General features: G+C 62.0%; 52 protein-coding genes and 1 tRNA gene (1 of these 53 only partly in view). 31 read left to right on the top strand and 22 right to left on the bottom strand.

Features of this window, described 5'->3' with window-relative positions:
* The 5 genes from AC1DUB_RS17425 to AC1DUB_RS17405 form a co-directional block, all read right to left on the bottom strand.
* Positions 1–444 carry the 5' end (the start) of a nitrate reductase gene (locus AC1DUB_RS17425; RefSeq protein WP_477730585.1) on the bottom strand. Its footprint begins 2565 nt before the window's first position, so only the first 444 of its 3009 coding nucleotides appear in the window; the start codon lies at positions 442–444; its stop codon lies beyond the left edge, outside the window.
* A 250-nt stretch (positions 445–694) separates the two neighbouring features.
* Positions 695–1117: a nitrite reductase small subunit NirD gene (gene nirD / locus AC1DUB_RS17420; protein WP_477718568.1), complete on the bottom strand. Its 423-nt coding sequence runs from the start codon at positions 1115–1117 to the stop codon at positions 695–697.
* Between the two features lie 11 nt (positions 1118–1128).
* Positions 1129–1914 (bottom strand): type IV pili methyl-accepting chemotaxis transducer N-terminal domain-containing protein, encoded by a 786-nt coding sequence (locus AC1DUB_RS17415; protein ID WP_477730584.1) that lies wholly within the window; start codon positions 1912–1914, stop codon positions 1129–1131.
* Positions 1915–1943: 29 nt separating this feature from the next.
* Positions 1944–4376, bottom strand: a complete 2433-nt coding sequence (gene nirB, locus AC1DUB_RS17410; protein WP_477730583.1) for a nitrite reductase large subunit NirB — start codon at positions 4374–4376, stop codon at positions 1944–1946.
* Between the two features lie 4 nt (positions 4377–4380).
* On the bottom strand, positions 4381–4581 hold the full coding sequence (locus AC1DUB_RS17405; protein WP_477730582.1) for a hypothetical protein: 201 nt from the start codon (positions 4579–4581) through the stop codon (positions 4381–4383).
* A gap of 260 nt (positions 4582–4841) precedes the next feature.
* Here AC1DUB_RS17405 and AC1DUB_RS17400 point away from each other — a divergent pair, with 260 nt between their 5' ends.
* Complete coding sequence (locus AC1DUB_RS17400) at positions 4842–6134, top strand: type IV pili methyl-accepting chemotaxis transducer N-terminal domain-containing protein (RefSeq protein ID WP_477730581.1); 1293 nt, start codon at positions 4842–4844, stop codon at positions 6132–6134.
* A gap of 60 nt (positions 6135–6194) precedes the next feature.
* Positions 6195–7979, top strand: coding sequence for a bifunctional protein-serine/threonine kinase/phosphatase (locus AC1DUB_RS17395; protein ID WP_477730580.1), 1785 nt, complete (start codon positions 6195–6197; stop codon positions 7977–7979).
* 131 nt (positions 7980–8110) lie between these two features.
* On the opposite strand, the gene AC1DUB_RS17390 is transcribed toward AC1DUB_RS17395, so the two are convergent.
* From AC1DUB_RS17390 to AC1DUB_RS17375, 4 genes are all read right to left on the bottom strand, one after another.
* On the bottom strand, positions 8111–9106 hold the full coding sequence (locus AC1DUB_RS17390; protein ID WP_477730617.1) for a TRAP transporter substrate-binding protein: 996 nt from the start codon (positions 9104–9106) through the stop codon (positions 8111–8113).
* Positions 9107–9180: 74 nt separating this feature from the next.
* Positions 9181–10473, bottom strand: coding sequence for a TRAP transporter large permease (locus AC1DUB_RS17385; protein ID WP_477718563.1), 1293 nt, complete (start codon positions 10471–10473; stop codon positions 9181–9183).
* Between the two features lie 5 nt (positions 10474–10478).
* The gene (locus tag AC1DUB_RS17380; protein ID WP_477730579.1) at positions 10479–10979 is read right to left on the bottom strand and encodes a TRAP transporter small permease; all 501 of its coding nucleotides are present in this window, start codon (positions 10977–10979) and stop codon (positions 10479–10481) included.
* Complete coding sequence (locus AC1DUB_RS17375; RefSeq protein ID WP_477730578.1) at positions 10976–11482, bottom strand: gluconokinase; 507 nt, start codon at positions 11480–11482, stop codon at positions 10976–10978. The genes AC1DUB_RS17380 and AC1DUB_RS17375 overlap by 4 nt, the downstream gene beginning before the upstream one ends.
* 174 nt (positions 11483–11656) lie before the next feature.
* On the opposite strand from AC1DUB_RS17375, the gene gntR reads away from it, so the two are divergent.
* The gene (gene gntR, locus AC1DUB_RS17370; RefSeq protein WP_477730577.1) at positions 11657–12682 is read left to right on the top strand and encodes an HTH-type transcriptional regulator GntR; all 1026 of its coding nucleotides are present in this window, start codon (positions 11657–11659) and stop codon (positions 12680–12682) included.
* Positions 12683–12831: 149 nt separating this feature from the next.
* On the opposite strand, the gene AC1DUB_RS17365 is transcribed toward gntR, so the two are convergent.
* From AC1DUB_RS17365 to AC1DUB_RS17325, 9 genes are all read right to left on the bottom strand, one after another.
* Positions 12832–14052, bottom strand: coding sequence for an MFS transporter (locus tag AC1DUB_RS17365; protein WP_477730576.1), 1221 nt, complete (start codon positions 14050–14052; stop codon positions 12832–12834).
* A gap of 232 nt (positions 14053–14284) precedes the next feature.
* Complete coding sequence (locus AC1DUB_RS17360; RefSeq protein WP_477730575.1) at positions 14285–14743, bottom strand: chemotaxis protein CheX; 459 nt, start codon at positions 14741–14743, stop codon at positions 14285–14287.
* A 10-nt stretch (positions 14744–14753) separates the two neighbouring features.
* A complete protein-coding gene (locus AC1DUB_RS17355) occupies positions 14754–15125 on the bottom strand; it encodes a response regulator (RefSeq protein WP_477718557.1) in 372 nt (123 codons plus the stop codon).
* A gap of 198 nt (positions 15126–15323) precedes the next feature.
* A complete protein-coding gene (locus tag AC1DUB_RS17350) occupies positions 15324–17468 on the bottom strand; it encodes an ATP-binding protein (protein WP_477730574.1) in 2145 nt (714 codons plus the stop codon).
* A 47-nt stretch (positions 17469–17515) separates the two neighbouring features.
* On the bottom strand, positions 17516–18328 hold the full coding sequence (locus AC1DUB_RS17345; protein ID WP_477730573.1) for an ABC transporter ATP-binding protein: 813 nt from the start codon (positions 18326–18328) through the stop codon (positions 17516–17518).
* A 36-nt stretch (positions 18329–18364) separates the two neighbouring features.
* Complete coding sequence (ntrB, locus tag AC1DUB_RS17340; protein ID WP_477730572.1) at positions 18365–19339, bottom strand: nitrate ABC transporter permease; 975 nt, start codon at positions 19337–19339, stop codon at positions 18365–18367.
* Positions 19340–19386: 47 nt separating this feature from the next.
* Positions 19387–20631 carry a CmpA/NrtA family ABC transporter substrate-binding protein gene (locus tag AC1DUB_RS17335; protein WP_477718553.1) on the bottom strand — a complete coding sequence of 415 codons (1245 nt, stop codon included), beginning with the start codon at positions 20629–20631 and terminating at the stop codon, positions 19387–19389.
* A 442-nt stretch (positions 20632–21073) separates the two neighbouring features.
* The gene (locus tag AC1DUB_RS17330) at positions 21074–23956 is read right to left on the bottom strand and encodes an adenosylcobalamin-dependent ribonucleoside-diphosphate reductase (protein ID WP_477730571.1); all 2883 of its coding nucleotides are present in this window, start codon (positions 23954–23956) and stop codon (positions 21074–21076) included.
* A 418-nt stretch (positions 23957–24374) separates the two neighbouring features.
* Positions 24375–25007 (bottom strand): ANTAR domain-containing response regulator, encoded by a 633-nt coding sequence (locus AC1DUB_RS17325; protein ID WP_477730570.1) that lies wholly within the window; start codon positions 25005–25007, stop codon positions 24375–24377.
* Positions 25008–25116: 109 nt separating this feature from the next.
* On the opposite strand from AC1DUB_RS17325, the gene tsaD reads away from it, so the two are divergent.
* Positions 25117–26160, top strand: coding sequence for a tRNA (adenosine(37)-N6)-threonylcarbamoyltransferase complex transferase subunit TsaD (gene tsaD / locus AC1DUB_RS17320; protein WP_477730569.1), 1044 nt, complete (start codon positions 25117–25119; stop codon positions 26158–26160).
* A gap of 135 nt (positions 26161–26295) precedes the next feature.
* On the opposite strand, the gene AC1DUB_RS17315 is transcribed toward tsaD, so the two are convergent.
* A complete protein-coding gene (locus tag AC1DUB_RS17315) occupies positions 26296–26697 on the bottom strand; it encodes an Hsp20/alpha crystallin family protein (protein ID WP_477730568.1) in 402 nt (133 codons plus the stop codon).
* A gap of 131 nt (positions 26698–26828) precedes the next feature.
* Between AC1DUB_RS17315 and AC1DUB_RS17310 the strand changes: the two genes are divergently transcribed.
* The 25 genes from AC1DUB_RS17310 to AC1DUB_RS17190 all read left to right on the top strand — a co-directional run bounded on the left by AC1DUB_RS17310 (position 26829) and on the right by AC1DUB_RS17190 (position 51009).
* The gene (locus AC1DUB_RS17310) at positions 26829–28094 is read left to right on the top strand and encodes a branched-chain amino acid ABC transporter substrate-binding protein (protein ID WP_477730567.1); all 1266 of its coding nucleotides are present in this window, start codon (positions 26829–26831) and stop codon (positions 28092–28094) included.
* Between the two features lie 88 nt (positions 28095–28182).
* Positions 28183–29370, top strand: coding sequence for a pyridoxal phosphate-dependent aminotransferase (locus AC1DUB_RS17305; RefSeq protein WP_477730566.1), 1188 nt, complete (start codon positions 28183–28185; stop codon positions 29368–29370).
* Between the two features lie 125 nt (positions 29371–29495).
* The gene (gene rpsO / locus AC1DUB_RS17300; protein WP_011484170.1) at positions 29496–29762 is read left to right on the top strand and encodes a 30S ribosomal protein S15; all 267 of its coding nucleotides are present in this window, start codon (positions 29496–29498) and stop codon (positions 29760–29762) included.
* A 218-nt stretch (positions 29763–29980) separates the two neighbouring features.
* Positions 29981–32104, top strand: coding sequence for a polyribonucleotide nucleotidyltransferase (pnp, locus tag AC1DUB_RS17295; RefSeq protein ID WP_477730565.1), 2124 nt, complete (start codon positions 29981–29983; stop codon positions 32102–32104).
* A 77-nt stretch (positions 32105–32181) separates the two neighbouring features.
* Positions 32182–33204: an NAD(P)H-quinone oxidoreductase gene (locus tag AC1DUB_RS17290; protein WP_477730564.1), complete on the top strand. Its 1023-nt coding sequence runs from the start codon at positions 32182–32184 to the stop codon at positions 33202–33204.
* A 15-nt stretch (positions 33205–33219) separates the two neighbouring features.
* On the top strand, positions 33220–33987 hold the full coding sequence (gene tpiA, locus AC1DUB_RS17285) for a triose-phosphate isomerase (protein WP_477730563.1): 768 nt from the start codon (positions 33220–33222) through the stop codon (positions 33985–33987).
* 33 nt (positions 33988–34020) lie between these two features.
* Entirely contained in the window at positions 34021–34446 is a 426-nt protein-coding gene (gene secG, locus AC1DUB_RS17280) for a preprotein translocase subunit SecG (protein ID WP_477730562.1), read from the top strand.
* A 118-nt stretch (positions 34447–34564) separates the two neighbouring features.
* Positions 34565–34649, top strand: a tRNA-Leu gene (locus AC1DUB_RS17275).
* A gap of 100 nt (positions 34650–34749) precedes the next feature.
* Positions 34750–35109, top strand: coding sequence for an NADH-quinone oxidoreductase subunit A (locus AC1DUB_RS17270; protein ID WP_477718542.1), 360 nt, complete (start codon positions 34750–34752; stop codon positions 35107–35109).
* Positions 35110–35168: 59 nt separating this feature from the next.
* On the top strand, positions 35169–35648 hold the full coding sequence (locus AC1DUB_RS17265) for a NuoB/complex I 20 kDa subunit family protein (RefSeq protein ID WP_477718541.1): 480 nt from the start codon (positions 35169–35171) through the stop codon (positions 35646–35648).
* A complete protein-coding gene (locus AC1DUB_RS17260; RefSeq protein ID WP_477730561.1) occupies positions 35648–36259 on the top strand; it encodes an NADH-quinone oxidoreductase subunit C in 612 nt (203 codons plus the stop codon). Before AC1DUB_RS17265 ends, AC1DUB_RS17260 begins: the two co-directional genes overlap by 1 nt.
* Positions 36260–36295: 36 nt before the next feature.
* Positions 36296–37549, top strand: a complete 1254-nt coding sequence (locus tag AC1DUB_RS17255) for an NADH-quinone oxidoreductase subunit D (protein ID WP_477718539.1) — start codon at positions 36296–36298, stop codon at positions 37547–37549.
* Between the two features lie 17 nt (positions 37550–37566).
* The gene (gene nuoE, locus AC1DUB_RS17250) at positions 37567–38055 is read left to right on the top strand and encodes an NADH-quinone oxidoreductase subunit NuoE (RefSeq protein WP_477730560.1); all 489 of its coding nucleotides are present in this window, start codon (positions 37567–37569) and stop codon (positions 38053–38055) included.
* Between the two features lie 2 nt (positions 38056–38057).
* Positions 38058–39452: an NADH-quinone oxidoreductase subunit NuoF gene (gene nuoF, locus AC1DUB_RS17245; RefSeq protein WP_477730559.1), complete on the top strand. Its 1395-nt coding sequence runs from the start codon at positions 38058–38060 to the stop codon at positions 39450–39452.
* 17 nt (positions 39453–39469) lie between these two features.
* Entirely contained in the window at positions 39470–41623 is a 2154-nt protein-coding gene (nuoG, locus tag AC1DUB_RS17240; RefSeq protein ID WP_477730558.1) for an NADH-quinone oxidoreductase subunit NuoG, read from the top strand.
* Entirely contained in the window at positions 41620–42699 is a 1080-nt protein-coding gene (gene nuoH, locus AC1DUB_RS17235) for an NADH-quinone oxidoreductase subunit NuoH (protein ID WP_477730557.1), read from the top strand. Before nuoG ends, nuoH begins: the two co-directional genes overlap by 4 nt.
* 139 nt (positions 42700–42838) lie before the next feature.
* On the top strand, positions 42839–43336 hold the full coding sequence (gene nuoI / locus AC1DUB_RS17230) for an NADH-quinone oxidoreductase subunit NuoI (RefSeq protein ID WP_477730556.1): 498 nt from the start codon (positions 42839–42841) through the stop codon (positions 43334–43336).
* A 45-nt stretch (positions 43337–43381) separates the two neighbouring features.
* On the top strand, positions 43382–44035 hold the full coding sequence (locus AC1DUB_RS17225; RefSeq protein WP_477730555.1) for an NADH-quinone oxidoreductase subunit J: 654 nt from the start codon (positions 43382–43384) through the stop codon (positions 44033–44035).
* Positions 44032–44340: an NADH-quinone oxidoreductase subunit NuoK gene (gene nuoK / locus AC1DUB_RS17220; RefSeq protein WP_011484155.1), complete on the top strand. Its 309-nt coding sequence runs from the start codon at positions 44032–44034 to the stop codon at positions 44338–44340. Before AC1DUB_RS17225 ends, nuoK begins: the two co-directional genes overlap by 4 nt.
* Before the next feature lie 107 nt (positions 44341–44447).
* Positions 44448–46484, top strand: coding sequence for an NADH-quinone oxidoreductase subunit L (nuoL, locus tag AC1DUB_RS17215; RefSeq protein WP_477730554.1), 2037 nt, complete (start codon positions 44448–44450; stop codon positions 46482–46484).
* A gap of 20 nt (positions 46485–46504) precedes the next feature.
* A complete protein-coding gene (locus tag AC1DUB_RS17210; RefSeq protein WP_477730553.1) occupies positions 46505–47980 on the top strand; it encodes an NADH-quinone oxidoreductase subunit M in 1476 nt (491 codons plus the stop codon).
* A 13-nt stretch (positions 47981–47993) separates the two neighbouring features.
* Complete coding sequence (nuoN, locus tag AC1DUB_RS17205) at positions 47994–49496, top strand: NADH-quinone oxidoreductase subunit NuoN (protein WP_477730552.1); 1503 nt, start codon at positions 47994–47996, stop codon at positions 49494–49496.
* A 10-nt stretch (positions 49497–49506) separates the two neighbouring features.
* The gene (locus tag AC1DUB_RS17200; RefSeq protein ID WP_477730551.1) at positions 49507–49809 is read left to right on the top strand and encodes a DUF2818 family protein; all 303 of its coding nucleotides are present in this window, start codon (positions 49507–49509) and stop codon (positions 49807–49809) included.
* 39 nt (positions 49810–49848) lie between these two features.
* The gene (locus AC1DUB_RS17195) at positions 49849–50463 is read left to right on the top strand and encodes an NUDIX domain-containing protein (RefSeq protein ID WP_477730550.1); all 615 of its coding nucleotides are present in this window, start codon (positions 49849–49851) and stop codon (positions 50461–50463) included.
* Between the two features lie 21 nt (positions 50464–50484).
* Entirely contained in the window at positions 50485–51009 is a 525-nt protein-coding gene (locus AC1DUB_RS17190; RefSeq protein ID WP_477730549.1) for a DUF1178 family protein, read from the top strand.
* A 260-nt stretch (positions 51010–51269) separates the two neighbouring features.
* Here AC1DUB_RS17190 and AC1DUB_RS17185 read toward each other — a convergent pair whose 3' ends face one another.
* Both AC1DUB_RS17185 and AC1DUB_RS17180 read right to left on the bottom strand, forming a co-directional pair.
* Positions 51270–52586: a Glu/Leu/Phe/Val family dehydrogenase gene (locus AC1DUB_RS17185; RefSeq protein ID WP_477730548.1), complete on the bottom strand. Its 1317-nt coding sequence runs from the start codon at positions 52584–52586 to the stop codon at positions 51270–51272.
* 270 nt (positions 52587–52856) lie between these two features.
* A complete protein-coding gene (locus AC1DUB_RS17180) occupies positions 52857–54653 on the bottom strand; it encodes an ABC transporter transmembrane domain-containing protein (protein WP_477730547.1) in 1797 nt (598 codons plus the stop codon).
* A gap of 77 nt (positions 54654–54730) precedes the next feature.
* Here AC1DUB_RS17180 and AC1DUB_RS17175 point away from each other — a divergent pair, with 77 nt between their 5' ends.
* Entirely contained in the window at positions 54731–55273 is a 543-nt protein-coding gene (locus AC1DUB_RS17175) for a MarR family winged helix-turn-helix transcriptional regulator (RefSeq protein WP_477730546.1), read from the top strand.
* A 91-nt stretch (positions 55274–55364) separates the two neighbouring features.
* Complete coding sequence (locus tag AC1DUB_RS17170; RefSeq protein WP_477730616.1) at positions 55365–56804, top strand: efflux transporter outer membrane subunit; 1440 nt, start codon at positions 55365–55367, stop codon at positions 56802–56804.
* 84 nt (positions 56805–56888) lie between these two features.
* On the opposite strand, the gene AC1DUB_RS17165 is transcribed toward AC1DUB_RS17170, so the two are convergent.
* Positions 56889–57081, bottom strand: a 193-nt coding sequence (locus AC1DUB_RS17165; RefSeq protein WP_477730545.1) for a transposase, incomplete at its 5' end; no start/stop codon positions are given.

Raw genomic sequence — 57081 nt, 5'->3', positions numbered from 1 at the left:
GTAGCCGGCCACCGCGCTGCTCATGCACAGGCGCGAGTTGGTGTCGACGTTGTTGGTGCCGATCAGGCCCTTGGCCAGCTTGTTGAAGACGTAGTAGTCCTCCGTGAGCAACTGACCAGAAATATAAAAGCCCACGGCATCCGGTCCGTGGTCGCGGATGATTTGCGCAAAACTCTCGCTGGCGAAGGCCAGCGCGCTGTCCCACGACACGCGTTGCGCCGCCTCGCGGCGGTGTTCGCGCCGCATCGGATACAGCAGGCGCGTTTGCCGCGTGACAGGCGCGGAGGCCGTGAGATGCAGGGTCGAGCCCTTGGTGCACAGGCGCCCGAAATTGGCGGGATGATCGGGGTCGCCGCGCACGCCTGTGATCTGATCGCCTTGTGATTCGATGATCACACCGCAGCCGACACCACAATAGGGACAGGTAGATCGGGTATCAGCCATGTTCAGCAGAGCTCCGGCTGCGGTGTTTCATGTTGTCGCCAAGCGATCCGCGCGCCAGCGCGAGATCGCAGCCGACACCACAACAGGGACAGGTAGATCGGGTATCAGCCATGGTCAGCGGAGCTCCGGCTGTATGTGGGCGTTAACACAAAGCGATCAGCTGCCCCGGCGGCTGGATGGCAGCAGGGGCGGTGGGAGCGCGTTTCTTGCACGGCGGTGTTTGTCATTGAATTTGCGGGGTCCCCTGGGCTCACGCCGTGTGCGGTGTCTGCACGTTGAAGCTTTCGTCGCCGATGGCGCCCGACGATGCACCCGGGCCGGCGCGTGGCGGTTTCACATCGACCGCCAGCGTCGCCAGCTCGACCGCATCCAGGAACACGTCGCCAGCTTCCACCTTGCACGCAAACTTCGTGGTGCAGCCTACGTCTGGCGCCTTGGCGCAGCCGTCATCCAGGCCAATCGTCCAGTTGTGAAGCGGACAGGCCACGCTGGTGCCGAAGACAATCCCCTGCGACAGGGGGCCGCCTTTGTGCGGGCAACGGTCGAGCAGTGCAAACACCTGGTCTTCGGAATTGCGAAACACGGCGACATCGATGCCTTTTGCGCGCGCCACCCGGCGCGAGCCGAGCACGGGGATCTCATTGACCAGGCAGATTTTTTTCCATTCACTCATGGTGTGGCTCTTTATGCGTTGATATTGGTGTACAGACCGGTGATGCGGTCCATGACGCTCAGCAGGTTTTCACTGGACACGAACACATCGGACATCATTTTTGGCGTGGATCGCACGCCGTCCAGCCGCTGCAGGCCCTGGTCGAAGAAGATCCACTGCGCATCGGCGAGGGCCAGCTCTTCCTTGATCTTCGAGGTCGCCTCGGGCGCTTTGCGCAGCACTTCCAGCGCGGCCAGGAATTCAGCGCGCGACTTTCCGATTTCAGCAATGCTGCCCTGCGGGTCCACATGCAGCGAATTGACCAGGTAGAACTTGGCCATGCGCTGCGACAGCATGCGCTGGCGGCCCGCGATGTTGACGAGCTTGCCCAGCGTGGCCTTGCCAGCCGCCTGCTCGTACTGCATCGTGCCCTGGTGGGCCAGCGCCAGGATATTCGTATCCAGCTGGATCAGATGGGGCACGTGTTCCTTGCCGGGCACGGTGCCGACCAGCACGGACTTGAATTCGCTCCAGGCGCCTTCGAGCTTGGCGTAGGTGTTGCGAATGTCCGGGCTGGGCGCATAGGCCTTCAGCTCGACCAGCTGGCGGTCGAACGTGGCCATCGAGCGGTCCAGTACCTGCTGGGCACTGCCGGTTTCCACTTTCTGGATGAGGGCCAGGTAAGCCTTGCTCATGCGCTGCGACAGCATGCGCTGGCGCCCCGCCTTGTTGATCGCATCGTGCATATCGGCCACCTGCGAGTGAACTGTCACGCCGACCAGGGCCGCAGACGCAATGAAAATTCTTCGCTTGATCATCAGTATTCCTTGTTGTTATGTCTGCGCGCTCAGGCCGGCAGCTTCTCGAACTGGCGGGTGTCCACCGATGCCTTGTCGGCTTCGAACCACGGATCGGGCTCGCCGTCCAGTGCAAACTGCAGCTGCTCCCACAGCGCCTTGCGGCCGGCGTGGTCCTCCAGAATGCGTTTCTTGACGTAGTCGAGGCCGACGCGGTTGACATAATGCACGGTGCGCTCGAGGTACCAGCCCTCCTGGCGGTACAACTCGCAGAAGGCGCCGGTGTATTCCAGCACTTCCGCTGCGGTCTTGAGCTTGGTGAAGAAGTGGGCGACCTCGGTCTTGATGCCGCCGTTGCCGGCAATGTACATCTCCCAGCCCGAATCCACGCCGATGATGCCCACGTCCTTGATGCCGGATTCGGCGCAATTGCGCGGGCAGCCGCTCACCGCGAACTTGACCTTGTGCGGCGCGTACATGCGCCACATCGCGCGCTCCAGGTCCTTGCCCATTTGCGTGCTGTCCTGCGTACCCATGCGGCACCATTCGCTGCCCACGCAGGTCTTCACCGTGCGCAGCGCCTTGGCGTAGGCGTGGCCGGAAGGCATGCCGATGTCTTTCCAGACGTTCTGCAGGTCTTCCTTCTTCACGCCGAGCAGGTCGATACGCTGGCCGCCCGTGACCTTGACCGTCGGGATCTTGTACTTGTCCACCGCGTCGGCGATGCGGCGCAATTCGTCGGCGGTTGTTTCGCCGCCCCACATGCGCGGAATGACGGAATACGTGCCGTCTTTCTGGATGTTGGCATGGCTGCGCTCGTTGATGTAGCGGCTTTGCGGGTCGTCCTTGGCTTCCTTGGGCCACGTGCTGATGAGGTAGTAGTTGACGGCCGGGCGGCAGCTTGCGCAGCCGTTGGGCGTCTTCCATTCCAGGAACTTGTGCACGCTGGCAATGGTGAGCAGCTTGTTGGCGCGGATGGCGTCGCGCACGGCCTGGTGGCCATGGTCGGTACAGGCGCACATGGCCTTGAGCTTGGGCGTGGCTGAATAGTCGCCGCCGGCGGTGAACATCAGGATCTGTTCGACCAAACCGGTGCAGGAGCCGCAGGAGGCGCTGGCCTTGGTGTGCTTGCGCACTTCATCCAGCGTGAACAGGCCTTTTTCCTTGATCGCCTTGCAGATCGTGCCCTTGTTCACGCCATTGCAGCCGCAGACCTCCGCCTCGTCGGGCATGGCGGCGGCCTTGTTGTGGCCTTCGTGGCCGGCGTCGCCTATGTTGGATTCGCCAAATACCAGCTTGTCCCGAATGTCGCCAATACTGCGCCCGTCGCGCAACAGCTTGAAGTAGTAGCTGCCGTCGACGGTGTCGCCGTAGAGGCAGGCGCCAATCAGCTTGTCGTTCTTGATCACGAGTTTTTTGTAGACGCCGCCGAAGGGGTCGCTCATCACGATCTCCTCGGTGCCTTCGCCGCCCATGAACTCGCCGGCCGAGAACAGGTCGATGCCTGTGACCTTGAGCTTGGTGGAGGTAAGCGAGCCCGTGTAACGGCCAATGCCGAACTGCGCCAGGTGATTGGCGGCCACCTTGGCCTGCTCGAACAGCGGCGCCACCAGGCCGTAGGCGATGCCGCGGTGCGCAGCGCACTCGCCCACCGAGTAAATGCGGGCATCGGTCACGGTCTGCATGGTGTCATTGACGACGATGCCGCGATTGCAGTGCAGGCGCATCTTTTCGGCCAGTTCGGTGTTGGGGCGGATGCCCACGGCCATCACCACGAGGTCGGTGTCGAGCTCGGTGCCGTCCTTGAACTTGATGGACTTGACACGGCCATCGGCACCGCCGGTCAGTTCCTGGGTTTGCGCGCCAATCATGAATTTGAGGCCGCGGTCTTCCAGCGACTTTTGCAGCAGCTTGCCCGCCACATCGTCGAGCTGGCGCTCCATGAGCCAGGGCATGACGTGAACCACGGTGACCTCCATGCCGCGCAGCATGAGGCCATTGGCCGCTTCCAGGCCCAGCAGGCCGCCGCCAATCACTACGGCTTTCTTGTATTTCTCGGAGGCCTCGATCATCGCGTTGGTGTCGGCGATGTCGCGGTAGGCGATCACGCCCTGGAGGTCTTTGCCGGGCACCGGCAGGATGAAGGGGTTGGAGCCGGTGCACATCAGCAGCCGGTCGTATTTCTCTTCGGTGCCGTCGTCGGCGCGCACGACACGGCGGACGCGGTCGACTTCAACAACCTTCTTGCCGGCGTGCAGCGTGATGTGGTTGTCCTTGTACCAGTCCCAGCTGTTCAGCACGATCTCGTCGAGCGTCTGCTCGCCGGCCAGCACCGGGCTGAGCAGGATGCGGTTGTAGTTGGGGTGCGGCTCGGCACCGAAGACGGTGATGTCGTACAGCTCGGGTGCGACCTTGAGCAATTCCTCGATGGTGCGAACCCCCGCCATGCCGTTGCCGACCATTACCAGTTTCGATTTTTTCATGGGGTCACTCCAGTGGATTCAATGTTGTAAGTGCAAGCGTCATGCCAAACCTGCCGCGACTGAGCGCCGGCAACGCAGGGCCGACCAGTCGCAAGGCCGCGGTCTCGCAGCTGCCCACGCGGGCAGGCGTTCCGGCCGTCAGCCAGGCAGCCGAGCCTATGGCCTTGCAGCCCGGTGGACTATGGAAAAATGAGGTAGGAACCATGATGCTCTCTCCTGTCAAAACAGGGAACCGGCGGTAAAACCGGTATGAGGCACATCAATACGCACGTCGTTATGCGCAGAACCCGCAGTGCTTTCGCTAAGGTTGGGCGCTCCGTTACGCCCGCGATTGTTAGTGCAAAATCTGTGCCAGATTCCCGGCCCGAAAGCTGCATGGCATCGGCGGGGGCGGTTTCAGGGCGCGCGGCGGGGTGTCGCACAGGCCGGTTTTCTCTCATACTCCCTCTTAACCCATTGATTTTTATGACTTCCGCACTGGTACATCTGAACGGCCCGCCGGGCGCGCATCCGCTGGCGTCCGACCTCGAGGCGACCGGAATCCAGGTTCTCGGCTGCATCGAGGAGCGCAGCAAACTGGTGCAGGAGGTGCTGCGGCACGCACCAGACCTGGTGATTTGCCATGACTCGATGCCGGATGAGGCGCTGTTCAGGGCCCTGCAGGTCATTTCGGAGACCTCGCCGCGTACCGTCATCGTGTTCACCAGCGATGGCGACGCCGAAAAGATCACGCGGGCCCTGGCCGCGGGCGTTCATGCCTATGTCATCAATGGCTATGGCCAGCAGCGCCTGCGCTCGCTCATTCATCTGGCGCAGGCCCGCTTCAGCCGCGAGCAGGCCTTGCGGGCGGAGATGTTTGAGGTGTCACGCCGCCTAGAAGAGCGCAAGATGGTGGACCGTGCCAAGGGCATCCTGATGCGCGCGCGCCAGGTGTCGGACGACGACGCGTTCCAGATGCTGCGCACCGCCTCCATGCACACCAACCAGCGCCTGGGCCAGGTGTCGCAGCAGATCATCCATTCGGCGCGTTTCGCGGAAGATGTCAACCGTTCCGGACAGTTGCGCATGCTGTCGCAGCGGCTGGTGAAGCTGGCCCTGCAGCAATTGGCGGGGGTGCAGGTCGCGCAGGCCAAAGAGCACCTGAAGGAGTCCGTCCTGCGCATTGACGCGAACATTGCGGCCCTCGGCAAAAGTCTGTCCCAGCCCACCTTCGGGGACTTGTTGGGGCAGGTCGTGCAGACGTGGGGCCAGCTCAAGCAGGCATTGCAGGACGAACCGCAGGCTCGCCATATGGGCCCGCTCGACGAACTCGCCGAGCAGCTGCTACAGGAAGCCGAGCGGCTGACCAGCAGCCTGGAAAATGCGGGTGCCATGCCCCCGCTGCAGGTCCTCAACCTGGCAGGCCGCCAGCGCATGCTAAGCCAGCGTTTCGCAAAATATGCCTTGCTCGAGGCGATGGGGGGCAGGGCCGCCACGTCGCGCTACATCGAGGGCATGGCCGAGTCCCGGGCGGCCTTCGAGCAGGCGCTGAAATACCTGAATGAAATCCCCCTCACCAGCGGGGACATTCGCACCTCGCTGGACGCTGCCGCCGCGTGCTGGGAGCACATGCTGGCCGGCGCCGCACCCGTCGGGCAGGGTGCCCCGGAACTGCTGGCGCGCCTGGAGCGCCTGGCGGTGGCCAGCGAGGAATTGCTGGATGTCTTCGAGAGACTGTCGGTGCATTACGAGCGCAGCATGCAGATGCTGGTGGGGTAACGGGCATGTTTTATATTGCAGTGCACCAAATTCGGGCATGGGACTTGCTTATGTTGGTGCATGGCATTTGACCTGGACATTGGCTTCGCAACGCTTGCGGGCCGCAAAGACAGCAACGAGGATTTCTGCGCAGCCATGCTGCCGGAGCCCGGCCGGGAGGGAATGGGTTCCATTGTGGCGATTGCCGACGGCGTGAGCACCGGCGGCATGGGCAAAGAGGCGGCACAAACCACCGTCACCAGCCTGGTACGCGATTACTACGGCACCCCCGAAACCTGGGACACCACGGTGGCGCTGGACCGGATCATTGGCGCGCAAAACGCCTGGCTGGCGGGCCTGAACCGGCGCAGGCATCCGGCGATCGGCCTGACCACCCTGACGGCCGTGGTGTTGCGGGGTCAGTCGTATTCGCTGGCCCATGTCGGCGACACCCGCGCTTACCTGCTGCGTGCCGGCCACCTGGTGCAGCTCACCAGCGACCACGTGGTCGACCACCCGGATTTCCGGCATCAGCTGCTGCGCTGCGTGGGCGCGGAAGACCGCCTGGTGGTGGACTACTCCCAGGGTGACCTGCAGGTGGGCGATATTTTCGTGCTGCTGTCTGATGGGGTGCACAACGTACTGTCGGGCAAGCGGCTCGATGCCCTGGTTCTGCCCGCCAGCATTCCCGGGCGTGCCGGAGACACCGGGGTTGATGCGAAAACCCTCAGCCAGCAGCTGGTTGATGCCGCGATGGCCGCAGGCACGACGGATAACGTCACTGCCCTGGTGGTGCGCGTGCTGGGCTTGCTCGATGCGAATCTGCAGGATGAAAACCGCCAGGCGCTGGCCTTGCCGGTGCCGCGGCGGCTCAAGGTAGGCAGTGTGCTGGATGGCCTGTCCGTGACGGCCCTCGTTGCAGACAATGGCGTCAACCTGCTCTACCAGGTACGGGATGTCGCGAGCCAGAAACTCTATGCCATCAAGACGCTGCACCCTGCACGTGCGCAGGATCCCGAGGAGCGCGCCATGCTGGCCCACGAAGCCTGGTTGGCCAAGCGCATGCAGTCGTCCCGCGCGGCCGACCATCTTGTCAATCTGCATGACCATCCGCCGGGCGTCGAGGCAGCCAGTGCCTTTTATCTGCTCTACGACTGGCATGCCGGTGAAACGCTTCAGCAGCAACTCGACCGCAAGCATGCCTTCAGCCTGCCGCAGGTCCTGACGGTGGCCACCCAGGCTGCGAAAGCCCTCGGTCGCCTGCACCGCCAGAGTGTGATCCACCGCGACATCAAGCCCGCCAACCTGCACCAGGGTGAGGACGGCATGCTTCGCGTGCTCGATCTGGGGGTTGCCCTGACGGGCCGCGAGCCCGAGGCCATGCGCCAGCTGCATGCCGGAACGCCCAGCTACATCAATCCCGAGCAGTGGGGTTTTGGTGTCAAGACCGGCGGGGCCAGCAGCGACCTGGCCGCAGAGTTGCCTGATGCGCAAAGCGACCTGTTCGCGCTCGGCGTGACGCTGTACCAGCTGCTGACCGGCAAGCTCCCGTATGGCGAGGTGCTGCCCTATCAGGCGGGGCGCTACTACCACGACCCGATTCCGCCAAGCCGCCACAACCCCGAGGTACCGATCTGGCTGGACCATGTGGTGTTGAAGGCCGTGGCGCGCGACAAGCGCCAACGCTTCGAGACGGCCGAGGAGCTGCTGCTGGCGCTGGAACGGGGCGCCTCGCGGCCATTGACGGCGCCGCCCGCATCCCGCCTGATCCAGCGGGATCCCGCTGCGCTGCTGAAGGTCGGCCTGGTGATCAGTGTGGTGGTGAACCTGCTGCTGATTTACTGGCTGCTGTTCTTGCCGAAATAATCATTGCGGGCCATTACGGGCCACCTGGCGCTACAGCCCGGGAAGTGCGGAAAGAGAAGGGTGGGGGAGTTTCCGGCCTTCCGGCTTTCCGCCTCCCACCCCTGCTTCGGCGCAACCCTGGTTGCAGGCGCTTACTTCTTGCTGCGGATTTTCAGCAGTTCGTTCTGCGTTTCGATCCAGGTCTCCATGCCGACATCCGCACCGATCAGGGCATAGACCTTGGTCAGCTTGTTGCGCATGCGCGAAGCTTCGCCGTCAGACAGTTCATTGACCTTCATGCCCTTGGCCTTGAGTTCGGCCACGGCTTGCGCGGCTTCCTGGCGGGTGTCCTTGCGCTCGAAGTCGCGGCTGGCCTTCGCCGCATCCATCAACACCTTCTGCTCGTCTTTCGAGAGCTGGTCCCACCATTTCTTGCTGACCAGAACAATCCACGGGCTGTACACGTGATTGGTCACGGTCAGGTATTTCTGCACCTCATAAAACTTGCTCGACAGGATGGTGTTGTAAGGATTTTCCTGGCCATCCACCGTGTTGGTCTCCAGTGCGCTGAACAGCTCCGAGAAGGCCATGGGCACGGCGTTGGCGCCCAGCGTCTTGAAGCTGGTGAGAAAGACGTTGTTTTGCATGACCCGCAGCTTGATGCCATCGAGGTCTTCCATCTTGTTGACCGGGCGCTTGCTGTTGGTGAGGTTGCGAAATCCGTTTTCCCAGTACACCAGGCCGACCAGTCCCTTGTCCTGCAGCTTGGCCTTGACCTTCTCGCCAATCGGGCCGTCCAGCAGCTGGTCTGCCTCGCGCGCGTTGCTGAACAGGAAGGGCGTGTCCCACAGCGCCATCTCCTTGGTAATGCCCACCAGCGTGGCGGTGGATCCCACCATCATCTCCTGGGCTCCGCCAATCAGGGCCTGCTGCATCTGCGTGTCGGGGCCCAGCGCTGCTGCGCCGATGGCCCGCACCTTCATCTTGCCGCCGGAGGCCTTTTCGACCTGGTCGGCAAAGACCTTGGCGGCGCGGCCCTGGTTGCTCTGCTCGTTCAGGCCATAGCCGAAGCGGATCAGGCGGGGTTTGATGTCTTGTGACAGGGCGGCAAACGACGCGGTCAGGGCGGCTGCGGCGGTAAGGGCCATCAGGGTACGGCGGAAATGAATCACGGAAGTCTCCTTGGTTTGAAAGTGAAAATGAAAGAGGTCAGAGAAAGCGGTCAGCGCATCCACGCAACGGGTGCGGTGACGATCTGCGGGAACATGACGAACACGGAAAGGATCAGCAGGTAGGTGACGAGGAAGGGGTTGACCCCCTTGATGACCTGGTGCATCGACAGCCGGCCGACGCCCGCCACGACGTTGAGCACGGTGCCGACCGGTGGCGTGATCAGGCCGATGGCGCCATTGAGGATGAACATCAGCCCGAAGTACACCGGGTCGATGCCGGCCTTGACCGCGATCGGCAACATGACCGGCGCAAAGATCAGGATGGTCGGCGTCAGGTCCAGCGCCGTGCCGATGATGACGAGCGTGACCATCATGACGGCCATCAGCAGGCGGGGGCTCTGCACCAGCGGGCCCAGCCAGGACACCAGCACGCTGGGCAGGTCGGCCAGCGTGATCATGTAGCTGGCCACCTGCGCACCGGCGCACAGGAACATCACGATGGCGGTGGTCTTGGCCGCACGAACCAGCACGCCATGCACTTCGGTGAGTTTCATCTCGCGGTGCACAAACAGGGCCACCACCAGCGCGTAGAAAGCGGCCACCACGGCGGCTTCCGTCGGTGTGAAGATGCCTGACTTCATGCCGCCGATGATGATGAGGGGCATCAGCAGGGCCCAGAAAGCCTTGGCGGTGGCTCGCAGGCGCTCTGCCATGGACAGGGGCTCACCGGAAGGCAGCTCGATCTTGCGCAGCACCAGCTTCCAGGCCACGATGAGGCCCGCACCCATGATCAGCCCCGGCACGATGCCGGAGATAAACAGCGCCGATATCGACGTGTTGGTCGTGACGCCGTAAATCACAAAGGGCATGGACGGCGGGATGATGGGCGCGATGATGCCGCCCGAAGCAAGCAGGCCCGCGGAGGTGTGCATCGGATAGCCCTGCTGGCGCATCATGGGCAGCAGGATGGTGGCCAGCGCGGCCGTGTCGGCCAGCGCCGATCCGCTCATGCTGGCCATCAGCACGGCAGCGCCAATGGCGACAAAGCCGAGGCCGCCGCGGATGTGGCCCACCCAGGCCTGGGCCATGGCGATGATGCGGCGGCTGATGCCGCCCGAGTTCATCAGCTCGCCGGCCAGGATGAAAAACGGAACGGCCAGCAGCGGAAAGCTGTCCACGCCGGCCACCAGGTTTTGCGCCAGCAGCTGCGTGTCCCAGAATCCGAGCACCCAGGCCATGCCGGCGCCTGTCAGCACCAGCGCCAGGGCCATGTTCATGCCGATGCCCATCAGCAGCAGCATGCCCGCGGAAAAAATGATGAATGCCAGGCCTTCGTTGCTCATGCTGCTTACTCCACTTCCACACCGTGACCGAGGTCCAGCGGTGTGCGTTTAATCAGTTCGACGAGCGCCATCAGCCCGATGGCTGTCGCGCACAAAAAGGCCGGCAGGGGCAACAGCGCCGTCGGGTAGCCCAGCACCACGGAACGGCTGTCTATGCCGACAACCACCTGTTGCCACGCGCCCCAGGCCAGCAAGGCGCTACCCAGCAGCACCAGCAGCCGGATCAGCAGCGTCATGGCTGTCATCAGGCGGGGCCGGTTGCGCAGGGCCCCGACCAGCGACGTGAATGCCATGTGCTCGCCGGCCGGGTAAGCGGCCGTGGCGCCAATGAAAACCATCCAGACGAACAGCAGGCGGGAAAGCTCTTCGCTGGCTGCGACGCCGCTGCCGAAGCCGTAGCGCAGAACGACGTTGACAAAGACGGCGACCGCCATCACGCCCAGGCAAATGGCCATGGCGGTGTTGCTCAAACTCCGGAAAACGCCGGACGGTTCTTCCTGATTCATGCTTGCTCCTTGGTGCCCAGCCACGCGGTGACTTCGGCTTGCAGTTGTGAAATGGGGGCCAATGCATCGACGGGCAGCACGCCGGCCTCGCCGGTGGGCGGCTCCAGTGCGGCAAACTGGCTGTCGACCAGGCTGGTGGAAAAGAAATGCGTCGCGGCGCGGGCTTGCACACGGGCTTGGGACTGCGCACGGCTGATCTCAAGGTAAACAAACCGCAGGCCGGGGGCGGCCTGGCGCAGCCGTTCGCGGTAGCTGCGCTTGAGCGCCGAGCAGGTGAGGACCAGCCCGCCGGGATGTGCCCGCAACTCGGCACTGAGCCTGCCCAGCCAGCCATCGCGGTCCGCGTCGGTCAGTGCGATGCCCTGGCTCATTTTGGCCAGGCTCTCGGGGCTGTGGTGGTCATCTCCCTCGATCAGCTGCAGGCCGGTGAGTTGGGCAACCGCCCGTCCCAGGCTGGACTTGCCGCAACCGGCCACACCCATGATGACGATGGAATCACTCATTTTGAAAATTGGATAGCGCTATCCCAATGGGTTTTAAAAAATAGCGGCCGATTTTGGACTTCTCCCCAGAAGAATTTCACTTCCAGTTAGGGAATTCCCATGGCTCGCTTACGTTTGGATAGCGCTATCCTATGCGAATATGATCATTTGCCAACTCGGTATTTACCCTAAACCATGAACTCACACCCAGCACGACCCCGTGCGACTGGCCGCGTGACGCTCGCCGATGTGGCGCAGGCGGCCGGGGTGAGTCCCATCACGGTTTCGCGCGCCCTGCGGGGCGAGCGAGCGGTCGACCCCGAGTTGGTGGCCCGTGTCCAGGCGTCGGCCAGCAAGCTGGGCTATGTGCCGGACCCGGCGGCGCGGGCGCTGGCGTCGCGCCACAGCTCCCATGTGGCGGTGCTGATACCGATGCTGTCCAACGCCCTGTTCGTCGACCTGCTCGAAGCGGTCCAGCGGACCTTGCGCCCCGCCGGCTTCCAGACCCTGATTGGCATCACGCATTACGACGCGAGCGAGGAAGAGCATTTGTTGCGCGAGCAGTTGCTGCATCGTCCGGCCGGGCTCATGGTGACCGGACTCGAGCGCAACGACGCCACCCGCGCCCTGATCCTGCAGAGCGCCGTTCCCTGTGTTCACCTGATGGACGCGGCCGGTGTGCCGGGCCTGTACTGCGTCGGCTTCTCGCAGGCCGATGCCGGTGCCGAGATGACGCGCCATTTGCTGCAAAGAGGTCGCCGGCGGATCGCGTTTGCCGGCGCCCAGCTGGACCCGCGGACACTGCAGCGGCTGGAGGGCTGGCGCCGTGAGCTTGGCTCAGCAGGCCTTTATGCGCCGCAGCTTGAATGGCTGAATCCGGCGCCTTCTTCGCTCGCGCTCGGTGCGCAGATGTTTGAGCAAATCATGGGGCAGCAGCCTGCAGTGGACGCGGTGTTCTTCTGCAATGATGACCTGGCGCAAGGCGCTTTGCTGGCCGCCTTGCGCCTGGGCGTTGCAGTGCCGGGGCGGGTTGCCATTGCCGGGTTCAACGACTTGACCGGAAGCGACCAGATGCTGCCGACCCTCACCACGGTTCGCACGCCGCGCGCTGAAATCGGCACGGCGGCTGCCAGCATGCTGCTGGCCCTCATGCATGGTGATCCGGTGGCGGAACCCTGCGTGAATGTAGGCTATGAACTGGTGGTGCGCGGTAGCACCTAGTACTCCGAACTAGTCACGCAAGAAAAGCAAAAGAAGCAAGCGGTTTTGTGCCGGCTCAGGCGCTACGCGCTCTACCGGCTTTTGTCTTCGGCTACCTGCTGCGCGGCCGTCACTCCGCGCCGCGAATCCAGCCTGTCATGAAAGCGAGGTCACGCGGGAACGGCGCGCGCACGACCTCCCTTTTCTGCCCAGGTGCGGGTCCAGCGGATCTGCATGACGCGGAGCATCGCCAGCATGATCAGCGACAGCGCAGCAAAAAATATGAAGCCCCACATGTAGGTTCCGGTGTATTGTTTGGACAGACCCATGGCATTGGGAACGAGGCCGCCACCCAGCGCGCCGATCTCGCCAATCATGGAGCCTGCCACCGCGGTAGCCAGCGGCCAGCGCAGCGGCACCAACTGGAACAGCGCGCCGTTGCCGGCACCCAGCGCTGCGAAGCACAGCATCAGCAGCAGCGTGGTCGCGACCAGGGAGGAGGTGGCCAGGCCGCAGGCGACCAACGTGCCGGCAATCGTGAGCAGCACCGCACTCAAGGTATTGACGCCACCCCAGTGGTCCGAGATCCAGCCGCCAAAAATGCGCAGCGCCGCACCCATGAAGGCCGCGAGCATTGACAACTGACCGGCCTGCACCTTGCTCACGCCGAACTGGTCGTAATAGTAGGACGGCAGAAAGGTCGCCAGGCCGATGAAGCCGCCGAAAGTCACGGCGTAGAGCAGGCTGAAGGCCCAGCCGTCTTTTTCGAACAGGCAGGCCACGTGTTCGCGCAGGCTGGCATGGCTGTCAACGTCGTCCGGCTCCTTGGCAAACAAGATCATGGCGGCCATCGGCAGCAGCATGGCCAGCGCGGCAATGCCGTAGACCGACTGCCAGCCAAAACGCTGGGCCAGCGCGGGCGCTACCAGCACCGAGACGGCCGTGCCCACGTTGCCCGCACCGACCAGCCCCATGGCCAGCCCTTTGTAGCGTGCCGGGAAGGAGCCCGAACCGAGGCTGAGCGCCACGCCGAAACTGGCGCCGGCAATGCCCAGCAGCACACCCATGGCCAGCAGGCTGTTATAGGAGTCGACTAGAAAATAGCCGAACAGCAGCGCGACCATGATCATGCCCATCTCGACCAGCGTGGCATTTTTGCGGCCGATGTACTGGGCCAGCACGCCCAGCGGAAAGCGCATCAGGGCCCCGGCAAAAATAGGAATCGACAGCATCACGCCTTTTTGCGTGGGCGACAGGCCGTAGGTTTCCGAAATAAAGGGCGCCATGGCGCCGTTCATGACCCAGATGCAGCACGAAAACGCGAAATAGAAAAACGCCGCGCCCAGCGTTGGCCCGTGGCCAGCCTTGAGAAAATTACGAAACCCCAGCATGGTGCAAACCTTCTATGAAGATGATTGATTCACAGAATGAGTGCGAAAATCATGCCACCTTGGGGCGTGGAAAGTGCACTGTTGAGGCGCAATTTTTGGCCGAAAACAGGGGTATTTTGGTGCGGCGCACAAATATCGTGCACGCCCGGCCCTGATGGCAGGGCGGGGCGTTTGTTCGGGCGCTGTTTTGGCGGTCTGTCTGCTGTCTGCTCCTGCTATCGGTGTTGTCCGATCAGTGCCTGCGTTCCATGTCCACGCACACCAGGGCTTCATAGTGGTTCCAGCGCAGGGTGATCACATACGGATGCTTGCGCACCCTCGCCTTGATGCCCTGCACGCCATGCAGCTTGATCGGAACCGAGATCTGGAGTTCTGGCCCCAGGGCCTTGCGGGCATTGCCGGCCAGTGTGTTGGCGATTTCGCCGACAGCGTCCAGCAGGTTGCTGTCGCTCAGGTCGGTCTCGTGCTGCAGCAGCAAAATCTCGCGCACCAGTTTGGCCGGCATCGAGACGATGACATGGCCGTTGTGGCTGCCGGAAAAAGTGACGAGGCCGTTGAATTCAAAGCCTTCAACATCGCCTGTCCCGAGAAAGGCCGAGGTGATCTGGGGTTCTTGCCGGGTGGTGACCTTCAGGTAATGCCTGATGGAGTCGATGAACAGTTTGAGGTCGGTTTCGTTGAGCGTGGCCACAAAGCTCTCCTTAGCGGGCATCGGCAACGTCGAGCAATGCCATTTGCAGCTCTTCGTCGGTAAAAGGTTTGGCAACAAAGCCGCGCGCACCCAGCTTGAGCGCCTGGATCGCGGTTGATTTGTCGCTCAGGGCGCTGACCACCAGAATGTTGATCTTCGGATCAAATCTCAGCAGCGCCTGAATGCATTCGATGCCGTCCATTTCGGGCATCGTCAGGTCCATGGTGACCACCTCGGGGTGCGTGGCCTTGGCAATGCGCACAGCCTCCACGCCGTTTTTGGCAAGGCCCGCCAGCACGACGCCCTTGAGGCCGCCGTTCTGGACCACCCGCGAGATGCGGGTGCGGATCATGTTGGAGTCGTCAACGATTAACAGTCGCATGGTGCTACTCCTCTTTGTGGTTTTTCTGTGGGGGCCACAGTGCGCCGCGCCGGGCCCGCCCCGAGCAAGCGCAGCCCCCTAGGGACTTCAATCCAGATCAAGCAGGGGCCGCGGGACTGGCTTTGCCAGACCGCAGGCGCAGCAGCCCCCTCGGGGGGCAGCGCATTACACGAAGTGACAAGCGTGGGGGCCATATCTCTAGCCCGCAAAACTGATCTTGAATTCGGTGTGCTGGCCCGGCGTGCTCGACAGCAGCAAACGTGCGCCCAGGTTCTGCACATTCGCCTGCACCAGGTCCAGGCCAACGCCGCGGCCGGCATGCCGGGACGTGGCCAGGGCGGTGGAGAACCCGGGCTTGAAGATGTGCGCGATGACCTGCTTGTCGCTGAAACCCTGCAGCTGCTCTGCGGTGTACCAGTTCAGCTCCAGCAGGCGTTGGCGCACCTGGGCCGCATTGAGGCCGGCCCCGTCGTCGCGAACACTGAGCTGCCACTGGCTGCTTTCATCGCGGGTGAGGTTGACCGCAATTTGCCCTTCAGCGGGTTTTTGTGACGCGAGCCGGGTAGAGGGTGCCTCGACGCCGTGCACCACGGCATTGCGAATCAGCTGGATGGCGATTTCGCGCACCAGGTCGATCTTGTCGGCCGCCATGTCCAGGGCACTGCTCATGCGCACGGTGGCATTGATACGTTTGCCGCAGTCGTTGCCTACATCGGTGGCCAGTTTCGTCAGCGCAGCGTTCAGGGCATGCGCCGAGCCCTCCGTCGACTGGGTCTCGCCGCCTGTTTTTCTCCGACCGAGTGCCTTGAACGAGGCGACCTTGTTCAGTAGGTCCTCCAGCGGCAAAGGCAGGGCCAGCAGCGCGTCGCCGGTGGGGGCGCCGCTGTCCTTGAGTTTTTGCAGTTCGTTTTCGAACTGGTGGGCCAGCGTGGCCAGAATTTCCAGGCCCAGGGACGCCGCATCGCCCTTGATGGCGTGGACGCGGCGGTATGCACCGTCCACGGCCTTGAGCACCTGTATTTCGGAAGCGGCGGACGAGGTGCTTCGCAAGAGGTCGTTCACCTCCAGCAGCGAAGCTTCGGCCCGCTCGACAAACGCCCGCATCATGGCCGGATCGGTTTCAAAGGCCTTGAGCATCATGGACAGCTCTTTTTGCGAGCGCTGACGCTCGCTGGCCAGCCGGGCCTGCAGTTCCACTTTCTCCGAGATGTCCTGTACGGTCACCAGCAGGTGGTGAACGGTGTCATCTTCCTGCACCCGGTTGAAGTGAAAGGACAGGTAGCGGGTGGTGTCCTGACCTAGCCGGTTCCTCACCGTGAGTTCCACCTCGGCCAGCGGGTTGATGCCCTGGACCAGCTGTTCCTTGACGTGCGGCGAGAACAGGAGCTGGACATAGTCCCGCGCGTCGTTGAGCGCCTTCTCTGAAACCAGGGTGGACAGCAGTTCAAAAAAGTTCTGGCCAGGCACCAGTGACCTGCCGAACAGTTCATGGGCCGAACGGGACAGTTGTGAGCCCAGGCGGTTGTCGGGCGTGAGCAGGAACAGGCCCTCGCGCACGCTCACAAGAATCTCGCGGTTCTCCTCATTGGCGGCTTCGATGGCTGCATCCGAGGTATTGAGGCGGCGCAGGAACTTGAACAGGATGAAGGCAAAGTTGAGCAGGGCAAGGATGATGCCGCCGGTTTGCACCATGCGCAGAATGCTGGCGCGCGATCCGCCTATCTGCTGGGTTTCAGTGACGAAGTCGTTGGCAATGCCCAGCAGCTTGATGTTGTTGGCCTGGCTGTAGGCGAGCGCTGCGGCCAGTTCTTGCGGTGTGAAGTTGTCGCTGGCGAGCAGAGGTTGCAGCAGGTCGTAATAGGGTTTCCACAGCGCATCGACCTTGCTTTCCAGCTCGCGCCCGCGGCTGGACACCACGGGTTCCAGGTAGACCGGTTTGCCGTCGCCGCCGGGAACCGTCCCGCCGTCCCGAAAAGCGGTCTGCGAGATCTGGAAGATCTTGGTGCCGGCGCGCAGCTCGCTCAGCGTCTCGGGTTTGTAGGCAATGCCCGCGACGCGCATGGCGTCAAGCTCCAGCAAGGTCCGTGCGACGCGCTGCGAGACATAACGCTGGCGGCCTGACAGGTTGATGGCGACGGTGTCCTGGTCAATCTTGAACGAGGTGTAGAAGTTCAGGACCAGAACACCCAGGTCGAACAGCAGAAACAGGGCCACCGCAATGATGATTTCCCGGTATTTCCCCAATGAAGCAAGGCCGCGGGAGCGCGTTCGCTGTGTGCTGAGCGACCGGCTCTGCAGGGCAGCGGCCTTCCTGGATCCTGGGGCAGGTAATACGGCAGACATTGGAAATCCTTCTTGGCGGGAATTTGCGGAGCGACTCAGCTCATTGTTCAGGCAGCTTTCTCTACATGAGCCTGGCGCGTGTAAAGAAAATCAATCACGGCCTTGCGGTACTGCAGGTACTGCGCGCTTTCAGCCAGCGCCACGCGGTTGCGCGGCCTGGGCAGCTCGACACTCAGGACTTCACCAATGGTGGCGGATGGGCCATTGGTCATCATCACGATGCGGTCGGAGAGCAGCACGGCTTCATCCACGTCGTGCGTCACCATGACCACCGTGCTTTGGGTGCGGGCCACGATCTCCAGCAGCTCGTCCTGCAACTTGGCGCGGGTCAGCGCGTCGAGGGCGCCGAAGGGCTCGTCGAGCAGCAAAACCTTGGGTTCCATCGACAGCGCGCGGGCAATACCCACACGCTGTTTCATGCCGCCGGAGATTTCGCCGGGGCGCTTTTGTGCGGCCGGGGTCAAACCCACCATGGCCAGGGCCGCATCGGTGCGGGCCCTGAGTTGCGCCTTGCTTTCGGTTTCTGCAAAGACGCGTTCCACGGCGAGGTAGACGTTCTCAAAGCAGGTGAGCCAGGGCAGCAGGGAATGGTTCTGGAACACCACGGCGCGCTCGGGACCGGGCCCCGAAATTTCGCGGTTGGCGCACAACAGGCTGCCTTGGGTGGGTGTGGTCAGGCCGGCAATCAGGTTGAGCAAGGTGGACTTGCCGCATCCCGAATGGCCAATCAGCGCGACGAATTCACCGCGGGCGACCGTGAGGTTGATGTTTTGCAGTGCGCAGAACGGGCCTTTCTTGGTCTTGAAGGTCTGCTCGACACCCTGGATTTCGATGTACTTGGTGGTGAAAGATGTGCTCATGGTCGTCATCCTCGGTTGTTGGGGTGGATCAGTTTTTCAGTTCTTCACTTCTTCGAAGGTGAAGGCGGTGGCGAGCTTGATCAGCGCAAACTCCAGCACCAGCCCCACAATGCCGATCACAAAAATCGCGATGATGATGTTCTTGACATTCAGGTTGTTCCACTCGTCCCAGACCCAGAAGCCGATGCCGACGCCGCCGGTCAGCATTTCGGCGGCCACGATGACCAGCCAGGCGGTGCCGACGGCCAGGCGCACACCGGTCAGCATGTAAGGCAGTACGGCAGGGAAAAGAATCTTGCTGACGATCTTCCATTCGGACAGGTTGAGCACCCGGGCCACGTTCATGTAGTCCTGCGGCACGCGCTGCACGCCCACGGCGGTGTTGATGATCATGGGCCAGATCGAGCAGATGAAGATGGTCCAGATGGCAGCCGGGTTGGCGCCCTTGAACACCAGCAGGCCGATCGGCAGCCAGGCCAGCGGCGACACCGGGCGCAGCAGGCTGATCAGCGGATTGAACATGCGGCTCAGAAAGTCGAAGCGGCCAATCATGAAACCGACCGGAATGCCGACGATGGCCGCCATGCCGAAGCCCATGGCCACGCGCTTGAGCGATGACAGCACGTTCCAGCCCACGCCCTGGTCATTCGGCCCCTTGTTGTAGAAGGGGTCGCTGAACACCTGCACCGCCTGCGTGAAGGTGTCCCTGGGCGAGGGAATGCTGGCGCCGGTGCCCACGGAGACCAGCTCCCACACCAACACCAGCAGGCCCATGCCCAGCAGGGGTGGCAGGATGGCGAGCCAGAGAAATGACGAGTCCCATGGCTGCCGGGCTGTGGCGGGGGCTGCTGGGGCCGTGATGACGGACGGGGCTGGATTCTTCATGTCATGGAGGGCTGGCGCCCCGGGTTTGTGCGCGGTGGCAGCTATCGGATGTGCAGCGCTTCGTTCGCTGCTTCGAGCGGCTGGCGCTGCGGCGTCCAGCGGATTGTGGAATACGGCACTGACCATGGTGTCACGTCCTTTGGTGGGAGATTGATGAATGCTCAGCGGCTATTTCAGGCGTGGACCTTGAAGCCATCGGCGTACTTCTTCGGATCCTTGCCGTCCCATACCGTGCCGTCGATCAACTTGCTGGTGCGCATCGCGTCTTTCGGAACGCTGACTTTGGCCGCCGTGGCGGCCTGTTTGTAGATGTCGATCTGGTTGATCTGTTTGGCAATGCCGAGGTAGTCGGGGTGGTCCTTGATCAGGCCCCAGCGCTTGTGCTGCGTGAGGAACCACATGCCGTCGGAGAGGTAAGGGAAGGTGACCGCGCCGTCGTTGAAGAATTTCATGTAGTTCGGGTCATCCCAGGTCTTGCCCATGCCGTTCTGGTAGCGGCCCAAAATGCGCTGGTTGATGGCGTCCACGCTGGTGTTGACATAGGCCTTGTCGGCCACGGTCTCGGCCATCTTGTTCTTGTTCTGCAGGCCGGCATCGATCCACTTGCCGGCTTCGATGATGGCGGCGGTGACGGCGCGTGCCGTGTTGGGATACTTCTTGACGAAATCGCCGGTGGTGCCCAGCACTTTTTCCGGGTGGTCTTTCCAGATGTCCTGGGTGGTGACAGCCGTGACACCAATGCCGTCAATGATGGCGCGGTGCCCCCAGGGCTCGCCCACGCAGTAGCCGTCCATGTTGCCCACGCGCATGTTGGCCACCATTTGTGGCGGCGGTACGGTGATGACCTTGGCATCCTTCATCGGGTTGATGCCGTTGGCAGCGAGCCAGTAATACAGCCACATGGCGTGCGTGCCGGTCGGGAAGGTCTGGGCGAAGGTGTACTCGCGTTTTTCGCTGGCCATCAGCTTGGCCAGACCCGCGCCGTCGACGGCACCCTTGTCGGCCAGTTTCTTGGACAGCGTGATCGCCTGGCCGTTGTTGTTGAGGGTCATCAGCACGGCCATGTCTTTCTTGGGGCCGGCGGTGCCCATGTGCACGCCGTAAATCAGGCCGTAGAGCACGTGGGCGAAGTCGAGCTCGCCGTTGACCAGCTTGTCACGCACGCCGGCCCAACTGGCTTCTTTGGTGGGAATGATTTTTACGCCGTATTTCTGGTCAATGCCGAGCACCGAGGCCATGACCACCGAGGCGCAGTCGGTCAGCGGGATGAAGCCAATCTTCACTTCCTTCTTTTCAGGGGCGTCCGAGCCCTGGGCATAGACAGCAGCACGCAGCGCCGGGTTGATGCCCACGGCACCCACTGCGGCAGCCTGCAGGACGGTACGGCGTGTCAGGGAGGATTTCAGCAGATCAGTCACGGTTTTGACTCCAGAAGTGAAAAACAAAAAACAAAAAACAAAAAACAAAAAACAAAAAACAAAAAAGGCGCTCGACCCGGGCAAACACAATGGATGTGAGTGCAGGGTGCGAACGCCTTTGTTCAGGGAGGACATTCCACTTCGCCGTTGAAGTGATATGCCCGATAGGGAGTTCAACGCAAGACCTGTGCCAACAGGTTCTTGTGCTTCACATAGACTCACGACAGACGCGAGATGGCGCCTGGACCATTTGCCAATGGGCGTAACCAGCTACTGAATTGATAGCGTCGTGGGCCGCATGCCAGACCGGCTCACGATTTTTTTGATTCCGCACTGTATTTGTGCGGCGCACCATTTCGGAGCCAGGCCTGGCGGTGCGCCTGCATCCCCTGGCCGTTTTGATGTTGGGCTGCTGCGTCCATCAGGGGCGGGCGGAGCATCGCTAGCCGCATTGCCCCACGTAACCGCATGCCGTGCAGAAGTCGCAACCATCCTTCCTGATGACGGTCGGGTTGCCGCATTCCGGGCAGGCCTTGCCGGCCAGCGTGGTGGGCGCTTCCGCGTTCCTGGGGGATTCGAGCACGCCCATCTCCCGCAGCGGAAAGCCTTCTTCATTGAGGATGCCAAGCATGGCATAGCGGTGAATGATCAGGCGCGCCATATAGGCTACGGTCGAGGGCCAGGTCTGCTGGCGCCGCTCGCCGTGGGGCAGGCCCGGCACAAAAGCCATGAAGTGACCCAGCGGCTCGGCGTAGTTGAGCAGCTTGCGCAGCTTCATGCCAATCCATGCCGGATCAATCACCCGCATATCCAGCGACAGCAGGCGTGCCAGGCCATCGAGCGCGCGTGGGTAGTTACCCGAAAACCCCACGGCACAGGGCCGGGTGACGGTGCTGCCGTCCGGACCCGGCAGGGTCACTTCTTTCAGCGTGAGGGTGAAGTTTTCGCCGGTGGCCGGGTTCTCGATGTCCACCGCCCAGGCCAGCGTGCCTGAGGGGCCGGTTTTCGGCTCCTCGCGGCTGAACATGGCGTCCATGACTGGCGTGGCGCCGGCCTTGACGGCCGGCTGCAAGGACTTGAGCTGGTCGCAGCGCCAGCGGATGACCGCTGCGGTGGCCGCAACAACGCCCGGGAACAGGCGCAGTTCGCCATGCGGCGGGAACGGCATCTCGAACGCGCGTTCTTCGGCCACGGTGGCCAGCGCGTCCAGCTTGAGCTGCAGCCATGCCGGGTCGTTGGCGCGCAGATCCATCGACAGCGTCTTGGCCATTGCGCCCAGGCCGCGTGGCTGTTCGGCACCGTTGACCCAGACTTCAAAGGGCTGCGACGCGCCGCCACCTTCGGGCGCGAGTTCGCCGACGAACAGCGCAAAGTCGCCAAAGGGGTGGTGCACCATGAAAGTCCAGGCCGGATTGCCTCCCGGCAACTCGGGCCGGCCCGGCCAGCGCAGGGACGACAGCACGGGCGCGGGCAGGCGCTCCAGCGCCAGACGCCGGTTGGCATCATTGATCTGCAGCGGAGCGGCCGTGGGGCCGACGCTGAGCACCGAACCCAGCACGGAATTGGGCCGGTAGGTGGCCAGCCCCTTCAGTCCGGACTGCCAGGCTTCGAGGTAGAGGTTCTGGAAGTCTGCATAGGGATAGTCGGCCGGCACATTGACGGTTTTTGAAATCGCCGTGTCGATATAGGGTGCGACGGCCGCCACCATGGCTTCATGGGCCTGCGCGCTCATCTCCAGTGCCGTCACGAAGGCCGGAGTCAGCGCAGCGTCGTCGCCGCGCAAATGGCGGTAGAGCCGCCAGGCGTGGTCTTCCACCGCGTATTCCTTGAGGCTGCCGTCGGGCATGCGTTTCTTGCGGGTGTAGCGCCAGCTGAAGGCGGGCTCGATGCCGTTGCTGGCGTTGTCCGCAAAGGCCAGGCTGATGGTGCCGGTGGGCGCGATGGACAGCAGGTGCGAGTTGCGCAGCCCGTGGGCGCGGATGCGCTCCTTGAGCGGCTGCGGCAAACGTGAGGCAAAGCGCTGGCCGCTCAGGTACAGGTCGGCATTGAACAGCGGAAAGGCGCCGCGTTCGCGCGCCAGCGCCACCGAGGCGTCATAGGCCGCGTCGCGCATGACTTCGGCGATGTGCCGCGCCATGTCGCGGGCCTCGGGCGTGTCATAGCGCAGGTTGAGCATGACCAGCGCATCGCCCAGCCCGGTGAAGCCCAGGCCAACGCGGCGTTTGTTGCGCGCCTCTTCCTGTTGCTGTGGCAAGGGCCAGACCGTGACGTCCAGCACGTTGTCGAGCATGCGAACCGCCACGCGGGCCATCTCGGTAAACGAGGCCTCGTCGAAGCGGGCCTTTTCATCAAAGGGATCCAGCACAAAACGGGTCAGGTCGATCGAACCCAGGCAGCAGCATCCGTATGGCGGCAGCGGCTGCTCGGCGCAGGGATTGGTGCTGGAAATCGTCTCGCAATACGACAGGTTGTTGTCGTGGTTGATGTGATCGAGAAACAGGACACCTGGCTCCGCATGGTCATAGGTCGAACGCATGATCTGGTCCCATAGATCCCGCGCCCTGAGTTTGCGGTAAACCCACAGTCCATTGTCGGGGCCCTGAAAGGCCCCTGCGGCTTTCTGCTCCACGCCGGGCTGGGCACGATGAACCAGTGAGACCTCTGCATCGGCGACAACGGCCTCCATGAAGGCGTCGGTGACGCCCACCGAGATGTTGAAGTTGCGCAGGTCGCCGCCATCCTTGGCGTGGATGAACTCTTCGATGTCGGGATGGTCGCAGCGCAACACACCCATTTGTGCGCCACGCCTGGAACCGGCGGATTCGACCGTCTCGCATGAGCGGTCAAACACGCGCATGTAGCTGACCGGCCCTGAAGCACTGCTCTGGGTGCTGCCGACCCAGGCGCCGCGCGGGCGGATGCGCGAAAAGTCGTAGCCGACGCCACCGCCGCGGCGCATGGTTTCCGCCGCCTCCGTGAGGGCGGTATAGATGCCGGGGTGGCCGTCTTCCGTCTGCGAGATGGAGTCACCGACCGGCTGCACAAAGCAGTTGATCAGTGTGGCCGACAGGTCCGTGCCCGCAGCGGACTGGATGCGGCCGGCCGGCAGGAAGCCCTGCTGCAGGGCTTGCAGGAAGCGGCCTTCCCATTGCTGGCGCAACTCCGGCGCTTCAGCCTGTGCCAGGGCGCGCGCCACGCGCTGGGTGACATCCAGGATGCTCTTCTCGGTTCCCTTGCCATATTTCTCCAGCAGAATCTCTTCGCTGATGTCCTGGGGGGGGAGGGCATGGACGGCGGTGGCGGGTCTGGATAGCTGGTCTGGCATGAGGCGGCTCCTGTGAATGGCTTGACGCATCGTACGAGTGGGATACGCCAGGCAGTTTGATTCAGAACAAACCTGGGGAAATCGATTTTTGCAGTATCGCCGTTCTACTTCAAGGGCGGTCTCAAGGATGACGTGCAACACCCCCGCCGCACAGCAAGCGGGGTGCGCGCATGAAAAGTCTGCGCATGAAATCAGCGCCAAGGCAGGGCCAAGGCAGCCGTGGCCCGGATACGCAGCCCGTGGGGCTATAGCCGTTGGGCTGGTGGGTTATTGGGTCAGTGGGCGCGAGCCCGGTTGAATGGGCGTGCCCTTGCCCGACAAGTCAATCGCCTGCCCACCCGGCAAGCCGGGACGATCTCGGGATTTTGTGTGTTGCGCACCACATTTGTGCGGTGCACCATTTCGGCTGCGGGCCAGTTCAACCGAGCAGGTCGGCCGCGTCGAGCATGCGCTGCGCCACTTCACCAAGGCGCAGACCTTTGTCCATGGCGGCCTTGCGCAGTTTTTCATAGGCCACCTGCTCGGAAAGACCCAGGCGCTGCATCAACATTCCCTTGGCCCGGTCGATGATCTTGCGGTCGTGCAGTTCGGTTTTGGCATGTGCCAACTCGCGCCTGAGTTTCTGTTCATATTCAAACCGCGCCATGGCGACGTCCAGAATGGGCCGGATGCGGTCGGGTGAGAGGCCCGCCACGATATAGGCGGACACGCCGGCAGCTACGGCATCCTTCACATGCGTGGTGTCGTTGTCGTTGGTGAACAGCACAATAGGGCGCCGCTCGTCGCGGGTGGCCATGACCACATGTTCCAGCGAATCGCGGGCTTCGCTCTCGGCGTCCACAATGATCATGTCGGGCTGCAGCTGGGCCAGCCGCTCCTCCAGAAAGGTGTCTGCCGGTAGCACCGCCACGATGTTGTAACCGTTTTCGAGCAAGCCAATACGCAACTGGCGTGAGCGTTCGATCAGCGCCAGGGCGGCCTCATCTGCCGCGTCGGATGTGGACAAATCCGGCGCAATCACAACAAGACGCAGGGATTGGGGCGATGACATGCGCCGTAACGTGCAAGATTCGCGCCAGTTTGGGGCTGCCCGTGCCGGTTTCTGCCGCCGGATGTTCCTCCCCAAGCCGGGGAGGAGCCCAAACCTTACACTTGGGACGATGCTAGTTCTTGGAATTGAGTCGAGTTGTGATGAAACGGGTGTGGCGCTGGTGGATGCCGCCGGCAGCGATGTGCCGCGCCTGCTCTCGCATGCCCTGTACAGCCAGATCCAGATGCACCAGGCGTATGGCGGCGTGGTGCCGGAACTGGCCAGCCGTGATCACATCCGGCGGGTCCTGCCCTTGACGCACCAGGTCATGGACGAGGCCGGGCGGACGCTGGCGCAGGTGGATGTGGTGGCCTACACGCGCGGGCCGGGGCTGGCCGGCGCGTTGCTGGTGGGCGCCGGTGTGGCCTGTTCGCTGGCGGCTGCGCTGGGCAAGCCGGTGATGGGCGTGCACCATCTGGAGGGGCATTTGCTGTCGCCTTTCCTGAGCGCCGACCCGCCGGTGTTTCCGTTTGTGGCCCTGCTGGTTTCCGGCGGGCACACCCAGCTGATGCGGGTGGACCGTGTCGGCAGCTACGAGCTGCTGGGAGAAACCATCGACGACGCGGCGGGCGAGGCCTTTGACAAGTCGGCCAAGCTGATGGGCTTGCCCTATCCCGGCGGGCCGCATCTGGCTGACCTGGCGCGGCAAGGCGATGGCACCGCCTTCAAATTGCCCCGGCCCCTGCTGCACAGCGGAGATCTCGATTTTTCGTTCGCGGGGCTGAAAACCGCGGTGCTGACCCAAGCCAAAAAACTGGGGCCTGAGCTGGAAAACCGCAAAGCGGATCTGGCCGCGGCCACCCAGGCGGCCATTGTGGAGGTGCTGGTCAAAAAATCGCTGGCCGCCATGGCGCAAACCGGCCTGAAGCGACTCGTCGTCGCGGGCGGTGTGGGTGCCAATGCCCTGCTGCGCAGCCAGCTGAATGCGGCCTGCCAGCAACGCGGCATCCGCGTGCATTACCCGGAGCTGCACCTGTGCACGGACAACGGCGCAATGATTGCGCTCGCTGCCGGCATGCGCCTGCAGGCCGGCCTGGAAACGCTGCAGCGCGGCTACACCTTTGACGTGAAGCCGCGCTGGAGTTTGACCCCCACGGTCGCTCGCTCCGCGTAGCTCCCTGCCCCCAGAGGGGGCCGCTGCGCCTGCGGCCCGGCAAAGCCGGTTCCGCGGCCCTGGCTGGTATAACTTCCCGCCCCTCGTGGGGACCGCCGGCGAACATTCCAGCGGATACTCGGCCCTGATCAGGGATTACTGTATGTTGAGGTGGGTGACGTTGCTGACAGGGATTTTTTTGCCCAGCGTCAGCGTCAGCACGCCGTTTTCAAGTTTCGCGCTGCTGTTGGCGACGTCGATTTCAAGGGGAAAGCGCCAGGCCGCCTTGACGCTGCGGACGGCCTCAGCCTTGCTCGCCACGCGCACCACATCGCCTTCAATGCCAATGTCCAGCTGTTCTTTGGCCAGGCCCGGAACGTCGAGCTGCAGCGTATAGCTTTTCTCCAGGTCTTCCACGGTGGCGGACCTGGCCGCACCCGTGTCAGACAGCGACGAGAAGGTGTCATTGAGGAATTTTTCCAGTGCGCCATTGCTGGCAACGGGCGGGTAGCTGCGCTGGAAGCTGCGGGCGGGACGGGTGGCAACGGAGTAAAACATGCGGGTTCCTTTGGTCGATGGGCGGGGAGGTTTTCCCCTTACACTGCGCGGCGTTCACCATGATTGCCGCATGCACATCAATTAGGTGTACAGACGATTTATTCAAGCGAAAAACCGGGATGTATTTATTCATGCAAAAACTCTTGAAACGCGTCGCGCTGGCCCTATGTCTGGGCGCTGCTCTGGCAGCTCAGGCGCAGCCGGCCGCCCAGCCGCCGGTGCGGATCGCGCTCATCGAGAGCCTGTCCGGGCCATTCGCCAATACCGGTGAAGCGGTCTTTCGCAACCTGGTCTGGGCCACGGAGCGTGTCAATGCGCGCGGTGGCGTCAAGCTGCCCGGCGGTGCGCGCAACCTGGCGGTCGAGCGCTACGACAACAAGGGGCAGAACGAGGAAGCCCTGGCGGCCTTGCGTTCGGCCATCGATGATGGCGTGACGGTGATCGCGCAGGGCAATTCGTCGGCCATAGCGGCGGTGCTGATCGATGCCATCAACAAGCACAACGAGCGCGAGCCGGGCAAGCGCGTGCTGTTCCTGAATTATTCGGCGGTCGACCCTATCCTGACGAACGAAAAGTGCAGCTACTGGCATTTTCGTTTCGATGCCCACGCCGACATGCGTATGGCGGCCCTGATGGATGTGCTCAAGGATGACCGGGCGGTGAAAAGCGTCTACCTGATCGGCCAGGACTACAGCTTTGGCCAGGCGGTGCTGCGCGAGGCACGCAAACAGTTGGGCGCGCAGCGTCCCGATGTGCAGATCGTCGGGGACGAACTGCATGCGCTGGGGCGCGTGAAGGACTTCATTCCGTACGCCGTGAAAATCAAGGCCAGCGGCGCGCAGGCGGTGCTTACCGGGAACTGGGGCAATGATCTGACGCTGCTGATCAAGGCCGCGAAGGAAGTGGGTTATGAGGGCAAGTTCTACACCTTCTATGGCAATGCGCTGGGCGTGCCGGCGGCGCTGGGCGATGCCGGCGTGGGCAAGGTGATTGCGGTGGCAGACTGGTTTCCCAATGAACCCGGCAATGCGTCCGAAGCGTTCTATCAGGCGTTTCGCCAGCGCTTTCCGAAACCGCAGGATGACTATGTGCACATGCGCATGCAGTTGATGATGGAGGCTTTTGCGCAAGGCGTTGAAAGGGCCGGTTCGACGGAGTCGGGTGCCGTGGCCGCGCAGCTCGAACGGGCTGCCGTGGCTGTGTCAGGTCACAAGGGCGCGATGCGTGCGGCCGACCACCAGTTCCAGCAGCCCCTGCTGGTGGCGATGATGGGCAAGCAGGGCGCACCCGGCGTGAAATTTGATGTTGAAGGGTCGGGCTATGGTTTTCGCGTCATCAAGACCATCGCGCCCGAGCGGGCCGAGCAGCCGCACAGCTGCCGGATGGTGCGGCCCTGAGTTATCCCTTATCCCGTGAGTCGGCGCAACAGGTCCATAACAGGTCGATCCATTGCACCTGCGGCATCCACTGAATTGAAAGGCAAGCATGCGACAGGCAGTATTGAATCTTGAGGAGTCGATGATCCGCCAGGTGGCCAATGCCGGCATGGGCCGCACCGACGTGCTCAAGTTCTGGTTTGGCGAGAGCGACGAGGTCACGCCTGCTTTCATCCGCGACGCCGCGATGGCTTCGCTGCAGCAGGGCGAGACTTTCTATGCCCACAACCTGGGCCTGCCCGAGTTGCGGGAAGCCATTGCCCGCTACGCCACCGCGCTGCGTCGCCCGGGCGCCGCCCCCATAGGTGTTGAGCGCATCGCCGTCACGTCGGGAGGCGTGAATGCGCTCATGCTAGCCGTGCAGGCACTGGTGGATGCCGGCGACGAGGTGGTGGCCGTGACGCCGGTCTGGCCCAACCTGACGGCGCAACCGGCCATCCTGGGTGCCCGGGTGAAGTGCGTCAGCCTCAGGCCGGTAGCGGGGCAGTGGCAGCTCGACATGGCGGAACTGCTGGCGGCCATCACGACCAGGACCAAGCTGCTGATCGTGAATGCCCCCAACAACCCGACCGGCTGGACGTTGACGCGCGCCGAGCAGGAGGCGCTTCTGGCGCACTGCCGGCGTACCGGCACCTGGATTCTGGCCGACGAGGTCTATGAGCGGCTGTATTTCGAAGCCACACCGAACGGCTGCGCCCCCAGCTTTCTGGATATTGCCGCCCCGGAGGACCGTCTCGTCGTCGTCCACAGCTTTTCGAAGAGCTTTCTCATGACGGGCTGGCGCCTGGGCTGGCTGGTGATGCCGGCTTCGATGACGCCGCACATGGGCAAGCTGGTGGAGTTCAACACGTCCTGCGCCCCGGTGTTTGTCCAGCGGGCCGGGCTGGTGGCGATTGAGCGCACGGCGGACATCACGCCCCGCGTGGTGGGCCACCTGAAGACCTGCCGCGACACGCTGATTCCCTTGCTGCAGGCCGTGCCCGGTGTGCAGGTGGCGCCGGCCAAAGGCGGGATGTACGCCTTTTTCAGGCTGGAAGGGCAGGCGGGGTTTAACGACTCGCTGGACACGGCCAAACGGCTGGTTGTCGAGGCCGGGCTGGGCCTGGCGCCAGGCAACGCCTTCATGGTCAACCCCAGGCCCGAAGCCCAGGGCTGGCTGCGCTGGTGTTTTGCCAGCCAGGACGTGGCCAGGCTGGGGCAGGGCGTGGATCGCCTGCGGCGCTGGCTTGGGCTATAATCCAAGGCTCTGCGCAGTCGTACGGCCTTTTCAAGGCTGGCCTGCCAGAACACGACGAAGGCGGTCAACTCTCATGTCGGGAACACTGCCTCGCTCGCAAGTGCACAAGTTGCAAGAGGAAAAACATGATCGAGAAATCAATCAAGGCCGAGATTGTCAAGGCCAACGCACGCGCTGCCAACGACACCGGCAGTCCTGAAGTTCAAGTGGCGCTGCTGACCGGCCGCATCAACGAGCTGACCCCCCATTTTAAGGCCAACGCCAAAGACCACCATGGTCGCCGCGGCCTGCTGCGCATGGTGAGCCGCCGCCGCAAGCTGCTGGACTACCTGAAGTCCAAAGACGCCGACCGTTACACCGCGCTGATCGCCAAGCTTGGCCTGCGTAAATAAACGGTAAAACGATTTGAGAGCGCCTGAGTTAGTTCACCTAGCTCAGGCGCTTTTTACTTCGGAGCAAGGCAAAACGAGCACGCGCTGTGTCATTCCACAAGAAAAGTCCTCATCACCCCTGTGAATCTGGCGTTTTGTGGAATGGCATCGTGTTCAGCCAGCCCCGCTCCGGGCCCCAGGGTGCAGCCTCATGCACCCGCATCTAGTGGAGCAATAACATGAGCATTTTCAACAAAGTCACCAAATCCTTCCAATGGGGCCAGCACAAGGTCACGATGGAAACCGGTGAAGTCGCACGCCAGGCCAGCGGTGCCGTCGTGGTTGACATGGACGGCACCGTGGTGCTGGCCACCGTGGTCGCCAAGACCGATGCCAAGCCCGGCCAGGACTTCTTCCCCCTGACCGTTGATTACCTCGAGAAAACCTATGCGGCCGGCCGCATTCCCGGCAGCTTTTTCAAGCGCGAAGGCCGCCCCAGCGAATTTGAAACGCTGACGTCCCGCCTGATCGACCGTCCGATCCGYCCGCTSTTCCCSGAAGGCTTCTTCAACGAAGTGCAGGTCGTGATCCACGTGCTGTCGCTGAACCCTGAAGTCGAGGGCGACATTCCTGCGCTGATCGCTTCGAGCGCTGCGCTGTCGATTTCCGGCATTCCGTTCAATGGCCCGATTGGCGCCGCACGCGTGGCCTACATCGACGGCCAGTATGTGCTGAATCCCGGCAAGACCCAGCTGAAAGATTCCAAGATGGATCTGGTCGTGGCTGGCACCGAAGCCGCTGTGCTGATGGTCGAGTCCGAAGCCCAGCAGCTGTCTGAAGAAATCATGCTCGGCGCCGTGGTGTTTGGCCACGAGCAGGGCAATATCGCCATCAACGCGATTCACGAACTCGTGCGCGACGCTGGCAAACCGGTCTGGGACTGGCAAGCGCCCGCGAAAGACGAGCCGCTGATCGCCAAGGTCAACGAACTCGCTGGTGCCAAGCTGCAGGCCGCCTACCAGATCCGCAGCAAGCAGGCGCGTACGCAAGCCTGCCGCGTGGCCTATGCCGACGTGATGGCCGCCCTGAAAGCCGACGGCGTTGCGTTTGACGGTGTCACCGTTGAAGGCATGCTGTTCGACATCGAAGCCAAAATCGTCCGCAGCCAGATCCTGGCCGGCGAGCCACGCATTGACGGCCGCGACACGCGCACCGTGCGTGCGATCGAAATCCGCAACAGCGTGCTGCCCCGTACCCACGGCTCGGCCCTGTTCACGCGCGGCGAAACCCAGGCGCTGGTCGTGACCACCCTGGGCACAGAGCGCGACGCGCAGCGCATCGATGCACTGTCGGGCGACTACGAAGACCGCTTCATGCTGCACTACAACATGCCTCCGTTCGCCACCGGCGAAACCGGCCGCGTCGGCAGCCCGAAACGCCGCGAGATTGGTCATGGACGGCTTGCCAAGCGCGCACTGATCGCCGTGCTGCCCACCAAGGAAGAATTCCCGTACACCATGCGCGTGGTGTCTGAAATCACCGAATCCAACGGCTCCTCGTCGATGGCTTCGGTCTGCGGCGGCTGCCTGTCGCTGATGGACGCCGGCGTTCCGATGAAAGCGCACGTGGCTGGTATCGCCATGGGCCTGATCAAGGAAGAAAACCGCTTCGCCGTGCTGACCGACATCCTGGGTGACGAAGATCATCTGGGCGACATGGACTTCAAAGTGGCCGGTACCACCTTCGGTATCACCGCGCTGCAGATGGACATCAAGATCCAGGGCATCACGAAAGAGATCATGCAGGTCGCGCTGGCCCAGGCCAAGGAAGCCCGCATGCACATCCTGGGCAAGATGCAGGAAGCCATGGGTGAAGCCAAGGCCGAGGTGTCTGACTTCGCGCCGCGCCTCTACGTGATGAAGATCAATCCCGAGAAGATCCGTGACGTGATCGGCAAGGGTGGCGCCGTCATCCGCGCGCTGACCGAAGAAACCGGCACCCAGATCAACATCGAGGAAGACGGCACGATCACCATCGCGTCGAACGACAGCGCCAAGGCCGACGAAGCCAAGCGCCGCATTGCCGAGATCACCGCGGAAGTCGAAATCGGCAAGGTCTACGAAGGCGCCATCACCAAGATCCTGGACTTCGGTGCACTGGTCAACCTGCTGCCCGGCAAGGACGGCCTGCTGCACATCAGCCAGATCGCCCACGAGCGTGTCGAGAAGGTCACCGACTACCTGAGCGAAGGCCAGATCGTCAAGGTCAAGGTTCTGGAGACCGATGAAAAAGGCCGCGTCAAGCTGTCGATGAAGGCCTTGCTGGACCGTCCTGCCCAAAATCAGGATCAGGACCGGGGTTAATCTTTTAACTGCTATTGATTTTGTAGCCGTCAGTCCCTGAATATGCGGCCTGACGGCGCAAATGATCTGGAATCCCTATGAAAGCCATTGAAATCACCTCCTATGGTGCGCCCGAGGTGCTGCGTCTGGGCGAACGCCCTGACGCGCAAGCCGGCGCCGGTGAAGTGTTGATTCGCGTCAAGGCCAGTGGCGTGAACCGCCCGGATGTCTTGCAGCGGACGGGGAACTACCCGGTCCCGCCTGGTGCTTCGGATATTCCCGGCCTGGAAGTGGCGGGTGAGATTGTGGCGGGTGATGCCGCAGCGATGGCGGCGGCCGGTTTCAAGATCGGTGACCGCGTTTGCGCGCTGGTTGCGGGTGGCGGCTATGCGGAGCTCTGCGTGGCTCCCGTGGGGCAATGCCTTCCCGTGCCCACGGGGAACGGCCGGGAACTGAGCGATGCGGAAGCGGCCTCGCTGCCGGAGACCTTCTTTACGGTCTGGAGCAATGTCTTTGAACGTGCGCGCCTGCAAGCCGGCGAGACGCTTCTGATTCAGGGCGGCTCCAGCGGCATTGGCGTCACGGCCATCCAGATGGCCAAGGCGCTGGGCGCCAGGGTTGTGGTGACAGCGGGCAGCGATGACAAGTGCGCAGCCTGCCTCGCATTGGGTGCCGACCATGCAATCAACTACAAGACTGCCGACTTCGTTGAAGAGGTGAAGAAACTGACGAACGGCCAGGGCGTCAATGTCATTCTTGACATGGTGGCCGGCAGCTACGTCTCCCGTGAAGTCGAAAGCCTGGCCGAAGATGGCCGTCTGGTCATCATTGCATTGCAGGGCGGTGCCAGGGCGGAAGTCAATGCCGGCCTGGTTTTGCGCCGGCGGCTCACCATCACCGGTTCGACGCTGCGGCCCCGTCCGCTGGCGTTCAAGGCCGCCATTGCACAGGCGCTCAAGGAAAAAGTCTGGCCGCTGATTGCCAGTGGGGCAATCAAGCCCGTGATTCACAGCACCTTTGCGGCGGTGGATGCAGGCGGTGATACGGGCAGCGGCGCAGCCCGGGCCCATGCACTGATGGAGTCCAACCAGCATGTCGGAAAAATCGTTTTAACCTGGTAATCAAGGCCAAGCAGGATGAAAAAGCTGATTGCGGGAAACTGGAAGATGAACGGCAGCCTGGCTGCCAATGCCGCGTTGCTGGAGGCGCTGGGGGAAGGGTTGAAAGACCTGAGCCTCCCGCTCACCTGCGAGGTGGCCGTATGCGTACCCGCGCCCTACCTGGCGCAGGTTCACGGCCTGACGTCGGGCCAACCCAGCCTGTCGGCCCTGGCGGTGGGGGCGCAGGATGTCTCCGCGCAAGCCTCCGGTGCCTACACCGGCGAGGTCAGTGCGGCCATGCTCAAGGATTTCGGCTGCCGCTATGTGATCGTGGGCCATTCCGAGCGCCGCCAGTACCACGGCGAAACAGATGCGCTGGTGGCCGACAAGGCCAAGGCTGCACTGGCGGCAGGGATCACGCCCATCGTCTGCATTGGTGAAACGCTGGCCGAGCGCGAAGGCGGCCACACGGAAGAGGTGGTCAAGCGCCAGCTCGCGGCGGTGATCCATGTCAACGGGCACTGCATCAGCGAGATCGTGGTGGCCTACGAACCCGTCTGGGCCATAGGCACCGGCAAAACGGCTTCGCCCGAAGAGGCGCAGGCGGTTCATGCGGTGCTGCGGGCCCAGCTCAAGGCGGCGACCGACCATCCGATGCGTGTGAAAATTCTGTATGGCGGCAGCATGAATGCGGCCAATGCGGCGACGCTCTTGGGCCAGCCCGACATTGATGGCGGCCTGATAGGCGGCGCCTCGCTCAAAGCCCCGGATTTTTTAAAAATTATTGCTGCAGCCCAGGTTTGACCGGCGCAGAACGCTATTAAATTAGGAGTAAATATGAACGTTGTATTGACCATTGTCCTTGCCCTGCAAATGCTCGCCGCCTTAGGCATGATCGGCCTGATCCTGGTGCAGCACGGCAAAGGCGCCGACATGGGTGCAGCGTTTGGCAGCGGCGGCTCGGGCAGCCTGTTTGGCGCCAGTGGCAGCGCCAACTTTCTGTCCCGCACCACCGGCGTGCTGGCCGCGGTGTTTTTTGCCTGCACCCTGCTGCTGGCGTACTTCGGCAATGCGCAGCCGCGCACCAGTTCCAGCGTGCTGGAAGGGGCTGCTGTCTCGGGGTCCGCTTCGGCGCCCGCGCCCGCCGCGTCCGGGCCTGCCGCACAAATTCCGGGCACCACGGCACCTGCGGGCGCCAGGCCGGCAGTTCCTGTGCCGCCTGCACCCGCTGCATCGGGGGCTGCGCAAATCCCGACGAAATAACGTGATTAAAAGGTGTCGCGCCCAGCCGGGAGTGGCGCGATTTCAGGTTAAACTCTAAAGCTGTCTGGAAAGCTCAAAACCGCAAGGTTTCCTCATGCCATCCAGACAGCTGAATACCGCGGACGTGGTGAAATTGGTAGACACGCTATCTTGAGGGGGTAGTGCCGAAAGGTGTGCGAGTTCGAGTCTCGCCGTCCGCACCAGATTGACAAGCATCGGCAGCGGCGCTTTGGGCGAAGCTGTCGGGGCAAACGGCAGGCTGAAATAAACCGCGCAGGTGGCTTTTCAGAAGTTGAATCCACGATGAACCTCGATCAATACCTTCCTGTTCTCCTGTTTATTCTGGTCGGTGTGGGTGTCGGTGTGGTGCCCCAGGTGCTGGGCCGTTTGCTGGGCCCGGTGCGTCCCGACAGCGAAAAAAATTCCCCCTACGAGTGCGGCTTCGAAGCTTTCGAGGATGCCCGCATGAAATTCGATGTGCGCTACTACCTGATCGCCATCCTCTTCATTCTTTTTGACCTCGAAATCGCGTTCCTTTTTCCCTGGGCGGTTGCGCTCAAGGAAGTCGGTCCGGTGGGTTTCTGGTCGGTCATGATTTTCCTGGGCATTCTGGTCGTGGGCTTTGTCTACGAGTGGAAAAAGGGTGCGCTGGACTGGGAATAAGAATCCCGAGGGTTCTTCGCGACAAGGTCGCCACCAAATCCACCAAATAAGGTACGGGTATGTCACTTGAAGGTGTTTTCAACGAAGGCTTCATGACCACGAGTTACGATTCGGTGGTCAACTGGGCCAAGACCGGCTCGCTGTGGCCCATGACTTTTGGTCTGGCCTGCTGCGCCGTGGAAATGATGCATGCGGGCGCAGCCCGTTATGACCTGGACCGTTTTGGCATGCTGTTTCGCCCCAGCCCGCGCCAGTCCGACCTGATGATTGTTGCCGGCACGCTGTGCAACAAGATGGGGCCCGCCCTGCGCAAGGTGTACGACCAGATGTCCGAGCCGCGCTGGGTGCTCTCCATGGGCTCCTGCGCCAACGGAGGCGGTTACTACCACTACAGTTATTCCGTGGTTCGCGGTTGCGACCGCATCGTCCCGGTGGATGTCTATGTGCCGGGCTGTCCACCCACCGCCGAAGCGCTGTTGTACGGCATCATCCAGTTGCAGCAGAAAATTCGCCGCACCAACACGATCGCGAGGGCCTGATGCTGTCCTCGTTTCCCGTTTCCGCCACGCAGCTTGGCGACACCATCACGGCGGTGCTCGGCGACAAGGTCAAGAGCCTGAAGATCGCGCTGGGTGAGGTGACCGTGACGGTCGGCGCCGCCGATTACCTCGCGTCGGCCGTTCTGTTGCGCGATGCGGCAGGCTGCCGCTTCGAGCAGCTGATTGACCTGTGCGGCCTGGACTACTCCGAATACAAGGATGGCCAGTATGATGGCCTGCGCTACTGCGTTGCCACGCATCTGCTGTCGGTCGGCCTGAACCAGCGCGTGCGGCTCAAGGTGTTTTGCCCTGACGACGATTTTCCGGTCGTTGATTCGCTCAACGGCGTGTGGAACTCGGCGAACTGGTTCGAGCGCGAAGCGTTTGACCTCTACGGCATCATCTTTGAAGGCCACAACGATCTGCGACGCATTCTGACCGACTACGGTTTCATCGGCCATCCTTTCCGCAAGGATTTTCCGACCACGGGCCATGTGGAAATGCGCTATGACGCCGAGCAAAAGCGCGTGATTTACCAGCCGGTCACCATCGAGCCCCGCGAGATCACGCCGCGCGTGATTCGTGAGGACAACTACGGTGGCCTTCAATAAGCCGTACCTACAAGAACACCCGGCAAGAAATACGACATGGCTGAAATCAAAAACTACACGCTCAATTTTGGACCGCAGCATCCAGCGGCACATGGCGTTTTGCGCCTCGTGCTGGAGCTTGACGGTGAGGTAATCCAGCGCGCCGACCCGCACATCGGCCTGCTGCACCGCGCCACTGAAAAACTGGCCGAAAGCAAAACCTACATCCAGTCGCTTCCCTACATGGACAGGCTCGACTATGTGTCGATGATGTCCAACGAGCAGGCCTACTGCCTGGCCATCGAGAAATTGCTGGGCGTGGATGTGCCCATACGTGCGCAATACATTCGCGTGATGTACGCGGAAATCACGCGCCTGCTCAACCACCTGCTGTGGCTGGGCGCGCATGGTTTGGATTGCGGCGCGATGAATATCCTGATTTACTGCTTCCGCGAACGCGAGGCACTGTTTGACATGTACGAGGCCGTTTCGGGCGCGCGCATGCATGCGGCCTACTTCCGGCCGGGAGGCGTTTATCGCGACCTGCCCGATACCATGCCGCAGTACCGCGTCAGCAAGATCAAGAACGCCAAGGCCATTGCGGCGCTGAACGAAAACCGCCAGGGCTCCCTGCTCGACTTCATCGACGACTTCGTGGCCAAATTTCCCAAGCTGGTTGACGAGTACGAAACCCTGTTGACCGACAACCGCATCTGGAAGCAGCGCACCGTGGGAGTGGGCGTGGTGTCGCCTGAGCGCGCGCTCAACCTCGGTTTCACCGGCCCCATGCTCCGGGGCTCCGGTTTTGCCTGGGACCTGCGCAAGCAGCAGCCCTATGACGTCTACGACCGCATGGATTTCGACATTCCCGTTGGGAAAACCGGCGATTGCTACGACCGCTACCTGGTTCGCATTGAGGAGATGCGCCAGTCCAACCGCATCATCAAGCAATGCATCGACTGGCTGCGCGTTAACCCCGGCCCGGTGATTACCAGCAACCACAAGGTCGCGGCACCTGACCGGGAATCCATGAAGACCAACATGGAAGAGCTGATTCACCACTTCAAGCTCTTCACCGAAGGTTTTCACGTGCCCGAGGGCGAGGCCTATGCGGCTGTCGAGCATCCCAAGGGCGAGTTCGGCATTTACATCGTCAGCGATGGCGCCAACAAGCCATACCGCCTGAAAATCCGTCCGCCCGGCTTCCCGCACCTGGCGGCCATGGACGAAATGTCGCGCGGCCACATGATCGCCGACGCCGTCGCCGTGATCGGCACCATGGACATTGTGTTCGGTGAAATTGATCGCTAAACCTGATGATTTCAACCATGATTTCTGAACAAACCAAAGCCCGTTTTGACCGCGAGGTTGCCAAGTACCCTGCGGACCAGAAGCAGTCAGCCGTGATGGCCTGCCTCACGATCGTGCAGGAAGAGCAGGGCTTTGTCAGTGCCGAGAGCGAGAAGCTGGTAGCCGAGTACCTGGGCATGGCGCCGATTGCCGTGCACGAGGTCACCACCTTCTACAACATGTACAACCAGCAGCCGGTGGGCAAGTACAAGCTCAATGTCTGCACCAACCTGCCGTGCCAGTTGCGCGATGGCGCCAAAGCGCTCAAGCACCTGGAGCACAAGCTGGGTATTTTCATGGGCCAGACAACGGCCGACGGCCTGTTCACGCTGCAGCAGTCCGAATGCCTGGGGGCCTGCGCGGACTCCCCGGTGATGCTGGTCAACGACCTCACGATGTGCAGCTTCATGAGTGATGAGAAACTGGACCAGCTCATCGATGGTCTCAAATCCGCCGAGGCGAAATAAGCATGACGCTCTCAAGCAACTCCCCTGACATTGCGGCGCAGAACGTGCTGGCGCAATTTGCGGCAACGGGCGTGCAGACCTGTTTTCATGGCCGGCATATCGAGCCGCAAATTCTTGCAGACCTTGACGGCAGCAACTGGCGTCTGAAGGACTACGAGACGCGCGGTGGCTACCAGGCCCTGCGCAAGATCCTCGGCAAGGATGGCGGCGAAGGACTGACACCGGACCAGGTGATTGCCGAAGTCAAGGCGAGCAGTCTGCGCGGCCGTGGTGGTGCGGGTTTCCCGACCGGGCTGAAGTGGAGCTTCATGCCGCGCCAGTTCCCCGGGCAGAAGTACCTGGTGTGCAATTCCGACGAGGGCGAGCCGGGTACCTGCAAAGACCGCGACATCATGCAGTACAACCCGCACAGCGTGATCGAGGGCATGGCGATTGCGGCTTATGCGATGGGCATCAGCGTCGGCTACAACTACATCCATGGCGAGATTTTTACGACCTACCAGCGCTTTGAAGAAGCGCTCGACGAGGCCCGGGCTGCCGGCCTGATCGGCGAGAAGATTCTCGGCAGCAGCTTCACTTTCCAGCTCCACGCCTCGCATGGTTTTGGGGCCTATATTTGCGGCGAAGAAACCGCCTTGCTGGAATCGCTGGAAGGCAAAAAAGGCCAACCCCGCTTCAAGCCGCCGTTTCCTGCCAGCTTTGGTTTGTACGGCAAACCCACCACCATCAACAACACCGAAACGTTCGCCGCCGTGCCGTGGATCATCCGCAATGGCGGCCAGGCCTACCTGGAGTGCGGCAAGCCCAACAACGGCGGCACCAAGATTTACTCGGTTTCCGGCGACGTCGAGTTGCCCGGCAATTACGAGGTGCCCATGGGTACGCCCTTTGCCAAACTGCTGGAACTGGCGGGTGGCGTGCGCAAGGGCCGCACGCTCAAGGCGGTTATTCCCGGTGGGTCATCCGCGCCGGTGCTGCCGGCTTCCATCATGATGGAATGCACGATGGACTACGACTCCATCGCCAAGGCTGGCTCTATGCTGGGCTCGGGCGCGGTGATCGTGATGGACGACAGCCGTTGCATGGTCGAGTCGCTCAAGCGCCTGTCGTACTTCTACATGCACGAGTCCTGCGGGCAATGCACGCCCTGCCGCGAAGGCACGGGCTGGCTCTGGCGCGTCGTGGACCGTATCCATAACGGCCACGGCAAGCAAACCGACATGGACCTGCTCAACTCGGTGGCCGACAACATTCAGGGCCGCACCATCTGTGCGCTGGGTGATGCCGCCGCGATGCCGGTCCGCGCGATGATCAAGCATTTTCGCCATGAGTTCGAGGCCATGATCAATACACAGACACCACAAGCCGCCTCAGCCCAAGCTGCAACACCGGCCTGATTGCGGAAAGAAAACATATGGTTGAAATAGAACTCGACGGCCAGAAAGTGGAAGTGCTCGAAGGCAGCACGGTCATGCATGCGGCTGAAAAAGCCGGCACCTACATTCCGCATTTTTGCTACCACAAGAAGCTCTCCATTGCGGCGAACTGCCGCATGTGCCTGGTGGACATCGAAAAGGCGCCCAAGCCGATGCCCGCCTGCGCCACGCCGGTGACGCAGGGCATGATCGTGCACACCAAGAATGAAAAAGCCATCAAGGCCCAAAAGGGCGTGATGGAGTTTTTGCTGATCAACCACCCGCTGGATTGCCCCATTTGCGACCAGGGCGGCGAGTGCCAGCTGCAGGACCTGGCCGTGGGTTACGGTGGCGGCGAGTCGCGCTACGAAGAAGAAAAACGCGTCGTGTTCCACAAGGACGTGGGTCCGCTGATTTCCATGCAGGAAATGAGCCGCTGCATTCACTGCACCCGGTGCGTGCGTTTTGGCCAGGAAATGGCCGGCGTGATGGAACTGGGCATGTCGCACCGCGGCGAGCATGCTGAAATTGAAACATTCGTTGGAATGTCGGTGGACTCCGAACTGTCCGGAAACATGATCGACCTTTGCCCGGTCGGTGCGCTGACCAGCAAGCCGTTTCGCTACAGTGCCCGGACCTGGGAGCTGTCGCGCCGCAAATCAATCAGCCCGCACGATTCCACCGGCGCCAACCTGATTGTCCAGGTCAAGAGCAACAAGGTCATGCGCGTGGTGCCGCTGGAGAATGAAGACGTCAACGAATGCTGGATCGCCGACCGCGACCGATTCTCTTATGAAGCCCTGAACAGCGACGAGCGGCTGACCACTCCGATGCTCAAGCAGGGCGGGGTATGGAAGACGGTCGACTGGCAGACTGCGCTTGAATACGTGGCCAATGGCCTGAAGCAGATCAAGGCCGATCATGGCGCCGCCAGCATCGGCACACTGGCCAGCCCCCACAGCACATTGGAAGAGCTGTACCTGGCCGCCTCGCTCATGCGCGGCCTGGGCAGCGAGAATATCGACTACCGTTTGCGCCACGCGGAGTTTTCGGCATCCCCGTCCATCCGCTGGCTGGGCGCCTCCATTGCGTCGCTGTCGCAATTGCAACGCGTGCTGGTGGTCGGCTCCAACCTGCGCAAGGACCACCCCCTGTTTGCGCAGCGCATTCGCCAGTCGGTTCGCAAGGGCTGTACGCTCAGTGCCATCAATTCGGTAGCCGAGCTGGCTTCGGCAGATGCCTGGGCCATGCCGGTGACCCATGCGCTGATGGCCGGACCGGATGCCTGGGCGCAGGCCCTCGCCGATGTGGCCACGGCGATTGCCGCTGAAAAGGGTGTGTCCGCACCTGCAGCCGGGCAGGCCACCGATGCCGCCAAGGCGATTGCCACGTCATTGCTGGGCGGTGAGCGCAAAGCCATCCTGCTGGGCAATGCCGCGGCTCACCATGCCAATGCATCCAGTCTGCTGGCTCTGGCTGGCTGGATTGCCAGGCAGACCGGCGCGACCGTCGGCTACCTGACCGAAGCGGCCAACACCGTAGGTGCCCAGCTGGCGGGTGCCTTGCCGGGCAACCATGGTCTCAATGCCGCGCAGATGCTGGACGGCAAGCTGAAAGCGGTCATCCTGCTGAACAACGAACCCGAGTTTGATTCGGCGGCAGGCGGCCGGGCCAAAGCGTCGCTGAACGCCGCCCAGATGGTTGTCACGCTGAGCCCCTTCAAGGCCAATATGGACTTCAGCGACGTGCTGTTGCCGATCGCGCCCTTCACGGAAACGCCCGGTACGTTTGTCAACGCAGAGGGGCGCGTGCAGGGCTTTCATGCGGTCGTCAAACCTCTGGGCGAGACGCGTCCGGCCTGGAAAGTCTTGCGCGTCCTGGCCAACCTGCTCGGTTTGCCTGGTTTTGATTTTGAGTCCTCGCAGGATGTGCTCAAGCAGATTGCCGGCGTGGACGCAGCTCTGGTTCCAGCCGACAGGCTGGGCAATGCCAGCGAAGCCGGCATCACCTTGTCCGCAGCAGGCCCCGTACCCGCCGTTGCCAGAATTTACCAGCTTGACGGACTGGTCAGGCGTGCCACCTCGCTGCAGCTGACCGCCGATGCGCGCCAAGGCGCCCGACTTGAACCAAGGCTGGAAGGAGCCGGCGCATGATCGACACAATGTATGGTTTTGGCCAGGGCTTGATGGGTGGCATCTGGCCGGCCACTGTCTGGCCCGTGTTGTGGGCGCTCATCAAGATCGTCTGTGTCCTGCTGCCTCTGATGGGCTGCGTTGCCTATCTCACCCTGTGGGAGCGCAAGGCCATCGGTTTTACCCAGATCCGCCTGGGCCCTAACCGCGTGGGTCCCTCCGGCCTGTTGCAGCCGATTGCGGATGCGCTCAAGTTGCTCACCAAGGAGATCATCATCCCGACGGCCGCCAGCAAGGGCCTGTTCGTGCTGGGACCGATCATGACCATTATGCCGGCGTTGGCTGCCTGGGCGGTCGTGCCTTTTGGCCCCGACGTTGCACTGGCCAATATCAATGCCGGACTGCTGTTCCTGATGGCCATCACCTCGATGGAGGTGTACGGCGTGATCATTGCGGGCTGGGCCTCGAACTCCAAGTACGCCTTCCTTGGGGCAATGCGTGCGTCGGCCCAAATGGTGAGCTATGAAATCGCCATGGGCTTTTGCCTGGTGGTCGTGCTCATGGTGTCGGCCAGCCTGAACATGACGGACATTGTCATGAGCCAGGGCAAGGGCATGGCTGCAAGTCACGGCCTGAACTTCTTGTCCTGGAACTGGCTGCCGTTGCTGCCAATTTTTGTGGTGTATTTCATCTCCGGCCTGGCCGAAACCAATCGCCATCCGTTTGACGTGGTCGAGGGCGAGTCGGAAATCGTGGCAGGCCACATGGTGGAGTACTCCGGCATGGCGTTCGCCATGTTCTTCCTGGCCGAGTACGCCAACATGATTCTGGTGTCGGTCCTGTGCGTTATCCTGTTCCTGGGAGGATGGTTGCCGCCGATCGACAGCGCGTTCTTCAACTGGATTCCCGGCTGGATCTGGCTGGGCATCAAATCATTTGTAGTGGTCACGATGTTCCTGTGGGTACGAGCCACCTTCCCACGCTTCCGTTACGACCAGATCATGCGTCTGGGCTGGAAGATATTCATACCAGTGACCCTGGTCTGGCTGGTGGTCGTCGGGGCCTGGATGCAGACCCCCTACAACATCTGGAAATGAATATGGCCCCCACGCTTTTCATTTCATGTAATGCGCTGCCCCCCGAGGGGGCCGCTGCGCCTGCGGCCCGGCAAAGCCGGTTCCGCGGCCCCTGCTGGAACAGCACCCCCTATATGACTCAGTTGCGCAGGAAATCATCATGAGTGCCGTAGCCTCCGTCAAGGATTTTGTTTCGAGCTTCATGCTCACCGAGTTGTTCAAGGGCATGGCCCTGACCGGCAAGTACATGTTCAGCCGCAAGATCACGGTTCAGTTTCCCGAAGAGAAAACTCCGTTGAGTCCACGTTTCCGGGGACTGCACGCGCTGCGCCGTTATGAAAACGGCGAAGAGCGCTGCATTGCCTGCAAGCTCTGCGAGGCCGTATGCCCGGCGCTGGCCATCACGATTGAGTCGGAGGTGCGCGACGATGGCAGCCGCCGCACCTCACGCTATGACATCGACCTGACCAAATGCATTTTTTGCGGTTTCTGCGAAGAGAGCTGCCCGGTCGACTCGATTGTTGAAACCCACATTTTTGAGTACCACGGCGAAAAACGTGGTGACCTGTATTTCACCAAAGAGATGCTGCTGGCCGTGGGCGACCGCTATGAGGCCGAAATTGCCGCCAACAGGGCGGCTGACGCCAAATACCGTTGAACCACCTCGCCACGCAAGCCGGCTCAAGAAAGAATCCACAACAACATGGACGCTAAAACAGGTCTCTTTTATGTCTTTGCCGCGGTGCTGCTGTTTGCGGCATTCCGGGTGATTACCGCGCGCAATCCGGTGCATGCAGCGCTGTACCTGGTGCTGGCATTTTTCCAGGCAGCCGCCGTCTGGATTTTGCTCAAGGCCGAGTTTCTGGCCATCACGCTGGTGCTTGTCTATGTCGGCGCCGTCATGGTGCTCTTCCTCTTCGTGGTCATGATGCTGGACATCAATATTGACAGCGTGCGCAAGGGCTTCTGGAAGCATTTCCCGCTGGCCGGCTCGGTGGGTGCCATCATCGCGCTGGAGATGTCTTATGTGCTGATGGGGGGGTTCCGCGAGCCCCCCAAAGCGGCCACTGCACCGGGACAGATTGGCGCGCAGGTCTCCAACACCAAAGAGCTTGGAAAGCTCCTGTATTCGGAATACCTCTACCCGCTGGAAGTTGCAGCGGTGATCCTGCTGGTGGCCATGATTGCCGCCATTGCACTGACCTTGCGTGAACGCAAGGACTCCAAATACATCAATCCTTCCGACCAGGTCCGGGTCAAGCGGGGAGACCGGGTCAGCCTGGTCAAGATGAAGTCTGTGGTCGCCGCACCTGCTACTTTGGGTACGGCAACTCCCATCGAGGAAAAACAATCATGATGCTCACGCTGGGACATTTTCTTTCGCTGGGCGCCATGCTGTTTGCGCTGTCGGTCATCGGTATTTTTTTGAACCGAAAAAATCTGATTATTTTGCTCATGGCCATTGAGCTCATGCTGCTGGCGGTCAACATGAATTTTGTGGCGTTTTCCTACTACCTGAACGATATGGCCGGGCAGGTGTTTGTGTTTTTCATCCTGACCGTCGCCGCCGCCGAATCCGCCATCGGCTTGGCCATCCTGGTGCTGCTGTTCCGCAACAAGTCCAGCATCAACGTCGACGAACTCAACACGCTCCAGGGTTAAACAATGAGCCCCCACGCTTTTCACTTCGAGCCTTCGGCGCGCTGCCCCTTGAACGACGTTCGGGGCGCACTTTTATTAATTAGGGCAGGCCTACGGGCGGTTAAACAATGAGCGCAACCCTTTCTGCATCAACATTGCTGGCCGTTCCGCTGGCACCGCTGGCCGGCGCCTTGCTGGCCGGTATTCTGGGCACCTCCTTTGGTGGCAACTGGATAGGCCGCCGCCTGTCCCACACCTTCACCATTCTGGGTGTGCTGGTGGCTTTCGTCATCTCGGCCATGACGCTCAAAAGCGTGGCGCTTGGGGGGGCTCGCTTCAATGAAACGCTCTACACCTGGATGGTGGTGGGCGGCCTGAAGATGGAAATCGGCTTCCTGGTCGATGGTCTGACGGCCATGATGATGTGCGTGGTGACTTTTGTCTCGCTCATGGTGCACATCTACACGATTGGCTACATGGAAGAGGACGACGGCTACAACCGCTTCTTTGCCTATATTTCGCTCTTCACTTTCTCCATGCTGATGCTGGTGATGAGCAACAACATGCTGCAGCTGTTCTTCGGCTGGGAAGCGGTGGGCCTGGTTTCCTACCTGCTGATCGGCTTCTGGTTCAACAAGCCGAGCGCCATTTTTGCCAACATGAAGGCCTTCATCGTCAACCGTGTGGGGGACTTCGGCTTCATTCTGGGTATTGGCCTCATAGCAGCCTACGCCGGTACGCTCAACTATGCCGAAGCGTTTGCCAAGGCGGATGAGCTGTCCCGACTGGTGTTCCCGGGAACCGGCTGGATGCTGATTACCGTGATCTGCATTTGCCTCTTCATCGGCGCCATGGGCAAGTCGGCCCAGTTCCCGCTGCATGTGTGGCTTCCCGATTCCATGGAAGGCCCGACCCCGATTTCCGCGCTGATTCATGCGGCCACCATGGTGACGGCCGGTATCTTCATGGTGGCGCGCATGTCACCGCTGTTTGAGCTCAGTGATACCGCACTCAGCTTCATCATGGTGATCGGAGCGATCACGGCACTGTTCATGGGCTTTCTCGGCATCATCCAGAACGACATCAAGCGCGTGGTGGCTTATTCCACCCTGTCGCAGCTGGGTTACATGACGGTGGCGCTGGGTGCTTCCGCCTACTCCGTGGCCGTGTTCCATCTGATGACGCACGCTTTCTTCAAGGCCCTGCTGTTTCTGGCAGCCGGCTCGGTGATCATCGGCCTGCACCACAACCAGGACATCCGCTGGATGGGCGGCGTTCGCAAGTACATGCCCATCACCTGGATTACCTCGCTGCTCGGATCGCTTGCGCTGATCGGCACACCGCTGTTCGCCGGTTTTTATTCCAAGGACAGCATCATTGAGGCCGTGCATGAAAGCCACCTGGCGGGCGCTGGTTTTGCACATTTCGCGGTGCTGGCCGGCGTGTTCGTGACAGCGTTCTATTCCTTCCGCATGTACTTCCTGGTGTTCCACGGCAAGGAGCGGTTTGACCAAAACCCCGATGGACACCACCATGACGCCAGCGAGGAGCCGGATCCGCACCACCATCGCGAAGAACATCAGCCACCGCACGAATCGCCATGGGTGGTCACCGTGCCGCTGATTCTGCTGGCCATTCCGTCGGTGGTCATCGGCTTCATGACGATCCAGCCCATGCTGTTTGGCGAGTTCTTCAAGGACGCAATTTTCTTCAATGCCGAGAAGCACCCCGCAATGGAAGAGCTGGCTAAGGCCTTCCACGGTCCGGCGCAAATGGCGTTGCACGGCCTGATGACGGCACCGTTCTGGCTGGCGCTGTCGGGTGTGGTGCTGGCGTATTACATGTACCTGGTCAACCCCGCGCTGCCCGCGCGCATCAAGCGTATGGTGCAACCTCTCTACACGCTGCTTGAGAACAAATACTATTTCGACTGGTTCAACGAGAACGTGCTGGCCCGCGCAACGCGTGCGATGGGTACGGGTCTGTGGAAGGGCGGCGACGAGGCGCTGATCGATGGCGCACTGGTCAACGGCTCGTGGAAGCTGGTGGGCTGGGTATCGGGTGTTGTGCGCCGTTTGCAATCGGGCTATATCTACCACTACGCCTTCGGCATGATCGTCGGCATCTTTGTGTTGATGACGTATTTCGTCTGGCTCAATAAATAAAACATCAAGGAAGAACAAGAATGGGTTTGTTGAGCCTTGCCATCTGGATGCCGATTATTTTCGGTGTCGTGTTGCTGGCGCTGGGTCGTGACGAGCAGGCACGCAGTGTGCGCTGGATCGCGCTGATCGGTGCCGTGGTCAGTTTTCTGGTGACCTTGCCCCTGTATGACGGCTTTCAGCTGGGTACTTCGGCCATGCAGTTCGTCGAAAAAGGCCCCTGGATACAGCGCTTCAATGTCAATTACCACCTCGGCGTGGACGGCATCTCGCTGTGGTTTGTGCTGCTGACCGCTTTCATCAATGTGGTGGTCGTCATTGCCGGCTGGGAAGTGATTACGACGCGTGTGAATCAGTACATGGCGGCCTTCCTGATTCTCAGCGGGCTCATGATTGGCGTGTTTACCGCGCTGGACGGCCTGTTGTTTTACGTGTTCTTCGAAGCTACGCTTATTCCGATGTACCTGATCATCGGTATTTGGGGTGGCCCGAACAAGATCTATGCCGCTTTCAAGTTTTTCCTGTACACGTTGATTGGCTCGCTGTTGTTGCTGGTCGCGCTGATTTTTCTGTACAACAAGTCGGGCGGCAGTTTTGACATTCTCACGTGGCACAAGCTGCCGCTGGGCGGTACGGTGCAGACCCTGCTGTTCTTCGCCCTTTTTGCTGCGTTCGCGGTGAAGGTGCCGATGTGGCCCGTCCACACCTGGTTGCCCGACGTGCACGTCGAGGCCCCCACAGGCGGCTCGGCCGTGCTGGCTGCCATCATGCTCAAGCTGGGCGCATATGGTTTCCTGCGTTTTTCAATGCCGATCGCACCGGACGCCACCCACGAATGGGCCTGGCTGATGATTGGCTTGTCGCTGATTGCCGTCATTTATGTCGGGCTGGTAGCCCTGGTGCAGCAAGACATGAAAAAACTGGTGGCCTATTCGTCGGTGGCGCATATGGGTTTTGTCACCCTGGGCTTCTTCATCTTCAGTGACCTGGGTGTTTCAGGCGGTATCGTGCAGATGATCTCCCACGGTTTTGTGTCGGGCGCCATGTTCCTGTGCATCGGCGTGCTGTACGACCGCGTTCACTCGCGCGAGATCGCCAGCTACGGCGGCGTGGTCAACACCATGCCCAAGTTTGCAGCGTTTTCCTTGCTGTTTGCCATGGCCAACTGCGGCTTGCCGGGCACGGCCGGTTTTGTCGGCGAATGGATGGTTATTCTGGGCGCTGTCAAATCCAACTTCTGGATGGGCGCCGCCGCCGCGACGGCACTGATTTTTGGTGCCGCCTACACGCTGTGGATGTTCAAGCGTGTCTACCTCGGGCCGGTCGCCAACGATGACGTCAAGGCCCTGACCGATATCAACAGCCGTGAATTTTTGACGCTTGCCTTGCTGGCGATCGCCGTGCTGTACATGGGTATTTATCCCAAACCGTTTACCGATGTGATGGATACCTCGGTGGCGGACCTGCTCAAGCATGTGGCCGTATCGAAACTGAACTAGGCAAAGAATTCAGATGATTGACAAACTCTCCTGGATCACGGTTTATCCTGAAATCGTCCTCGTGGTCATGGCCTGCGTGATCGCGCTGCTGGATCTCGGGGTGAAAACCCCGCGCCGCACCGGTACCTATGTACTGACCTTGCTGACCCTGGCCGTGGTCGCTGCCATGGAAGCTTTCTATGCGCTGGGCGGTCAGACTTTTTACGGCTTTGGCAACATGGTGGTCAGCGACCCGATGGGCGGCTGGCTCAAGTGTTTTGCCAGCATCAGCCTGATGGTCACACTGGTCTATAGCCGGCCTTATGCCGCCGATCGCGACATGTTGCGCGGTGGCGAGTTGTTCACGCTGGGCCTGTTTGCCTTGCTGGGCATGTTCGTGATGATCTCGGGCCATAACTTCCTCGTGATCTACATGGGCCTGGAGCTGATGACGCTGTCCAGTTACGCCCTGGTCGCCTTGCGCCGTGACAATGCCACCGCCACGGAAGYTGCCATGAAGTACTTTGTGCTGGGTGCACTGGCTTCCGGCTTTCTGCTGTACGGCCTGTCGATGCTGTATGGCGCGACCGGCTCGCTGGACCTCAATGAGGTCTTCAATGCCATCGCCAGCCGGCAGGTGAAACACCAGGTGCTGGTGTTTGGCCTGGTATTCATCGTGGCTGGCCTGGCGTTCAAACTCGGCGCCGTGCCATTCCATATGTGGTTGCCCGACGTCTACCACGGCGCGCCGACTGCTGTCACCCTGCTGATTGGCGGTGCGCCGCAGCTGGCGGCCTTTGCAATCTGCATCCGCCTTCTGGTGGAAGGCCTGTTGCCTCTGGCGATTGACTGGCAGCAGATGTTGGCGTTGCTGGCCATCGGCTCGCTGCTGATCGGCAACCTGGCTGCCGTGGCGCAATCCAACCTCAAGCGCATGCTGGCGTTCTCAACGATTTCGCAGATGGGGTTCCTTCTGCTCGGCCTGCTGTCCGGCGTGGTCAACGGCAACCAGATGAATACCGAAACGGCCTACAGTGCGGCAATGTTCTATGCGGTGACCTATGTGCTCACCACGCTGGGCGCTTTCGGCATCATCCTGTTGCTGGCCCGTGCCGGGCATGAGTCTGAAGAAATCACCGACCTCGCCGGCCTCAACCAGCGCAGTCCGCTGTATGCCGGGGTCATGGCAATTGCCATGTTCTCGCTGGCCGGCCTGCCACCGCTGGTCGGTTTTTATGCCAAGCTGGCGGTGCTTCAGGCGCTGATTTCATCGCAGCTGACCAGCTATCTGCTGTTGGCCATTTTTGCGGTGATGATGTCGCTGATCGGCGCGTTCTACTACCTGCGTGTGGTCAAGGTGATGTACTTTGATGCGCCCGAGAGCCACAATGCCCAGCCGATCTCGGCGCCGGCAGACGCCAAGGCCGTGCTGGCGATCAACGGCGCGCTCATTCTGATCCTGGGCATTGTCCCCGGTGGCCTGATGACCTTGTGCGCACAGTCTGTCAGCAGCATCGTCAAGTCGCTGGGAAACTAGGCCTTCCCTCATGAGCCAGACCGTTTCAGTCTGGGTGGTTGTGTTGCTGGCTTTGCTGTTGGCCAATCTGCCCTTCGTCAGCAACCGCCTTTTCGGGGTGTTTGCACTCAAGACGCCCAAAAATTTGGCGGTGCGATTGCTGGAACTGCTGGTCTGGTACCTGATCACAGGCGGCGTGGGTCTTTTTCTGGAGCAGCGCGCCGGTCAAATCGCGCCGCAGGGCTGGGAGTTTTATGCCATCACGGGCACACTCTTCATCACCTTTGCATTTCCCGGTTTCACCTGGCGTTACCTGTTCAAGCATCGCTCATGAATCGCTCATGAGCCTGCTGTCGCAGGCAAGGAAAGCAGCATGGACTCCAGCAAATTGAGCGAAGTGAGTAAATTGAGCGAATTCAGCCATCTGACCGAGACGCCCGTCGGCTCCGAAGACATCCTCAAGGGGAATTTTCTTCATGTCCGCCGCGATACCGTCCGACTGCCTGATGGCACCCACACTGAGCGCGAGTACGTTATCCACCCTGGCGCTGTGATGATCGTGGCGCAACTCGATGATGGTCGGCTGGTGCTGGAGCGCCAATACCGTTATCCGATGGGCTCTGTCATGATTGAGTTTCCTGCCGGCAAGCTGGATGCCGGCGAGGCATCGCTGGCGTGTGCGCAGCGTGAGCTGCTAGAGGAGACCGGCTATACCGCGCGGCAGTGGGCACGAGCCGGCGTGCTGCACCCGGTGATTTCCTACTCTACCGAATTCATTGACATCTGGTTTGCCCGCGACCTCACGCTGGGTAGCCGGCAACTGGACAGCGGCGAATTCCTCGAAGTGTTCACCGCGACGCCGGCCGAACTGGTGGCCTGGTGCGGCAATGGGCGGGTGACCGATGCAAAGACCCTCACCGGCGCCTTGTGGTTGCAAAACGTGCTGTCGGGGCTATGGGCATTGGACTGGCAAACCACCGCGCCGTAGCGACCTTGCGATAATCCGTTCATGAAAGTCCTGAATCTCCAGTGTGCGCACCAGCATTCCTTTGAAGGCTGGTTTGCGTCTGAGGACGATTTTCAGACGCAACTGGCACGCGGATTGGTTGAATGCCCGATGTGTGCCGACAAGGGCATTCACAAGCTGCCCAGCGCACCACGGCTCAATCTCGGCGGGCACCCGGCCCCGGCCGCAGTGGGCCAGGGGACGCAGGATGCACAATCCACCGCGCCTGCTCCGCGCGTCCGGGAAGGCTCTGCGGCATCTCGCGCGGATGCGCTGACCAGTGTGGTGGCCGGTGCAAGCCCTGCCGAACAGGCCGCCTTCCTCAAGGCGCTGCGCCATGTCGTGGCCCATACCGAGGACGTTGGTGAACGCTTTGCCGACGAAGCACGGCGCATGCACTACGGCGAGGCCGAGGCGCGCAGCATTCGCGGCCAGGCCAGCGCCCGCGAAGCGGTGGAGCTGGTGGAAGAGGGCATTGATGTCATGCCCCTGCCGCTACCTCTGGCCGTCAAGGAAACCCTGCAGTGAAATTGGCCCCCACGGTCGCTCACTTCGTGTAGCTCCCTGCCCCCGAGGGGGCCGCTGCGCCTGCGGTCTGGCAAAGCCAGTCCCGCGGCCCCTGCTGGTGAAGATGGAGTCGCCCACGGTTGCTCACTGCCCCCGAGGGGGCCGCTGCGCCTGCGGCCCGGCAAAGCCGGTTCCGCGGCCCTTGCTTGAAGTGTCGAGCCGCCAAAGTCGTTCATTGCACTCAGCTCTTTGGCGCGATGGGCTCCTCTTGACTCAGYGACTCAGGGGTACAGGCCGCGCAGCTGGCGGGTATGCAGGATGCGTTTGCAGGCCACGATAAACGTCGCGGTACGCAGCGTTACCTTGTGGTCCTGCGCGACTTGCCAGACACCCGCGAAAGCCTCTTTCATGATGCGGACCAGGCGTGCGTTGATCTCGCCCTCGTCCCAGAAAAAGCTGGAAAAGTCCTGCACCCATTCAAAATAACTGACGGTCACGCCACCGGCGTTGGCAATCACGTCAGGCAGCACCAGCACATTGCGTTCCTGAAGGATGTCGTCGGCCTCGGGCGTGGTCGGGCCGTTGGCGCCTTCGATGATCATGCGTGCCTTGATGCGGCCGGCGTTGGCGGCCGTGATCTGCTCTTCCAGCGCAGCCGGAATCATGATGTCGCAGTCGACTTCCCAGAACAGATCATTGGCAATCACTTCCGCGTTCGGGAAGCCTCCCACGCTGCCGGTCTCGGCCACATGCCTGATCAGGGCTGGCACGTCCAGACCGGCTTCGCGGTAAATCGTGCCGCCATGATCCTGGACGGCCACGACACGCGCCCCCGTTTCATGGAACAGCCTGCCGGCGACGCCGCCCACGTTGCCGAAGCCCTGCACCGCGACCCGCGATTTGCTGACGTCCAGGTCGATGTGCTTGGCCGCTTCCATTCCCACCGTGAACACGCCGCGGCCAGTGGCATCGCGGCGCCCCAGTGAGCCCCCCAGATCGACCGGCTTGCCGGTGACCACCCCGGTTGACGTGGAGCCCGTGTTCATCGAGTAGGTGTCCATCATCCACGCCATGACCTGCTCGTTGGTATTCACATCGGGTGCCGGAATGTCCTTGGTGGGGCCGATGATGATGCCGATCTCGCTGGTGTAGCGCCGTGTGATGCGCTCCAGCTCGCCCAGCGAGACGGTTTTTGGATCGACGCGTATGCCGCCCTTGGCGCCGCCGAAAGGCACGTTTACCGCCGCGTTCTTGATGGACATCCAGGCCGACAGCGCCATCACTTCCGACAGTGTCACATCCTGGTGGAAGCGCACGCCGCCCTTGCCGGGACCACGCGACACGTTGTGCTGCACCCGGTAGCCCTCAAAGTGCGCAATGGTGCCGTCGTCCATGTTGATGGGCACATCGACAACCAGGATGCGCTTGGGCCGCTTGAGCGTTTCTGCCCACCGACCCAGGCTGCCCAGGTGCGGTATCACGCGATCCACCTGCTGCAGGTAGTTGCCCCAGGGCCCGAGTTTGTCGGCCTGCAGGTAAGAAGGAAGCGAATGGGTGCCTGGTGCGGCGCTTGCGCTGGGGGTGGATGCTTGTGACATGCGAAATCTCCTTGTGGAACAGTCAGGTCGCCAAGCTTAGAAGCCGCGAATCAAACTGTCCAAGGCATTGTTCGGTCTTTGCCATGCAAAAAATGCATAGTTAAGATTTTCCGATTCCCGGGCCTGTCCAGCCCCAGCCCAGCCCCAGCCCCAGCCCCAGCCCCAGCCCCAGCCCAGCCCAGCCCAGCCCAGCCCGGCCCGGACCGGACCGGTCCGGTCCGGGCCGAGAGGCGAGGCGAGGCGAGGCGAGGCGAGGCGAGCGAGCCCTGTTCAAACGTTGAACTGCAGCGCCGCCAGCCGTGCATACACGCCGCCACGGTTCACCAGTTCGGCATGCGTTCCTTGCTCGACCAGCCGGCCGTGGTCGAGCACGACGATGCGGTCGGCCTGCTGCACCGTGGCCAGGCGGTGGGCAATCACCAGCGTCGTACGCCCCTTCATGGCAGACTCCAGCGCGGCCTGCACCATGCGCTCGCTTTCCGCATCCAGTGCGCTGGTGGCTTCATCCAGCAGCAGCAGCGGCGAATTCTTCAGCATGGCCCGCGCAATCGCGATGCGTTGGCGCTGCCCGCCCGACAGGCGCACGCCGCGCTCGCCCAAAAAAGTGTCGTAGCCTTCCGGCAGCGCGCTGATGAATTCATGCGCAAAGGCCGCGCGCGCCGCCGCCCTGGTTTCCTCATCGCTGGCGCCGGGCTTGCCGTAGCGGATGTTCTCCAGTGCGCTGGTGGAAAAAATCACCGCGTCCTGCGGCACGATGCCGATGCGCTGGCGCAGGTCCTGCAGTGCCATGTCGGACGTTGCAACGCCGTCCAGTTCAATGCGGCCCGAGGCCGGGTCATAAAAGCGCAGCAGCAGCTGGAACACGGTACTTTTGCCGGCGCCGCTGGGCCCCACAATGGCTACGGTCTGGCCGGGCGCCACGCTTAGGGTGAGCTCACTCAAGGCCGCCTGCGCCGGGCGTGAGGGGTAATGAAACGTCACGGCTTCAAATTTAATGGCGCTACCAGAGCGAATCTCGGGCGGCGCGGCCGGTTTCGACGGCGAAACGACGGGCGAGCGTGATGCCAGCAGCTCCATCAGGCGCTCGGTCGCACCGGCCGCGCGCAGCAGGTCCCCATAGACCTCGCCCAGCACTGCCGAGGCGCTGGCCAAGATGATCACATAGACCACGGTCTGGCCCAGATGGCCGGCGCTGATGTCGCCGCGCATCACCGCCTGGGTGCCCTGGTACAGGCCCCAGAGCAGGGCTGCCGACGTGGCAATGATGATGAACGCCACAAGCACCGAACGTGCCCTGGTGCGCCGTATGGCGGTGTTGAAGGCATTGGTGGTGGACAGGTCGAAACGCGCGGCCTCCCGTGCCTCGGCGGTATAGCTCTGCACCACGGGAATGGCGTTCAGCACCTCCGCAGCGATGGCGCTGGAGTCGGCCACCCGGTCCTGGCTGGCGCGCGAGAGCTTGCGCACGCGCCGCCCGAACCACACCGAGGGCGCCACGATCAGCAGCAGGACGCCGAGCACCTGAACCATCAGGTAGGGGTTGGTGTAGACCAGCATGCCCAGCGCGCCGACGCCCATCACGGCGTTGCGCAAACCCATGCTCAGCGACGAGCCCACCACGGTCTGCACCAGCGTCGTGTCGCCGGTCAGGCGCGACAGCACCTCGCCGGTTTGCGTGGTTTCAAAGAACTCGGGGCTTTGCCGCACCACATGCGAGTACACCGCATTGCGCAGGTCGGCCGTGACCCGTTCGCCGAGCCAGCTGACCATGTAAAAGCGGCCCGCGGAAAAAAGCCCCAGCGCGGCGGCAACGGCAAACAACTCGAAAAAGTGGGTGCGCAGCGCCATCAGTTGGGAGCCCTTGTCCGCCACGTTCAGGCCGCCATCGATGAGGCTGCGCAGCGCCAGCGGAAAGACCAGCGTGGCCACGGCCGCCATGACGAGAAAAAACAGCGCCAGCGCAATTCGGCCGCGGTAGGGGCGCAGAAAGGGCACGAGGCCCGAGAGGGAGCGGGGCGAGCCCTTGGTTGCTGCGGAACGGGTCATCAATGAGGAGGAGGTAGCCATCCTGCAAGTCTAGCCGTTAAAGATGCCATCGCAAACACAGCCTTGACAATATTTGCTTAGGCATGTATTATTTGTCCATGGCTTCAAAAAGCAAATCAACCGACAACTCAAACCCATTCGTCGACGCGCTTTCGTGCCCGCTGGTGGAGTTTTATCGTGCCGAAGGCTACAAGCCGGACGACAGCATCGGTTACCTGATGCGCCGCATCATTGCCTTGATTGCCCAGGGCGTGGAGCGCGAACTCGAGCCCAAGGGCCTGACCAACGCACAGTGGGTGCCGCTGCTCAAGCTCTACATGGGCCGGGCTTCGACGGTGGCCGAACTGGCGCGCACGTGCGAGCTGGATGCCGGCTCCATGACGCGCCTGCTAGACCGGCTGGAGGCCAAGCAGCTGTGCCGCCGGGTTCGCTCCTCGGACGACCGGCGGGTGGTCAATCTGGAGTTGACAGACGCGGGCCGCACCGCTGCCCAGGAAATCCCCGCCATCCTCAGCCGCGTCCAGAACGCCCATCTTGCCGGCTTCTCGGTCGAGGAATGGCAAACCCTCAAAAGCTATTTGCGCCGCATTCTTGACAACGCGCAAACCATTCAAGCCTCGGTGGAAAAAAATGAGAAGTGAAACAAACGCCCCTTCACCTTCAATAACCGGCCCGGTGACTGCGCCCGAGGGCAGGTCAAAGCGTTTGCCGCTCTGGCATGCGTCCGTGCGTATGGCCCTGGTGACGGCGGCCGGCCTGGTGGCCGCGAGCCTGATGGCCACGGGCCTCACCGGCTGCGCCGACATGTCCGGCATCGCGCCGCAGTCCAGCCTGCGCGATGCGCCTTCGCTGGGCCTGAACGCCGATGCGGCAGCAGGGCAGGCAGGCGTTGCCGCCGAGTGGTGGCGCGACTTTGGCGACGAACAGCTCAATGGCCTGATTGCCCAGGCGCTGCAAAGCAGCCCCAGCCTGAAGCTTGCACAGGCCCGCCTGGCACGGGCCCGGGCCGTGATGGAAGTGGCGGATGCCGCCACCTTGCCGCAGCTCAATGGCCAGATCGACCTGACACGCCAGCGCTACACCGCCAACGGCGCGGTGCCCCCACCGCTGGCAGGCGCCATTCGCGACAGCGGCACGGCCCAGCTCAACGCCAGCTGGGAACTTGATTTCTTTGGAAAAAACCGCGCCGCACTGGATGCCGCTCTGGGCAGCGCCCAGGCGGCCGAGGCCGACGCACAGGCCGCGCGCGTGCTGCTTGCCAGCAATGTAGCCCGCAGCTACTTTCAGCTGGCTCGCCTCCACGAGCAGGCCTTTGTTGCGCGCCGCACGCTGGCGCAGCGGGAAGAAACCCTCAAGCTGGTGCAGGACCGCGTCGCTGCCGGGCTCGACACACGGCTCGAGCTGCGCCAGAGCGAGGGCGGCCTGCCGGAGGCGCGCCTGCAACTGGAGACGGTGCAGGAGCAGATCGCCCTGACGCGCAACGCGCTGGCGGCCCTGGTTGGGCAAACCGGCAGCGCCCTGGCCCAGAATCCAACCGCACTGGCAGCTATTAAAACTGTAGCATTGGCGCCGACCATTCCGGCAGACCTGCTAGGCCGCCGGGCCGACATTGCCGCCGCGCGCTGGCGTGTCGAAGCCGCGTCCAAAGATGTGGTGAATGCGAAGACACAGTTCTATCCCAATATCAACCTGGTCGCTTTTGCCGGTTTTTCCAGCATCGGCCTGGGCCGTCTGCTCGACGCCGGCAGCCAGCAGTGGGGCGTAGGCCCGGCGCTGCGCCTGCCGATTTTTGATGCGGGCCGGCTGCGCGCCAACCTGCGCGGCAAGACCGCCGACCTTGATGCCGCCGTCGAAAGCTACAACGCCGCCGTGATTGATGCGGTGCGTGACGTGGCTGACCAGGTGGCCTCATCGCAGGCCATTGGCCGTCAGCAGGCCGAGCAGCGTTCCGCGCAGGAAGCCGCAGAGGGCGCTTACGAAATTGCCGTGCAGCGTTACCAGGCTGGCCTGGGCAACTACCTCAATGTGCTGACGGCCGAAACCAGTGTGCTGACCCAGCGCCGCCTGGCGGTTGACCTGGCCGCCCGCGCGCTGGACACGCAGGTGGCGCTGATGCGCGCACTGGGTGGCGGTTACACGCCAACGTCAGTAACCGCTACCCGAGCGCTATAAAACCCGTAGCTTCTTTCGCCCGTGTTTGTTGGGCCAGAGGCCTGGTTGACCTAGTTGACCTAATAGACCTAATTGACTTAGAACCTATCCGTAAATTATGTTTACCTTGAGCGTCACTTTGCGGAACGCGATGATGGCAGCGGCTATGTGGTTCAGCGCGACGAAGCTGCGTTCGAGCTTCTCGTATCGCACGAGCAGCTTGCGAAAGCGGTTGAACCAGCTGTGGCAGACCTCGACCACCCAGCGCCGCGCCTTCCTGGTCGGGTCGCGCCGCTTG

Source organism: Polaromonas sp. P4_F9, assembly GCF_056401235.1.
Note: the sequence above shows the minus strand (reverse complement) of the source record. Positions and strands in the feature narration are given on the sequence as shown.

Bases quoted from the DNA above. Each gene is read 5' to 3' on its own strand.
- AC1DUB_RS17225 (WP_477730555.1), top strand. From the start codon at position 43,382: ATGGACGCTAAAACAGGTCTCTTTTATGTCTTTGCCGCGGTGCTGCTG.
- nuoK (WP_011484155.1), top strand. From the start codon at position 44,032: ATGATGCTCACGCTGGGACATTTTCTTTCGCTGGGCGCCATGCTGTTT.
- AC1DUB_RS17255 (WP_477718539.1), top strand. From the start codon at position 36,296: ATGGCTGAAATCAAAAACTACACGCTCAATTTTGGACCGCAGCATCCA.
- AC1DUB_RS17375 (WP_477730578.1), bottom strand. From the start codon at position 11,482: ATGAGTGATTCCATCGTCATCATGGGTGTGGCCGGTTGCGGCAAGTCC.
- AC1DUB_RS17330 (WP_477730571.1), bottom strand. From the start codon at position 23,956: ATGCCAGACCAGCTATCCAGACCCGCCACCGCCGTCCATGCCCTCCCC.
- AC1DUB_RS17325 (WP_477730570.1), bottom strand. From the start codon at position 25,007: ATGTCATCGCCCCAATCCCTGCGTCTTGTTGTGATTGCGCCGGATTTG.
- AC1DUB_RS17200 (WP_477730551.1), top strand. From the start codon at position 49,507: ATGAGCCAGACCGTTTCAGTCTGGGTGGTTGTGTTGCTGGCTTTGCTG.
- tpiA (WP_477730563.1), top strand. From the start codon at position 33,220: ATGAAAAAGCTGATTGCGGGAAACTGGAAGATGAACGGCAGCCTGGCT.
- AC1DUB_RS17175 (WP_477730546.1), top strand. From the start codon at position 54,731: ATGGCTTCAAAAAGCAAATCAACCGACAACTCAAACCCATTCGTCGAC.
- AC1DUB_RS17415 (WP_477730584.1), bottom strand. From the start codon at position 1,914: ATGATCAAGCGAAGAATTTTCATTGCGTCTGCGGCCCTGGTCGGCGTG.
- AC1DUB_RS17290 (WP_477730564.1), top strand. From the start codon at position 32,182: ATGAAAGCCATTGAAATCACCTCCTATGGTGCGCCCGAGGTGCTGCGT.
- AC1DUB_RS17180 (WP_477730547.1), bottom strand. From the start codon at position 54,653: ATGGCTACCTCCTCCTCATTGATGACCCGTTCCGCAGCAACCAAGGGC.
- AC1DUB_RS17305 (WP_477730566.1), top strand. From the start codon at position 28,183: ATGCGACAGGCAGTATTGAATCTTGAGGAGTCGATGATCCGCCAGGTG.
- AC1DUB_RS17210 (WP_477730553.1), top strand. From the start codon at position 46,505: ATGGGTTTGTTGAGCCTTGCCATCTGGATGCCGATTATTTTCGGTGTC.
- AC1DUB_RS17260 (WP_477730561.1), top strand. From the start codon at position 35,648: ATGCTGTCCTCGTTTCCCGTTTCCGCCACGCAGCTTGGCGACACCATC.
- AC1DUB_RS17270 (WP_477718542.1), top strand. From the start codon at position 34,750: ATGAACCTCGATCAATACCTTCCTGTTCTCCTGTTTATTCTGGTCGGT.
- AC1DUB_RS17190 (WP_477730549.1), top strand. From the start codon at position 50,485: ATGAAAGTCCTGAATCTCCAGTGTGCGCACCAGCATTCCTTTGAAGGC.
- AC1DUB_RS17400 (WP_477730581.1), top strand. From the start codon at position 4,842: ATGACTTCCGCACTGGTACATCTGAACGGCCCGCCGGGCGCGCATCCG.
- AC1DUB_RS17350 (WP_477730574.1), bottom strand. From the start codon at position 17,468: ATGTCTGCCGTATTACCTGCCCCAGGATCCAGGAAGGCCGCTGCCCTG.
- AC1DUB_RS17395 (WP_477730580.1), top strand. From the start codon at position 6,195: ATGGCATTTGACCTGGACATTGGCTTCGCAACGCTTGCGGGCCGCAAA.
- AC1DUB_RS17315 (WP_477730568.1), bottom strand. From the start codon at position 26,697: ATGTTTTACTCCGTTGCCACCCGTCCCGCCCGCAGCTTCCAGCGCAGC.
- AC1DUB_RS17170 (WP_477730616.1), top strand. From the start codon at position 55,365: ATGGCCCTGGTGACGGCGGCCGGCCTGGTGGCCGCGAGCCTGATGGCC.
- nuoE (WP_477730560.1), top strand. From the start codon at position 37,567: ATGATTTCTGAACAAACCAAAGCCCGTTTTGACCGCGAGGTTGCCAAG.
- AC1DUB_RS17385 (WP_477718563.1), bottom strand. From the start codon at position 10,473: ATGAGCAACGAAGGCCTGGCATTCATCATTTTTTCCGCGGGCATGCTG.
- AC1DUB_RS17355 (WP_477718557.1), bottom strand. From the start codon at position 15,125: ATGCGACTGTTAATCGTTGACGACTCCAACATGATCCGCACCCGCATC.
- nuoF (WP_477730559.1), top strand. From the start codon at position 38,058: ATGACGCTCTCAAGCAACTCCCCTGACATTGCGGCGCAGAACGTGCTG.
- AC1DUB_RS17185 (WP_477730548.1), bottom strand. From the start codon at position 52,586: ATGTCACAAGCATCCACCCCCAGCGCAAGCGCCGCACCAGGCACCCAT.
- AC1DUB_RS17345 (WP_477730573.1), bottom strand. From the start codon at position 18,328: ATGAGCACATCTTTCACCACCAAGTACATCGAAATCCAGGGTGTCGAG.
- AC1DUB_RS17265 (WP_477718541.1), top strand. From the start codon at position 35,169: ATGTCACTTGAAGGTGTTTTCAACGAAGGCTTCATGACCACGAGTTAC.
- nuoG (WP_477730558.1), top strand. From the start codon at position 39,470: ATGGTTGAAATAGAACTCGACGGCCAGAAAGTGGAAGTGCTCGAAGGC.
- nirD (WP_477718568.1), bottom strand. From the start codon at position 1,117: ATGAGTGAATGGAAAAAAATCTGCCTGGTCAATGAGATCCCCGTGCTC.
- AC1DUB_RS17310 (WP_477730567.1), top strand. From the start codon at position 26,829: ATGCAAAAACTCTTGAAACGCGTCGCGCTGGCCCTATGTCTGGGCGCT.
- nuoL (WP_477730554.1), top strand. From the start codon at position 44,448: ATGAGCGCAACCCTTTCTGCATCAACATTGCTGGCCGTTCCGCTGGCA.
- gntR (WP_477730577.1), top strand. From the start codon at position 11,657: ATGAACTCACACCCAGCACGACCCCGTGCGACTGGCCGCGTGACGCTC.
- nuoH (WP_477730557.1), top strand. From the start codon at position 41,620: ATGATCGACACAATGTATGGTTTTGGCCAGGGCTTGATGGGTGGCATC.
- nirB (WP_477730583.1), bottom strand. From the start codon at position 4,376: ATGAAAAAATCGAAACTGGTAATGGTCGGCAACGGCATGGCGGGGGTT.
- secG (WP_477730562.1), top strand. From the start codon at position 34,021: ATGAACGTTGTATTGACCATTGTCCTTGCCCTGCAAATGCTCGCCGCC.
- ntrB (WP_477730572.1), bottom strand. From the start codon at position 19,339: ATGGTCAGTGCCGTATTCCACAATCCGCTGGACGCCGCAGCGCCAGCC.
- AC1DUB_RS17365 (WP_477730576.1), bottom strand. From the start codon at position 14,052: ATGCTGGGGTTTCGTAATTTTCTCAAGGCTGGCCACGGGCCAACGCTG.
- nuoI (WP_477730556.1), top strand. From the start codon at position 42,839: ATGAGTGCCGTAGCCTCCGTCAAGGATTTTGTTTCGAGCTTCATGCTC.
- AC1DUB_RS17380 (WP_477730579.1), bottom strand. From the start codon at position 10,979: ATGAATCAGGAAGAACCGTCCGGCGTTTTCCGGAGTTTGAGCAACACC.
- rpsO (WP_011484170.1), top strand. From the start codon at position 29,496: ATGATCGAGAAATCAATCAAGGCCGAGATTGTCAAGGCCAACGCACGC.
- AC1DUB_RS17195 (WP_477730550.1), top strand. From the start codon at position 49,849: ATGGACTCCAGCAAATTGAGCGAAGTGAGTAAATTGAGCGAATTCAGC.
- AC1DUB_RS17405 (WP_477730582.1), bottom strand. From the start codon at position 4,581: ATGGTTCCTACCTCATTTTTCCATAGTCCACCGGGCTGCAAGGCCATA.
- AC1DUB_RS17390 (WP_477730617.1), bottom strand. From the start codon at position 9,106: ATGGCCCTTACCGCCGCAGCCGCCCTGACCGCGTCGTTTGCCGCCCTG.
- tsaD (WP_477730569.1), top strand. From the start codon at position 25,117: ATGCTAGTTCTTGGAATTGAGTCGAGTTGTGATGAAACGGGTGTGGCG.